Origin of the sequence: Nocardiopsis sp. TSRI0078 (assembly GCF_001905145.1) — a bacterium.
GTDB lineage: Bacteria > Actinomycetota > Actinomycetes > Streptosporangiales > Streptosporangiaceae > Nocardiopsis.
Genome location: NZ_LWLB01000023.1, coordinates 288179 through 345849, shown reverse-complemented (window position 1 = coordinate 345849; position 57671 = coordinate 288179). Strand labels below are relative to the sequence as shown.

General features: G+C 73.0%; 45 protein-coding genes, 1 pseudogene and 3 riboswitches (2 of these 49 running past the window's edge). Of the genes and pseudogenes, 23 read left to right on the top strand and 23 right to left on the bottom strand.

Annotated elements, in window-relative coordinates; translation table 11 throughout:
• Both A6A08_RS15810 and A6A08_RS15805 read left to right on the top strand, forming a co-directional pair.
• A protein-coding gene (locus tag A6A08_RS15810) for a precorrin-2 C(20)-methyltransferase (RefSeq protein WP_073703354.1) crosses the window boundary here: on the top strand, positions 1-1106 show its 3' portion. It extends 439 nt beyond the left edge of the window; the window shows 1106 of its 1545 coding nt (coding positions 440-1545); the start codon falls outside the window, past its left edge; the stop codon is at positions 1104-1106.
• Positions 1091-1843 carry a cobalt-precorrin-4/precorrin-4 C(11)-methyltransferase gene (locus A6A08_RS15805; protein WP_073703353.1) on the top strand — a complete coding sequence of 251 codons (753 nt, stop codon included), beginning with the start codon at positions 1091-1093 and terminating at the stop codon, positions 1841-1843. The genes A6A08_RS15810 and A6A08_RS15805 overlap by 16 nt, the downstream gene beginning before the upstream one ends.
• 33 nt (positions 1844-1876) lie before the next feature.
• Here the strand turns inward: A6A08_RS15805 and A6A08_RS15800 are convergent, their stop codons facing one another.
• Both A6A08_RS15800 and cbiE read right to left on the bottom strand, forming a co-directional pair.
• Entirely contained in the window at positions 1877-2479 is a 603-nt protein-coding gene (locus tag A6A08_RS15800; RefSeq protein WP_073703352.1) for a Uma2 family endonuclease, read from the bottom strand.
• Positions 2480-2688: 209 nt separating this feature from the next.
• Entirely contained in the window at positions 2689-3918 is a 1230-nt protein-coding gene (gene cbiE / locus A6A08_RS15795; RefSeq protein ID WP_073703351.1) for a precorrin-6y C5,15-methyltransferase (decarboxylating) subunit CbiE, read from the bottom strand.
• A gap of 96 nt (positions 3919-4014) precedes the next feature.
• Positions 4015-4160: riboswitch (cobalamin riboswitch) on the top strand.
• 48 nt (positions 4161-4208) lie between these two features.
• Here cbiE and A6A08_RS15790 point away from each other — a divergent pair.
• Genes A6A08_RS15790 through A6A08_RS15780 form a run of 3 tightly spaced genes read left to right on the top strand, consistent with a single transcriptional unit; the run spans position 4209 to position 9402 of the window.
• Positions 4209-6326 (top strand): VWA domain-containing protein, encoded by a 2118-nt coding sequence (locus A6A08_RS15790; RefSeq protein ID WP_073703350.1) that lies wholly within the window; start codon positions 4209-4211, stop codon positions 6324-6326.
• A complete protein-coding gene (gene cobO, locus A6A08_RS15785) occupies positions 6326-6940 on the top strand; it encodes a cob(I)yrinic acid a,c-diamide adenosyltransferase (protein ID WP_073703349.1) in 615 nt (204 codons plus the stop codon). The genes A6A08_RS15790 and cobO overlap by 1 nt, the downstream gene beginning before the upstream one ends.
• Before the next feature lie 38 nt (positions 6941-6978).
• A complete protein-coding gene (locus tag A6A08_RS15780) occupies positions 6979-9402 on the top strand; it encodes a cobyrinate a,c-diamide synthase (RefSeq protein ID WP_073703557.1) in 2424 nt (807 codons plus the stop codon).
• Positions 9403-9627: 225 nt separating this feature from the next.
• On the opposite strand, the gene A6A08_RS28265 is transcribed toward A6A08_RS15780, so the two are convergent.
• The 8 genes and pseudogenes from A6A08_RS28265 to styA all read right to left on the bottom strand — a co-directional run bounded on the left by A6A08_RS28265 (position 9628) and on the right by styA (position 21226).
• On the bottom strand, positions 9628-10347 hold the full coding sequence (locus A6A08_RS28265) for a cobalt-precorrin-6A reductase (protein WP_199866960.1): 720 nt from the start codon (positions 10345-10347) through the stop codon (positions 9628-9630).
• 84 nt (positions 10348-10431) lie between these two features.
• Positions 10432-11949, bottom strand: a pseudogene (locus A6A08_RS15770) (cobyric acid synthase); the annotation flags it as partial.
• A gap of 68 nt (positions 11950-12017) precedes the next feature.
• Positions 12018-12743 carry a precorrin-6A synthase (deacetylating) gene (cobF, locus tag A6A08_RS15765; RefSeq protein ID WP_073703348.1) on the bottom strand — a complete coding sequence of 242 codons (726 nt, stop codon included), beginning with the start codon at positions 12741-12743 and terminating at the stop codon, positions 12018-12020.
• Positions 12740-16330 carry a cobaltochelatase subunit CobN gene (gene cobN / locus A6A08_RS15760; RefSeq protein ID WP_073703347.1) on the bottom strand — a complete coding sequence of 1197 codons (3591 nt, stop codon included), beginning with the start codon at positions 16328-16330 and terminating at the stop codon, positions 12740-12742. The genes cobF and cobN overlap by 4 nt, the downstream gene beginning before the upstream one ends.
• Before the next feature lie 34 nt (positions 16331-16364).
• Positions 16365-16480, bottom strand: a riboswitch (cobalamin riboswitch).
• A gap of 2 nt (positions 16481-16482) precedes the next feature.
• Complete coding sequence (locus tag A6A08_RS15755; protein WP_073703556.1) at positions 16483-17310, bottom strand: ABC transporter ATP-binding protein; 828 nt, start codon at positions 17308-17310, stop codon at positions 16483-16485.
• 281 nt (positions 17311-17591) lie between these two features.
• On the bottom strand, positions 17592-18608 hold the full coding sequence (locus tag A6A08_RS15750; protein WP_073703346.1) for an iron ABC transporter permease: 1017 nt from the start codon (positions 18606-18608) through the stop codon (positions 17592-17594).
• Positions 18605-19645: an ABC transporter substrate-binding protein gene (locus A6A08_RS15745; protein ID WP_073703345.1), complete on the bottom strand. Its 1041-nt coding sequence runs from the start codon at positions 19643-19645 to the stop codon at positions 18605-18607. The genes A6A08_RS15750 and A6A08_RS15745 overlap by 4 nt, the downstream gene beginning before the upstream one ends.
• Positions 19646-19704: 59 nt before the next feature.
• A riboswitch (cobalamin riboswitch) is annotated at positions 19705-19922 on the bottom strand.
• Positions 19923-19978: 56 nt separating this feature from the next.
• A complete protein-coding gene (gene styA / locus A6A08_RS15740) occupies positions 19979-21226 on the bottom strand; it encodes a styrene monooxygenase subunit StyA (protein ID WP_073703344.1) in 1248 nt (415 codons plus the stop codon).
• A gap of 185 nt (positions 21227-21411) precedes the next feature.
• Between styA and A6A08_RS15735 the strand changes: the two genes are divergently transcribed.
• Both A6A08_RS15735 and A6A08_RS15730 read left to right on the top strand, forming a co-directional pair.
• Entirely contained in the window at positions 21412-21804 is a 393-nt protein-coding gene (locus A6A08_RS15735) for an SdpI family protein (RefSeq protein ID WP_158069284.1), read from the top strand.
• A gap of 142 nt (positions 21805-21946) precedes the next feature.
• Entirely contained in the window at positions 21947-23146 is a 1200-nt protein-coding gene (locus A6A08_RS15730) for an aromatic acid exporter family protein (RefSeq protein ID WP_073703342.1), read from the top strand.
• Between the two features lie 8 nt (positions 23147-23154).
• On the opposite strand, the gene A6A08_RS15725 is transcribed toward A6A08_RS15730, so the two are convergent.
• Positions 23155-24552, bottom strand: coding sequence for an AMP-binding protein (locus A6A08_RS15725; RefSeq protein ID WP_073703555.1), 1398 nt, complete (start codon positions 24550-24552; stop codon positions 23155-23157).
• Positions 24553-24747: 195 nt separating this feature from the next.
• On the opposite strand from A6A08_RS15725, the gene A6A08_RS15720 reads away from it, so the two are divergent.
• The gene (locus A6A08_RS15720; RefSeq protein WP_073703341.1) at positions 24748-25104 is read left to right on the top strand and encodes a cupin domain-containing protein; all 357 of its coding nucleotides are present in this window, start codon (positions 24748-24750) and stop codon (positions 25102-25104) included.
• Between the two features lie 113 nt (positions 25105-25217).
• A complete protein-coding gene (locus tag A6A08_RS15715; protein ID WP_073703340.1) occupies positions 25218-25595 on the top strand; it encodes an ankyrin repeat domain-containing protein in 378 nt (125 codons plus the stop codon).
• A 139-nt stretch (positions 25596-25734) separates the two neighbouring features.
• Here the strand turns inward: A6A08_RS15715 and A6A08_RS15710 are convergent, their stop codons facing one another.
• Both A6A08_RS15710 and A6A08_RS15705 read right to left on the bottom strand, forming a co-directional pair.
• On the bottom strand, positions 25735-27234 hold the full coding sequence (locus A6A08_RS15710; protein WP_073703339.1) for a catalase: 1500 nt from the start codon (positions 27232-27234) through the stop codon (positions 25735-25737).
• A 57-nt stretch (positions 27235-27291) separates the two neighbouring features.
• Positions 27292-27711, bottom strand: coding sequence for a Fur family transcriptional regulator (locus A6A08_RS15705; RefSeq protein WP_073703338.1), 420 nt, complete (start codon positions 27709-27711; stop codon positions 27292-27294).
• A gap of 385 nt (positions 27712-28096) precedes the next feature.
• On the opposite strand from A6A08_RS15705, the gene A6A08_RS15700 reads away from it, so the two are divergent.
• The 4 genes from A6A08_RS15700 to A6A08_RS15685 all read left to right on the top strand — a co-directional run bounded on the left by A6A08_RS15700 (position 28097) and on the right by A6A08_RS15685 (position 32520).
• Complete coding sequence (locus A6A08_RS15700) at positions 28097-29143, top strand: glucose 1-dehydrogenase (RefSeq protein WP_073703554.1); 1047 nt, start codon at positions 28097-28099, stop codon at positions 29141-29143.
• Between the two features lie 376 nt (positions 29144-29519).
• Positions 29520-30371 (top strand): alpha/beta hydrolase, encoded by an 852-nt coding sequence (locus A6A08_RS15695; protein ID WP_073703337.1) that lies wholly within the window; start codon positions 29520-29522, stop codon positions 30369-30371.
• Between the two features lie 310 nt (positions 30372-30681).
• On the top strand, positions 30682-31641 hold the full coding sequence (locus A6A08_RS15690; RefSeq protein ID WP_073703336.1) for a serine hydrolase: 960 nt from the start codon (positions 30682-30684) through the stop codon (positions 31639-31641).
• A 270-nt stretch (positions 31642-31911) separates the two neighbouring features.
• Positions 31912-32520, top strand: a complete 609-nt coding sequence (locus A6A08_RS15685) for a DUF4352 domain-containing protein (protein WP_073703335.1) — start codon at positions 31912-31914, stop codon at positions 32518-32520.
• A gap of 141 nt (positions 32521-32661) precedes the next feature.
• Here the strand turns inward: A6A08_RS15685 and A6A08_RS15680 are convergent, their stop codons facing one another.
• Entirely contained in the window at positions 32662-33474 is an 813-nt protein-coding gene (locus A6A08_RS15680; RefSeq protein ID WP_073703334.1) for an SAM-dependent methyltransferase, read from the bottom strand.
• Between the two features lie 38 nt (positions 33475-33512).
• Positions 33513-34301, bottom strand: coding sequence for an SAM-dependent methyltransferase (locus A6A08_RS15675; protein WP_073703333.1), 789 nt, complete (start codon positions 34299-34301; stop codon positions 33513-33515).
• A 369-nt stretch (positions 34302-34670) separates the two neighbouring features.
• Between A6A08_RS15675 and A6A08_RS15670 the strand changes: the two genes are divergently transcribed.
• The 4 genes from A6A08_RS15670 to A6A08_RS15655 all read left to right on the top strand — a co-directional run bounded on the left by A6A08_RS15670 (position 34671) and on the right by A6A08_RS15655 (position 39252).
• Positions 34671-35390: a DUF981 family protein gene (locus A6A08_RS15670; protein WP_073703332.1), complete on the top strand. Its 720-nt coding sequence runs from the start codon at positions 34671-34673 to the stop codon at positions 35388-35390.
• 104 nt (positions 35391-35494) lie between these two features.
• The gene (locus A6A08_RS15665) at positions 35495-35923 is read left to right on the top strand and encodes a YchJ family protein (RefSeq protein WP_073703331.1); all 429 of its coding nucleotides are present in this window, start codon (positions 35495-35497) and stop codon (positions 35921-35923) included.
• A gap of 268 nt (positions 35924-36191) precedes the next feature.
• The gene (locus A6A08_RS15660; protein WP_073703330.1) at positions 36192-37796 is read left to right on the top strand and encodes a hypothetical protein; all 1605 of its coding nucleotides are present in this window, start codon (positions 36192-36194) and stop codon (positions 37794-37796) included.
• 133 nt (positions 37797-37929) lie between these two features.
• Complete coding sequence (locus A6A08_RS15655; protein ID WP_073703329.1) at positions 37930-39252, top strand: metallophosphoesterase family protein; 1323 nt, start codon at positions 37930-37932, stop codon at positions 39250-39252.
• 108 nt (positions 39253-39360) lie between these two features.
• On the opposite strand, the gene A6A08_RS15650 is transcribed toward A6A08_RS15655, so the two are convergent.
• On the bottom strand, positions 39361-40539 hold the full coding sequence (locus tag A6A08_RS15650; protein WP_073703328.1) for an erythromycin esterase family protein: 1179 nt from the start codon (positions 40537-40539) through the stop codon (positions 39361-39363).
• A 90-nt stretch (positions 40540-40629) separates the two neighbouring features.
• On the opposite strand from A6A08_RS15650, the gene A6A08_RS15645 reads away from it, so the two are divergent.
• Complete coding sequence (locus A6A08_RS15645; protein ID WP_199866946.1) at positions 40630-41391, top strand: TioE family transcriptional regulator; 762 nt, start codon at positions 40630-40632, stop codon at positions 41389-41391.
• A 149-nt stretch (positions 41392-41540) separates the two neighbouring features.
• Here A6A08_RS15645 and A6A08_RS15640 read toward each other — a convergent pair whose 3' ends face one another.
• Positions 41541-43616: an N-6 DNA methylase gene (locus tag A6A08_RS15640; protein ID WP_073703326.1), complete on the bottom strand. Its 2076-nt coding sequence runs from the start codon at positions 43614-43616 to the stop codon at positions 41541-41543.
• A gap of 198 nt (positions 43617-43814) precedes the next feature.
• Here A6A08_RS15640 and A6A08_RS15635 point away from each other — a divergent pair, with 198 nt between their 5' ends.
• Entirely contained in the window at positions 43815-44522 is a 708-nt protein-coding gene (locus tag A6A08_RS15635; protein WP_083609154.1) for an MgtC/SapB family protein, read from the top strand.
• Between the two features lie 352 nt (positions 44523-44874).
• Positions 44875-45102 carry a cupin domain-containing protein gene (locus A6A08_RS28855; protein ID WP_242422651.1) on the top strand — a complete coding sequence of 76 codons (228 nt, stop codon included), beginning with the start codon at positions 44875-44877 and terminating at the stop codon, positions 45100-45102.
• Positions 45103-45120: 18 nt separating this feature from the next.
• On the opposite strand, the gene A6A08_RS15625 is transcribed toward A6A08_RS28855, so the two are convergent.
• Positions 45121-45366 (bottom strand): hypothetical protein, encoded by a 246-nt coding sequence (locus A6A08_RS15625; protein WP_073703552.1) that lies wholly within the window; start codon positions 45364-45366, stop codon positions 45121-45123.
• Positions 45367-45530: 164 nt separating this feature from the next.
• On the opposite strand from A6A08_RS15625, the gene A6A08_RS15620 reads away from it, so the two are divergent.
• Complete coding sequence (locus A6A08_RS15620) at positions 45531-45956, top strand: hypothetical protein (protein WP_073703325.1); 426 nt, start codon at positions 45531-45533, stop codon at positions 45954-45956.
• Positions 45957-46175: 219 nt separating this feature from the next.
• On the opposite strand, the gene A6A08_RS15615 is transcribed toward A6A08_RS15620, so the two are convergent.
• Entirely contained in the window at positions 46176-46739 is a 564-nt protein-coding gene (locus A6A08_RS15615; RefSeq protein WP_073703324.1) for a hemerythrin domain-containing protein, read from the bottom strand.
• 318 nt (positions 46740-47057) lie between these two features.
• Here A6A08_RS15615 and A6A08_RS15610 point away from each other — a divergent pair, with 318 nt between their 5' ends.
• A complete protein-coding gene (locus A6A08_RS15610; RefSeq protein WP_073703323.1) occupies positions 47058-49781 on the top strand; it encodes a DUF4132 domain-containing protein in 2724 nt (907 codons plus the stop codon).
• 61 nt (positions 49782-49842) lie between these two features.
• The gene (locus A6A08_RS15605; RefSeq protein WP_073703551.1) at positions 49843-50859 is read left to right on the top strand and encodes an SEC-C domain-containing protein; all 1017 of its coding nucleotides are present in this window, start codon (positions 49843-49845) and stop codon (positions 50857-50859) included.
• 90 nt (positions 50860-50949) lie between these two features.
• Here the strand turns inward: A6A08_RS15605 and A6A08_RS15600 are convergent, their stop codons facing one another.
• The 4 genes from A6A08_RS15600 to A6A08_RS15585 form a co-directional block, all read right to left on the bottom strand.
• On the bottom strand, positions 50950-52611 hold the full coding sequence (locus A6A08_RS15600; RefSeq protein ID WP_143181774.1) for an HNH endonuclease: 1662 nt from the start codon (positions 52609-52611) through the stop codon (positions 50950-50952).
• A gap of 184 nt (positions 52612-52795) precedes the next feature.
• Positions 52796-53908: an AAA family ATPase gene (locus tag A6A08_RS15595; RefSeq protein WP_199866945.1), complete on the bottom strand. Its 1113-nt coding sequence runs from the start codon at positions 53906-53908 to the stop codon at positions 52796-52798.
• Positions 53905-55767: a DUF1998 domain-containing protein gene (gene drmB, locus A6A08_RS15590; protein ID WP_073703321.1), complete on the bottom strand. Its 1863-nt coding sequence runs from the start codon at positions 55765-55767 to the stop codon at positions 53905-53907. Before drmB ends, A6A08_RS15595 begins: the two co-directional genes overlap by 4 nt.
• Positions 55764-57671 carry the 3' portion of a helicase-related protein gene (locus tag A6A08_RS15585; protein ID WP_073703320.1) on the bottom strand. It continues 1293 nt past the right edge of the window, so the window shows 1908 of its 3201 coding nt (coding positions 1294-3201); its start codon lies beyond the right edge, outside the window; the stop codon is at positions 55764-55766. Before A6A08_RS15585 ends, drmB begins: the two co-directional genes overlap by 4 nt.

Below are 57671 nucleotides of genomic sequence, written 5' to 3'. Positions count from 1 at the left end.
CGCTGGCCCGGCAGACCGACGTGCTCACCGTGCTGCCCGGCACCCTGCCCGAACCGGAGCTGGCCCGCCGCCTGGCGGACACCGACGCGGCCGTGGTCATGAAACTGGGCCGGACCTTCCCGGCCGTCCGCCGCGCCCTGGAGGCGGCCGGGCGGCTGGAGCACGCGGTGTACGTGGAACGCGCCTCGATGGACGGGGAGCGGCGACTGCCGGTCGCGGAGGTCGACCCGGAGACGGTGCCCTACTTCTCCCTGGTGCTGGTCACCGGCGACAGCCGCAACGGCAGGCGGTCCCGCAACGCAGGCGCGGCGGAGCCGGCGCCTTCGGAACCGACGACCCCGGAGCCGGAGTCCCCGGCTCCGGTCCGACCGGCGGCCGAACTGCTGGTCGTGGGCCTTGGCCCCGGCCCCGGGCACTGGCTCACCCCCGAGGCCTGCGCGGCGCTCGCCGAGGTGGACCACGTGGTGGGCTACGCCCCCTACGTCAACCGGGTCCCGCAGCGCCCCGGGCTCACCCGGCACGCCTCCGGCAACACCGTCGAGCTCCAGCGCGCCCGCCTCGCCCTCGACCTGGCCAGGAACGGCGAGCGCGTCGCCGTGGTCTCCGGAGGGGACGCCGGTGTCTTCGGCATGGCCACCGCCGTGTTCGAGGCGGCCGAGGACCCCGGCTACCAGGACGTGCCCGTCCGGGTGCTGCCGGGCGTCAGCGCCGTCCAGGCGGTCGCGGCCCGTGCGGGCGCCCCCATCGGCGGCGACTTCGCGGTGATGAGCCTCTCGGACCGCCTCAAACCGTGGGAGGTGGTCGAGCGGCGGCTGCGCGCCGTGGCCGAGGCCGACCTGGCGCTGGCCGTCTACAACCCGGCCTCCCGGTCCCGGACCGAGCAGATCGTCACCGCCCGCCGGATCCTGCTGGAGCACCGCGAGCCCGACACCGTGGTCGTCCTCGGCCGGGACGTCGGCCGGGAGGGCGAGTCCCTGACGGTGACCACCCTGGGCGGACTCGACCCGGCCACCGTCGACATGCGCTGCCTGCTGATCGTCGGCGCGTCCGGCACCCGGGTCTCCGGGGCGGGCCGCGTCTGGACCCCGAGGTGGGTGAAGCCGTGACCGTGCACTTCGTGGGGGCGGGGCCCGGCGCCGCCGATCTGCTGACGGTCCGCGCCACGCGGATGCTCGCCGGGGCCGACGTGGTGCTCTACCCCGGCACGTACCTGGACCCGGAGGTCCTCACCCACTGCGCTCCCGACGCCGAACTGGTGGACACCCAGGGCCTGGACCTGGACCGCATCACCGCCCGTCTCGTCGCCGCGCACGCCGCGGGCGGGGACGTCGTACGGCTCACCTCCGGCGACCCGTCGCTCTACTCGGCGCTCGCCGAACAGACACGGCGGCTCGACGCGCACGGCGTCCCGTGGGACGTCACACCCGGGGTGCCCGCGTACGCGGCCGCCTCGGCGCTGGCGGGGCGGGAGCTGACCGTGCCCCTGGTGGCCCAGTCGGTGGTGCTGACCCGCACCCGGGCCCGCTCGACCGCCATGCCGGACACGGAGTCGCTGGCGGCGTTCGCGGCGACCCGGGCCACGCTGGTGCTGCACCTGGCGATCAGGCGGGTGCGGGAGCTGATGGCGCAGATCGAGCCCGAGTACGGCGGCGACTGCCCGGTCGTCGTCGTCCACCGGGCCAGCCAGCCGGACGAGGCGGTGCTGCACGGCACGGTCTCCTCCATCGCCGACGCGGTGGAGGAGGCCGGGTTCAGGCAGGCGGCGGTGATCCTCGTGGGACGGGCGCTCGACCCCGAGGGCGGCGGCGAGTCCTATCTCTACGACCCGGCGCGGTCCCGCTGACCCCCACAAGGCCACGAATCGGTGGCGGCCACGTCAGCGGGTGAAGCGCTTGAGCCCGGTGGTGTCCAGGGTGACCCCGATGCCGGGCACCGGAACGGCCTCACCATAAGGGTGGGTGCTCCGGTCCAGGTACTGGCCACGGACAGGTCGGCTGTGCACCACCACGGCGTTGGCGTCCCGGTCCACCAGCAGGTAGACACCGATACCGGTCGCCGCGTAGGCGGCGGGCTTCTCGACACGGTCACGGGCATGGGTGTCGGCGTCCCAGGAGGTGACCTCGACGACGGCCAGGACGCCGCCCGGGTCGGCCCACTCTCCCGCCTGGTCGAAGTGACCGATCGGAGCAAGGACACCGCCGGGGCGGGCGCGACCGTTGCGGTAGGTGTCGATCTTGATACCCAGTCCGCTGGTGAGGAGGTCCAGGTCGGGGCGGTGGGCGATGAATTCGCGCATCATCCAGGTGAGGATCCCTGCGTGGGCTCCGTCTGTCACCTTGTGAACCCAGACCTTCCCGTTGAACATCTCCATACGTACGCGGTCGGCCTCGAACGCCTGTTCCGCAAGGCGCTCGAACAGCTCGGGACCCATGGGGAACGTCGGTGCTTCGGGCGGCGGATGGTGCTCTGCGACGGTCATGTGTCCCCCTGGGCGATACCGGTGGCGGGCGATGGCGACACGGACACGATCTCCGGCCTGGGCGTTCAGCGGCTCGTCGAGGAAGCCGCCGAGTGTGGTGGTCCGGGCCCCACATCGCCAGAATAACGCTGAGGAGGGGCTGAGAGCGTGGCAATGGTGGAACTCTCGGGAAGAGACCGCCCAGGACGTCGCGCGGTTCGCGCCGAGTGTCACCGGGCCGCTACGACCAGGCACCACTGGGTGACCGTACGGGCGGGCGTCCAGCCGGTGAACGTGCCGACGGGTGCGGTGCTCTCGACGGCGACACGGGTCAGCTCCCCTCCGTGGCGCCGGTAGGCGTCCGCGAGCAGGTGCTCGGTCTCCAGCGTCACGCCGTGCACCACGAGCCGTCCGCCCGGCCGCAGCGCCCGCAGGCAGGTGTCGAGAACGCCGGGCCGGGTCGCGCCGCCGCCGACGAACACCGCGTCGGGTGCGGGCAGGTCGGCCAGCGCGTCCGGCGCGCGGCCGGTGACCACGCGCAGCCCGGGGACTCCGAGGCGGCCCGCGTTGCGGCCGATCCGCGCGGCCCGTTCGGCCTGTGCCTCCACCGCGGTGGCGGTGCAGGCCGGGTGGACCCGCATCCACTCGATGCCGACCGACCCCGCGCCCGCGCCCACGTCCCACAGGTGCTGCCCGGGGGAGGGCGCCAGCCGGGCCAGCGCCGAGGCGCGCAGGTCCCTCTTGGTCAGCTGCCCGTCGTGCTCGAACGCGGCGTCGGGCAGGCCCGGAACCAGGCCGTACCGGTGCGGGCCGACGAGCTCCAGGGCCAGCACGTGCAGCGCGGGGGCCCTCCCGGGAGGGGACGCCAGCCAGCCGTCCGCCGTGCTCTCCATGCGTGACTCCGAGTCCGCGCCCAGGTCGCCCAGCACGGTCATGCGGCTGGCGCCGTAGCCGGCGCCGGACAGCAGGGCGGCGACCGCCGCGGGCGTGCCCCCGTCCGAGGAGAGCACCAGGACACGGTGCCCGGGTGCCAGCTCCCGCAGGAGCAGGCGGGGATCGCGCCCGACCAGGCCCACCACCGCGCACCGCTCCGCGGGCCAGCCCATCCGGGCGCGGGCCAGGGCGACCGAGGAGACGGCGGGCTCCACCCGAACGGAGTCCGCGCCCAGCAGTTCGATCAGCGTGGTGCCGACACCGGACACGAGGGGATCGCCGGAGGCGAGCGCGACCGCGGAGGCGCCGCCGAGGGAGGCGAGCAGGGACGGCAGGCCCTCCCGCAGGGGAGAGGGCCAGGCCTCACGGCGCTGCCCGGGCAGGTCAGGCAGCATCGCCAGGTGCCTGCGGCCGCCCAGCACCGCGTCCGCGTCCAGGACGATCCGGCGCAGCCGCTCCGGCACCCCGGGCCAGCCGTCGGCCCCGATGCCGACGACGGTGATCCCGGTTTCCTTGGGGGAGTGCATAGCGACCTTCCTGGCCTTGGCCGAGTTCGTGGTGGAGGTGGGCCCCCGGCTTCCGCCGCGGGGAGGAGGCCAAGCTATCGTGGCGGCCACAGGCACGAGGTGCCCCAACGGCCCAGCCATCGGAAACGGTGGGGACGGCGGGAGGGGAGAATCTGGGAAGTCCGGTGAGATTCCGGCACAGGCCCGCTGCGGTGAACCGAGCCTCCGTGAAGGAGGACCCGGCAAGTCCGAAGACCGGCCTCGCGCCCGCCCCTTACCGATGGCGAAACGAGCGGGAGCCTCACATGCCATTGCGCACGGCGCACTACCCCTTCTCCGCGATCGTCGGCTGCGACGCCGAGGAACTCGACGACCTGGGCCTCTCCCTCGTCCTCACCAGCGTCTCGCCGGAGATCGGCGGCGTCCTGGTGCGCGGCGAGAAGGGCACGGCCAAGTCCACCGCCGTCCGGGCCCTCGCCTCCCTGCTCCCGCCCGTCGACGTCTACCGGGGCGACCGGTTCTCCGTGGACCCCGCCGATCCGGCGCAGCGGTCGCCGGACGGACCCTTCGAGCCCGGCACGGCCGTGGAGAGCCGTCCGGTGCGGCTCGTCGAACTGCCCGTCGGCGCCACCGAGGACCGCGTCCTCGGCTCCCTGCACCTGGAACAGGCGCTCACGCACGGCAAGGTCGCCTACGAGCCCGGCCTGCTGGCCCGGGCCCACCGCGGGCTCCTCTACGTCGACGAGGTCAACCTGCTCCACGACCACCTGGTCGACCTCCTCCTCGACGCCGCCGCGACCGGCCGGGTGACCGTGGAACGCGACGGGTTCTCCGTGGAGCACGCGGCCCGGTTCCTGCTCATCGGCACGATGAACCCCGAGGAGGGCGAGCTGCGGCCCCAGCTCCTCGACCGGTTCGGGCTCACCGTGGAGGTCGCCGCGCCGCGCGAGCCCGCGGCCCGCGCCGAGGTGGTCCGCAGGCGCATGGCCCACGACTCCGACGCCGCCGCCTTCGCCGCCCGCTACCGCGAGGCCGAGGAGGCCCTCGCCGAGCGCATCGCCGCGGCCAGGGAGGCGCTCGGGCGGGTGCGGCTGTCGCAGGCCGCGCTGCTGAAGATCGCCGAGGTGTGCGCGGCCTACGACGTGGACGGCCTGCGGGCCGACATCGTCACCGCGCGCACGGCGGTGGCGCACGCGGCCTGGCAGGGCCGGACCTCGGTCACCCGGGCCGACATCCGCCGCGCCGCCACGCTCGCCCTGCCGCACCGGCGCCGGCGCAACCCCTTCGACGCGCCGGGGCTCGACGAGGAACTCCTCGACCGGATCCTGGGCGAGGAGGAACCGCCGCCCGACCCCCCGGAGCCGCCGGGCCCGGGAGGGGCCGACGACTCCGGCGGCCCCGACGACCCCGCCGGGCCCGGGGACCCCTCCGGCTCCGGCGGTCCAGGCGACCCGTCAGAGTCCGGCGACCCCTCCGACCCCGACGGCGCCCCGAACGCCGACGGCCCCGGCGAGGCCCCGAACGGCGGTCCGGACGAGCAGGGCCCGTCCCCCGCGCCCGCCGAACGGGAACCGGTCGGCTCCGACGACTCCCCGGCGCCCCGCCCGGCCGGCGACTCCCCGGCTCCGGCCACGGCCGCCGCCCCCTACCGGACCCGCCTGTTCACCGCGCGGGGATCCGGGGAGGGGGCCGACGGCAGGCGCAGCCGGGCCGTCGGCGTGCGGGGCCGCCGGATCGGCTCCGCCCCGCCCGGCCGGGGAAGCGGCGACTCGCTCCACCTGGGCGAGACCATCCGGGCCGCGGCGTCCCGGCCGCGGGACGGCGGCCGCATGCGCCTCCACCCCCGCGACCTGCGCGTCGCGGTCCGCGAGGGCCAGGAGACCAACCTGGTCCTGTTCTGCGTCGACGCGTCCGGCTCCATGGCCGCGCGCAAGCGCATGACCGAGGTCAAGACCGCGATCCTCTCCCTCCTCCTCGACGCCTACCGGCGCCGCGACAAGGTCGGCCTGATCACCTTCCGGGGGCAGGGCGCCGAACTCACGCTGCCGCCGACCCGCTCCGTGGACGCCGCCGCGGCCCGCCTCGACGACCTGCCCGCCGGAGGGCGCACCCCGCTCGCCGAGGGACTGCTGGAGGCGGCCCGCGTCCTTCGGCGCGAGCGCCTGAGGGACCCGCGGCTGCGCCCGCTCCTCCTCGTCGTCACCGACGGCCGGGCTACCGGCGGACGGGGCGCCGTCGGCCGTGCGATGGGCGCCGCCGACCACGTCGCCGGGCTGGGCGTCACCACCGTCGTGGTGGACGGCGAGTCCGGCCCGCTGCGCCTCGGCCTCGCCGCACGACTGGCCGCCCACCTGGGAGCCGACCACCTGCCCGTCGGCGAGGTCAGCGCCGACGCACTGGGCAGTGCCGTACGAGAGAGGGCCGCCTGATGCCTCAGGGACAACCGCTCGTCGTTCCCGACGACGGGCTCACCACGCGGCAGCGCCGCAACCAGCCGCTGCTCGCCGTCCACACCGGTGACGGCAAGGGCAAGTCGACCGCCGCGTTCGGCCTCGCGCTGCGCGGCTGGAACCAGGGCTGGCGGATCGGGGTGTTCCAGTTCGTCAAGTCGGCGAAGTGGCGCATCGGCGAGCAGACCGTGCTGGAACGCCTGGGACGGCTCCACGAGGAGACCGGCGAGGGCGGCCCGGTGGAGTGGCACAAGATGGGCTCGGGCTGGTCGTGGAGCCGCCGCAAGGGCAGCGCCGAGGACCACGCCGCGGACGCGGCCGAGGGCTGGGAGGAGATCAAGCGGCGGCTCGCCGACCAGACGCACGACCTGCTCATCCTCGACGAGTTCACCTACCCGATCAACTGGGGCTGGATCGACGTCGAGGACGTCGTGGCCGCCCTCGTGGACCGCCCCGGACGCCAGCACGTGGTGATCACCGGCCGCCGCGCCGACCCGCGGCTGGTGGAGACCGCCGACCTCGTCACCGAGATGGCGAAGGTCAAGCACCCCATGGACGCCGGCCGCAAGGGCCAGCGGGGGATCGAGTGGTGACGTCCCCGGCCGCCGGGCCGACGGCCCTGCCCCGGCTGATGATCGCCGCCCCCATGACCGGGCAGGGCAAGACCACGGTCGCGACCGGGCTGATGGCCGCGCTGCGCGAGGCCGGGCACGTGGTGAGCGGCCACAAGGTGGGACCCGACTACATCGACCCCGGCTACCACGCCCTCGCCACCGGGCGCCCCGGCCGCAACCTCGACCCCCACCTGGTCGGCGAGGAGCGGGTGGCGCCGCTGCTCCTGCACGGGGCGCGCGGCGCCGACGTCGCCGTCGTCGAGGGCGTGATGGGCCTGCACGACGGGCGGATCGGCACCGGCGGGTTCGCCTCGTCCGCGCACGTGGCGTCCCTGACCCGGACGCCGGTGGTGCTGGTCGTGGACGTGTCCAGGATGTCCCGTTCGGTGGGCGCGCTGGTGGCGGGCATGGCCGCGTACGACCCGGCGGTCGAGGTCGTCGGCGTGATCCTCAACAAGGCGGGCTCGGAGCGCAACGTCGCCGAGATCACCCGGGCCACACGCCTGCCCGTCCTCGGCGTGGTCCACCGCGACGAGCGGATCGCCAGTCCCTCACGGCACCTCGGGCTCGTCCCGGCGTCCGAGCGGGCGGAGTCGGCGCACACGGTCGAGCGGCTCGGAGAGCACGTCGCGCGCCAGGTGGACCTGGACGCGCTGCTCTCCCTGGCCCGCTCCGCGCCCGCCCTGGACGCGCGGCCCTGGGATCCGGCGCACGCGCTGGAGGCACCATCCGCGACGTCCCGGCGGCCGGTGGTCGCGGTGGCGGGCGGCCGGGCCTTCACCTTCCGCTACACGGAGACCGAGGAACTGCTCACCGCCGCCGGCTGCGAGGTCGTCGGCTTCGATCCGCTGGGCGACACCGGACTGCCCGCCGGCACCCGGGGCGTCTACCTCGGCGGAGGCTTTCCCGAGGTGTACGCCGGTCGGCTCGCCGACAACCGGAGCCTGCTGGCCGAGTTGCGCGAGGCGGTACGGGAGGGGGTGCCGACCGTCGCCGAGTGCGCGGGCCTGCTCTACCTCGCCGAGTCGCTCGACGGCGCGCCCATGGCCGGGGCCGTCCCCGCGCACGCCCGGATGGCGGAGCGGCTCACCCTGCGCTATCCCGAGGCGGTCTCGCCCGGTGACACCCTGCTGACCCGGGCCGGGGAGAGGGTCACCGGCCACGAGTTCCACCGCACCCGGACCACCCCCGGTGCCTGCGGTGAGGGCCCGGCGTGGGAGGTCGAAGGCGCACCGGAGGGCTTCGCCTCTCCGACGCTGCACGCCTCCTATCTCCACGTCCACTGGGCCGGACACCCACGGATCGCCGCCCGTTTCGCCGAGGCCGTGCACGCCGCTCCGGCCACGGCACCCGCCAAGCCCTCTCCGACCACCCGGACGACCGTCCCCGGCACCGAACCGGTGGCCGATCCGCTCCGCCACCACGGTGACGCCGAGGCGCGCGGCGGACTGCTGGACCTCGCCGTCAACGTCTACCCGGGGGATCGGCCCGCCTGGCTCGACCGGGCCCTGCGCGAGAGCCTGGACCACGCCGCCGTCTACCCCGACCCGGAGCCCGCCCGAGCCGCGATCGCCCGTCGGCACGCCCGGCGGCCCGCCGAGGTCCTGCCGACGGCGGGTGCGGCGGAGGCGTTCACCCTGGTCGCGCGGCTGCGGCCGTGGCGGCGCCCGGTGGTGGTGCACCCCCAGTTCACCGAGCCGCACGCCGCGCTGGAGCAGGCCGGGCACACCGTCACGACCGTGCTCTGCGCGGCCGGGGACGGTTTCGCGTTCGACGCGCAGACCGTCCCCGACGACGCGGATCTCGTGGTGGTAGGCAACCCCACCAACCCCACCGGTGCCCTGCACCCGGCGGCGGCGCTGCGCGGGCTGTGCCGCCCCGGTCGGCTGGTGGTGGTCGACGAGGCCTTCATGGACGCCCTGCCCGGGGAGCCGGAGTCCCTGGCGGGCGAGCGGATCGAGGGACTGGTGGTGCTGCGCAGCCTCACCAAGCACTGGTCGATCCCGGGCATCCGGGCCGGGTACGTCGTGGGGGACGAGACCGCGGTGGGCGAGCTGGGCCGGGCTCAGACGCCGTGGTCGGTGTCCGCGCCCGCGATCGCCGCCACCGTCGCCTGCATGAGCGACGAAGCGAGCGCGGAAGCGGGGCGCCGGGCCGAGGAGCTCGACGGCTGGCGTGCCGACCTGGAGGCCGGGCTGCGGGAGGCGGGACTCGGGTTCGTCCCCTCCAGGGCCCCGTTCGTACTGGTGCGGGCAGGCGAGGGAGTCCACGCGCGGCTTCGGGAACAGGGGATCGCCGTACGCCGGGCCGACACCTTCCCGGGGCTGGACGCCGCCTGGGTGCGCGTGGCCGTACGGCCCCCGGAGACCACCCGGCGCCTGCTCTCCGCCCTCGCCCGGACACGCGGGGCGGAGGGGGAGCCGCACGGCGCCCGCGTCTGAGCACCCGGGCGACGGCGTCCCCGCCGGCGCGCCGACCGGAGATGTCGCGGGTGTGAACCAGGAGCCTTCCTGCGCCGTTGCTCCTGCTCCTGGCGGCACTGCCGGCGTCCCACAGTGCCGCCAGGAGCAGGATCGACGCGGGTGCGGGTGCGCCCGGACGGCCCTCGACCCCGGTCCCGCCCTCCACAGCTCTCGGCGGACGGTCTCACCACACCCGCTCGCACCTCACCCCAGGGCGCTCACCCAGTCGAACGCGGCCGCCACGTCGTGGACGGTGGGCACGCCGGGCGGGCCCGGCGGACGCCGCACCACCACGACCGGGACACCGAGCAGCCGCGCGGCCTCCATCTTCGGCCAGGTGTAGGTGCCGCCGGAGTCCTTGGTGACCAGGACGTCCGCGCGGTGTCCGTCCATCAGGTCCAGTTCACCGTCGAGGGTGTACGGCCCCCGGCTGGTCACCAGACGCCAGTCCGCGGGCAGTGCGAGTTCGGGAGGGTCCACCACCCGGGCCAGGACCGCGCGCCCGCCCAGGGCGGGCACGAGGCGGGCCAGCTCCTGGCGGCCGACCGTCACGAACGGCCGCCCGCCGAGCCCGGCCGCCAGCTCCGCCGCCGCCTCGTGGGTGTCGGCGTAGTGCCAGGCCGGGTCGGGGTCCCAGCCGGGCCGTTCCAGTCGCAGCAGGGGGAGGTCGGTGCAGGCGGCGGCCGCGTTGGCGGTCATGCCGAGCGCGAAGGGGTGGGTGGCGTCCACCACCGCGTCGTAGGCGGTGAGCGCCGCGCGCAGCCCGGGCACCCCTCCGAAGCCGCCGATCCGCACCCTGCCCACGGGCAGGCGGGGCCGGGCCACCCGCCCGGCCAGCGACGTGGTCACGTCGACGCCCGCCTCGACCAGCAGGGCCGCCAGTTCACGGGCCTCGGACGTGCCGCCCAGAAGCAGCAGCCTCACCGGAGGAGACTGGGCCGGAGGCCTCGGTCGGGGGTGGTGGCCCGTTTCCGGCGCGGAGCGCCCACCCGGGCGATGGTGGGCGACGGGCGAGCCTCCAGGAGCCAGCGCGGGCAGACCCGCCGGGGCTCCCTCGCGGGCGAGGGCGAGCAGCGCGTCGACGTCGAGGTGCCGCTCCACGAGGTCGGCGAGCAGGTCCAGGCGCCGCTCCCGGGCGTCGGCGAAGCGCACGCCGGACGGCTCGTGGCCGAGCGCCTCGGCGAGGAAGGCGGTGCGGAAGGCGTCGCCCTCCAGGCTGCCGTGCCACATGGTGCCGAAGACGTTCCCCGAACGCGCTCCGCCCAGGAACTCCTCCGCGCCGCCGCCGGCCGTGATCCGGCCGTGGTGGATCTCGTAGCCGTGCGCGGGCGCGCCGAGCGCCTTCCCGGACGGCAGGCGAAGGGTCTTCTCGGCGGTGAACTCGGTCCGTACGTCGAGCAGCCCGAGGCCGTCCGCGCACGCACCGGGCCCGGCCTCGACGCCGTCCGGGTCGGTGACGCTCCCGCCGAGCATCTGGAACCCGCCGCAGACGCCGAGCAGCGGCCTGCCGCGGCGGACGTGCTCGACGATCGCCCGGTCGAGCCCGCGGGAGCGCAGCCAGGCCAGGTCGGCGAGGGTGGACCGGGTGCCGGGGAGGACGACCAGGTCGGCGTCGGCGAGGTCGCGCGGCCCGGAGGCGAAGACGACGTCGAGGCCGGGCTCCAGGCCGAGGGCGTCCACGTCGGTGAAGTTGCTGATCCGGGGCAGGCGCACCACGGCCACCCGCCGGACCCCTCCTGGCGGCGGCCCGCCGCCCTCGTCCGCCCGGCGGCCCTCCAGGTCCAGGGCGTCCTCCGAGTCCAGCCACAGTCCCGGGTCCCACGGCAGGACGCCGTACACCCGGCGGCCGGTGAGGCGTTCGAGGTCCTCCAGCCCGGGCCGGAGCAGTCCGGCGTCCCCGCGGAACTTGTTGACCACGAAGCCCGCCATCAGCGCCTGGTCGGCGGGTTCGAGCAGGCCCACCGTGCCGTACAGCGCGGCGAAGACGCCGCCCCGGTCGATGTCGCCGACGACCACCACGGGCAGGTCCGCGTGCCTGGCCAGGCCCATGTTCACGTAGTCGCCCGCCCGCAGGTTGGTCTCGGCGGGGCTGCCCGCCCCCTCGGCGACGACCACGTCGTAGCGGGCGGACAGGTCGTCGAAGGCGGCGTGCGCCGCCTCGGCCAGATGGCGGCGGCCCGCCTCCCAGTCCGACGAGGACACGTCCCCGGCGGGGTGCCCCAGCAGCACGGCGTGGCTGCGCCGGTCGCCGCCCGGCTTGAGGAGCACGGGGTTCATGGCGGGCTCCGGCGTGGCGCGGGCGGCCAGCGCCTGCACCCACTGGGCCCGCCCGATCTCCGCCGGGCGGCCGTCGGGGCCGTGGCAGACCATGGAGTTGTTGGACATGTTCTGCGCCTTGTACGGCGCGACCCGCACGCCGCGGCGTGCGAAGGCCCGGCACAGACCGGTGGTGACGACGCTCTTGCCGGCGTCGGAGGTGGTTCCGGCGACCAGCAGCCCTCCCACCCGTCGCCCGCCATCGCCCATGGGGGCGCTACGCGCGGCACGTGGGCCACCACCCTCAACGGACGGCCTCCGGCCGCGGTCCTTCCTACTCACGCCGGCCTCCTCAGCAGTGCGACGTCCATCACCCAGCCCGCCTGGGCCCTGGCCCTCCTCCGGCGCGCGGCGATCTCGAGCAGCACCTGACCGACCCGTCCGGCGACCAGCTCCTCCGTGTCGGTGCCCAGGTTGGCCCCCCACCAGACCGACCAGTGCTCCAGACCCGTGAACTCCGGCTGCCCGCCGAGCATGACGACGATGTTGTCCTGCCCGGCGGCCACGGCCTCGCGCAGCCTGCGCGCCGGCGTGACGTGCACCGGGCGGCCCACCTCGTGCAGCACGATCCGGTGCCGCGCGGCGAGCAGCTGCGGGGCGCTGACACCGGGGAGCACGTCGTGTTCCACCGGAACGACCCCCCGCGCGGCGATCCGCTCCACGATCCGCAGGGTGGAGTCGTACAGGGCCGGGTCCCCCCAGACCAGGAACGCCGCGGTGCCGCCGCGCTCGCCGAGCACCCGCTCGTAGGCGCGGACCCGGGCCTCGTGCCAGGCGGCGACCGCGGCCGCGTAGTCCGCGGGATCGTCGCGGTCGCGCTCCGGGTCGGGCACGGCGACCAGGGGGACGCCGTGCGCGTCGCAGACGGCCCGGCGCAGGGCGAGCAGCCCGTCGTCCTCGCGTTTGCGGGCGGCCACCGCGTAGTCGCAGCCCCGCAGCGCGTCGGCGACCTCCCGGGTCAGGTGCCGCGGCCCCATGCCGATGCCGAGGATCCGCACTCTCACTGGGACCGGTCCTCCAGGTCGCCCTCGACCTCCAGGTAGGTCTCCTGGAGGGCCTCCAGCGTCGCCGGGTCCGGCTCGGCCCACAGCCCGCGCCGGGCGGCCTCGTGCAGCCGCTCGACGATGCCGTGCAGCGCCCACGGGTTGGAGCGGCGCAGGAACTCCTGGGTCTCGGAGTCGAGCACGTACTCGGCCGCGAGTCTCTCGTACATCCAGTCGTGGACGACGCCGGCCGTGGCGTCGAAGCCGAAGAGGTAGTCGACGGTGGCGGCCAGTTCGAAGGCGCCCTTGTAGCCGTGGCGCCGCATGGCCGAGATCCAGCGCGGGTTGACCACCCGGGCCCGGAACACGCGGGCGGTCTCCTCGGAGAGGGTGCGCGTGCGTACCGCGTCGGGCGCGGTGGAGTCGCCGACGTAGGCCTTGGGCTCGGCGCCGGTGAGGGCGCGGACGGTGGCGATCATGCCGCCGTGGTACTGGAAGTAGTCGTCGGAGTCGGCGATGTCGTGCTCGGCGCTGTCGACGTTCTTCGCCGCGACCCTGATCCGGCGGTAGTTGGCGCGCATGTCGTCGGCGGCCGGGACGCCGTCGAGGCCGCGCCCGTAGGCGAAACCGCCCCAGGCCGTGTAGACCTCGGCGAGGTCGCTGTCGTCGCGCCAGTTGCCGGACTCCACGAGCTGGAGGATGCCGGCGCCGTACGAGCCGGGCGCGGAGCCGAAGATCCGGGTGGTGGCGCGGCGCCGGTCGCCGTGCGCCTCCAGGTCGGCGCGGGCGTGGGCGCGGACGAAGTTGCGCTCCTCCGGCTCGTCGAGGTCGGCGACCAGGTTCACGGCGTCGTCCAGCATGGCGACCACGTGGGGGAACGCGTCGCGGAAGAAGCCGGAGATGCGCACCGTGACGTCCACGCGCGGGCGGCCCAGCTCCTCCAGCGGCACCACGTCGAGCCGGCGGACCCGGCGGGAGGCCTCGTCCCACTCCGGGCGCACGCCCAGGAGCGCCAGCACCTCGGCGATGTCGTCGCCGGACGTGCGCATGGCGGAGGTGCCCCACACCGACAGGCCCACCGACTCCGGGTAGGTCCCGGTCTCCTCCAGGTGGCGGCGCAGCAGGGAGTCGGCCATGGCCTGCCCGGTCTGCCAGGCGAGCCGGGAGGGGACGGCGCGGGGGTCGACGGTGTAGAAGTTGCGGCCGGTCGGCAGCACGTTGACCAGGCCGCGCAGCGGGGAGCCGGACGGGCCCGCCGGGACGAAGCCGCCCGCCAGGGCGTGGACGACGTGGTCGAGCTCGTCGGTGGTACTGGACAGACGGGGCACCACCTGCGTGGCGGCGAACTCCAGGACGCGGCACACCTCGGGGTCCTCGTGCAGGCCGGCCGCGGCGGCCGGGTCCCAGCCCGCCGCCTCCATCCGCTCGACGAGGCCGCGGGCGCTCGCCTCCGCCTCGTCGACCTCGCCGGTCGGGGCGTCCTCCTTCAGGCCGAGGGCGGACCGCAGGCCGGGCACCGCCGCACCGACCCCTCCCCACACCTGGGCGGCGCGCAGGACGGCCAGGACCAGGTTCACCCGGGCCTCGCCCGCCGGCGCCTCGCCGAGCACGTGCAGGCCGTCGCGGATCTGCGCGTCCTTGATCTCGCACAGCCAGCCGTCGACGTGGAGCAGGAAGTCGTCGAACTCCTCGTCATCCGGCCGCTCCTCCAGGCCGAGGTCGCGGTGCAGCTCCGCCGCGCGCATCAGGGACCAGATCTCGCCCCGGACGGCGGGCAGCTTGGCCGGGTCCATGGCCGCGATGTTCGCGTGCTCGTCGAGCAGCTGCTCCAGGCGCGCGATGTCGCCGTAGGTCTCCGCTCGGGCCATCGGCGGGATGAGGTGGTCGACGACCGTGGCATGGGCGCGCCGCTTGGCCTGGGCGCCCTCGCCCGGGTCGTTGACCAGGAACGGGTAGACCAAGGGCAGGTCGCCGAGCACCGCGTCGGGACCGCAGGCGGCGGACGGCGCGGCGTTCTTGCCGGGCAGCCACTCCAGCGAGCCGTGCTTGCCGAGGTGGACGACGGCGTGGGCGCCGAAACCGTGTTCCAGCCAGCGGTAGGCGGCCAGGTAGTGGTGGCTCGGGGGCAGGTCGGGGTCGTGGTAGATGGCGATCGGGTTCTCACCGAAGCCCCGGGGCGGCTGGACCAGGACGACGACGTTGCCGGCGCGCAGCGCGGCGAGGACGAGCTCGCCCGCGTCGTTCACGTACAGGCGGCCGGGCGCGGGCCCCCACGCCTCGGCCATCGCCTCCTTCAGGGAGGCGGGCAGGCCCTCGGTCCAGGCGGCGTACTCCTCGGGCGTGATCCGCACCTGGGCGTCGGTGAGCTGGACGGAGGTCAGCCAGTCCTCGTCCTGGCCGCCCGCCGCGATCAGGGCGTGCATCAGCGCGTCGCCGGCCTCGGTGTCGTCGGGCAGGTCCAGGCCGGGGAGGTCGCCGGGCTCGCCCAGGTCGTAGCCCTCGGCGCGCAGCCGGCGCAGCAGGCGGACCAGTGAGCGGGGCGTGTCGAGCCCGACGGCGTTGCCGATGCGGGAGTGCTTGGTCGGGTAGGCGGACAGCACGACCGCGAGCCGCTTCTCGGCGGGGGGCACGTGCGGCAGCCGGGCGTGGGCGACCGCGATCCCGGCCAGGCGCGCGCAGCGCTCCGGGTCGGCGACGTAGCGGGGCAGCCCGTCGTGGTCGATCTCCTTGAAGGAGAACGGCACGGTGATGATCCGGCCGTCGAACTCGGGGATGGCGATCTGGCTCGCCGAGTCGAGCGGGGTGACGCCGTCGTCGGAGGCCTCCCACTCGGCGCGGGAGCTGGTCAGGCACAGGCCCTGCAGGACGGGGACGTCCAGGGCCGCCATCCGTTCCACGTCCCACGCCTCGTCGTCCCCGCCGGCGCTCGCGGACGCGGGCACGCTGCCGCCCGCCGCGAGGACGGTGACCACCAGCGCGTCGAAGCCGCCGAGAGCCTCGAACAGCTCGTCGGGCGCGGAGCGCAGCGACCCGGCGAACACGGGGACGCCCACGGCCTGCCCGGTCGCGTCGACGGCGTCGGCCAGGGCGTGCGCGAACGCGGTGTTGCCGCTGGCCTCGTGGGCGCGGTAGTAGAGGATGCCCACCCGCGGGAGTGTCGTGCTCTGGGGCACGTCACGGGCGGCGAGGCCCCACGGCGGGACGGGCGCCGGCGGGTCGAAGCCCTCGCCGGTCAGCAGCACGGTGTCCGACAGGAAGGCGTGCAGGCGCCCGAGGTTGGCGGGTCCGCCCTCCGCGAGATAGCGGTGGGCGTCGGTCGCCACGCCGACCGGGACGGTGGAGTGCTCCATCAGCTCGGCGCTGGGCTGCTGCTCGCCGCCGAGGACGACCAGCGGTGTGCCCCGCTCCCGGACGGCGGCGAGGCCGGGCCACAGGTCGTGCGGGGAGCCGAGCAGCCGCACCACCACGAGGTCGGCGCCCCCGACCGCGCCGGTGAGCTCCGCGTCGGAGGCGCGGGACGGGTTCGCCCACGCGTACGCGGAGCCGCTGGCCCGCGCGGAGAGCAGGTCGGTGTCGGACGTGGACAGCAGTGCGATCCGTGCCGTCATGGCCGGATTCCTCCCTCGGGGTTCTCGCCCCATCGGCGGTCGGACCGCTCGCGGCCAGTGTCTGGCTGGACCCCCGTGACGGGGGTCTCACAGTGGCGGAACCGCCCCGGACTCGCACCGGGTTCCTGCGCCACGAGCGAAGAATCCACACCTTAGCCCGCCGCTTCCGCCTCCCTTCCGGCGGGGCGGTCCGGGGCCGGCCCGGCGAACCGGGACGGCGGCTCGGCGCCGCGTCGCAGGAAGCGGATCACCGGGTGCCCCGGACCGGGGGTGACCTCGGCCCGGACCCCGTAGACCTCCTCGATGAGGGACGGGACCAGCACCTGGGAGGGCGTGCCCTCGGCGACGGCACGGCCCTCCCGGAGCACGAGCAGGCGGTCGCAGTACATCGCGGCCAGGTTGAGGTCGTGCAGGGCGATCACGGTGGTGACCGGCAGGTCCGCGACCAGCTCCAGCAGGTCGAGCTGGTACTGGATGTCGAGGTGGTTGGTCGGCTCGTCGAGCAGGAGCTCGCTCGGCTCCTGGGTGAGGGCGCGGGCGATCTGGGCGCGCTGGCGCTCGCCGCCGGACAGCGTGTGCCAGGACTGCCCGGCCCGGTCGGTGAGGCCGGTGCGTTCCAGGGCCGCCGCCACGGCGCGCAGGTCGGAGGCGGACATGACCGACCAGGGGCGGCGGTGCGGGACGCGCCCCAGAGCCACGACGTCGCGGACCGTCAGCTCGGTCTGGGTGTGCGCGTTCTGCTGGACGGCGGCGATGCGCCGTGCCGCGGCGCGGCGCCCGGTCCGGGCCAGCGGTCGGTCGTCCAGGGTGACCACGCCCGCGGACGGCGCGAGGACGCCGGCGAGCAGCCTCAGCAGTGTGGACTTCCCGGAGCCGTTGGGGCCGAGCAGGCCGACGGTCTCGCCGGGGCGCGGGGCCACGGTCACGCCGTCGACGACGAGCCGGCCGCCGACGAGTCGGCTGACGCGGTCGGCGCGCAGCCCTCCCGCCCGTCGCCCTCCACCGCCCTCGACGGACGCCTCCGGCGCGGTTCCTGCTTCCCGTCGCCCTCCACCGCCCTCAACGGAGGCCCTTCGGTCCCAGCCCTTCCCACTTCGTCTTCCTCCACCGCCCTCAACGGAGGCCCTTCGGTCCCAGGCCCTCCCACTGCCTCCCCCGCCGTGTTCGGCGGGCACCTCCGGCACGGCTGCGCCCTCCGGCCCCCCGGAGGGCGGCACGCCGGTCGGGACGGGGCCGCGGGCCGCCGCCTGGTCGGAGTCGTTCACGTCTGCCTCCTGGTTCGGTACAGCACGGCGATGAAGGCGGGCACGCCGACGAGGGAGGTCACCACCCCCACCGGGATCTCCTGCGGGTCCAGCGCGGTGCGGGCGACCGTGTCCACCCACACCAGGAAGACGGCCCCGCTCAGCGCGGTGACGGGCAGGAGCCTGGCGTGGGCGGAACCGGTGAGCGCACGCGCGGCGTGCGGCAGGACCAGGCCCACGAAGCCGATCGCCCCGGCGGAGCTGACCAGGACCGCGGTGAGCAGGGCGGTGGCGCTCAGGAGCAGCAGGCGGGCCCGGGCCACCCGGACACCCAGGTTCGCCGCGGCCTCCTCGCCGAAGGCGAAGGCGTCCAGGGTGGTGGTGTGGGCCAGGCAGACGGAGAGCACGACTGCCAGCACCGCCGCGCACAGCGCCACGTCGGCCCATCCCGCGCCGCTGAGGGAGCCGAGCAGCCAGAACAGCACCCCCCGCGTGGTCTCGGCGTCCGCCGAGGTCAGCACGGTGAACGAGGTCAGCGCCGAGAACAGCTGCATGGCCGCGACCCCGGACAGCACGACGCGGTCCATGCTCCCGCCCAGGCTGTGGCTGAGCAGCATCACCATCCCGAAGGAGAGCAGGGCCCCGGCGAAGGCCCCCGCCGACAGCGACACCGCTCCGGCGCCCCACCCGAGGACCATCACGGCGACCGCCCCGGTGGAGGCCCCGGAGGAGACCCCGAGCACGAAGGGGTCCGCCAGCGGGTTGCGGAGCAGGGACTGCATGACCGCGCCGCACAGGGCCAGCCCCGCCCCGCACACCGCGGCGAGCAGGGTGCGGGGCATGCGGAGGTTCCACACGATGCCCTCCCGCAGCGGCGGCAGGGGGCTCTCACCGAAGCCGAGGCGGGAGGCGACCGACCTCCAGACCTCGGCCGGGGTGATGTCGGCGGGGCCGATGGTCACGACGACCGAGACCGACACGGCCAGTACCGCCAGACCACCGGAGACGAGCAGCGCGAGACGCGCACCGCTCACTGGGCGAGCCCGAGACCGCGCAGACCGTCGGCGACCTGCTCGATCCCCTCGACCGTGCGGATCGTGGGGTTCATGGCCTGGCCGCTGAGCAGGATGTACCGCTCCTCCCTCACCGCGGTGAGGTTGCGGGTGGCGGGGTTGGACTCCAGGAAGTCGATCTTCGCCTCGGCGGTCTCGGCCGTCTGGGACTCGCGGGTCAGGTCGCCGAGCACGATGACGTCCGGGTCGCGGTCGGCGACGGTCTCCCAGTTGATCTGGGGCCACTCGTCGTGGGTGTCCGCGAAGGCGTTCTCCGCGCCGACCGCGCGGGTGATGACGCCGGGGGCGCCGCAGCAGCCCGCGAGGTAGGGCGACTGGGAGTTGGCGAACCAGTACATGAGGGACACGTCCGAGGCGTTCAGACCGTCCGTCGCCGTGCCCACCCTCTGTTCCAGCCGCGCGACGAGTTCCTCCCCGCGCTCCTGCACACCGAAGACCCCGGCCAGGTCGCGGATCTCGCCGTAGACGGTGTCGAGGGTGAGCGGCTCGCTGCGGGAGCCGTCCCCTCCGCCGTCGTTGTCCTTGCCCGCGGCGCAGTCGGACGGGGAGACGTACGTGGGCACGCCCAACTCCTCGAACTGCTCCCGGGTGGCGACGCCGCCCGTGCCGAGCGTGGAGACGAACGAGGCGGTCACGAAGTCCGGCTCGGCCTCCAGGACCCTCTCGAAGGAGGGGTTGTTCTCGGCCAGCCGCGGGATGCCGGCGTTGGCCTCCTCCAGTCCCTCCATGACCGGGTCGGTCCAGGTGGCGGTGCCGACGAGGCGGTCCGCCAGGCCGAGGGAGAGGAGGATCTCCGTGCTGCCCTGGTTGAGGGAGACGACCCGCTCCGGCGCCGCGTCGAGGGCGACCCGGTGTCCGCAGTTGTCGATCGTCCGGGAGGCGCCGGTGGCGGCGGACCCCTCCCCACCGGTCTGCCCGCCCCCGGACGGGCCGCAGGCGGTGAGTGACAGGGAGGAGGCGAGGAGGAACGCCGTGGGGCGGAGCGCGTGACGCAACATGGGGGTGCCTTGGATGTCGGGGCTCGAACGCGGAGCCTGGCCTTGGTCGTCCTCCGCGCGCTCGGCGCGAAGGTGCCAGCAGGTCTTCGGACTCGGGTTCGCCCGGACAGGGTGCCTTCCCGGGTCGGGGCCGCGTCGACGCTCAGGTCGGCACGGCCTCGCCCCAGTGGCGCACGTACCCTGCCCGTCCCCCTCACCGCTGCGCGTCAGTTCCGGATTCTCACCGGATTCCCTGACCACGAACGAACGTGGTGCGACTGGCCCCGGCAGGGTATCAAGGCCCGGCCGGCGCCCTCCGGGGCGGAGAGGTCACGTGGCCGACCGGACCGCGCCTCATCCGGGAGCCGGGGTGTGCCGGGCGATCCAGGCCCGTGTGCGCCGGGGATCGGCCAGGTCGTCCCAGAAGCGCTCGGGGTAGTTGAACCACTCGGTGAACTCGTCGGCCAGGGAGCGGTTGCGGCTCAGCTCCCCGAGGAAGCCCAGGAAGTCCTCGGGCAGGGTCTCCAGGTTCTCCATGAGCAGGTTGGTGGTGCGCGTCGCCGACAGGACGCGGTCCTGCCTGCGCCGGTCCACGTGCTCGACGAAGCGGCGGTCGAAGACGTCCTGGCGGACGATCTCCTCGGCGACCACCCACGCGGCGTGGGAGGCCATGTTGGCCCCCTGCCCGAGCAGGGGGTCCACGGTGGCGTGCGCGTCGCCGAGGGCGAGCACGACGGTGCCGTCGTCCAGAACCGTGTGCGTACGGCGCACCACCGGGGTGACCGCGCCCTGGACGATGCCGCGCGGACCGTCCAGGGGGCCGAACTCCGCCGGGTCGATCCGCTCGAAGCACGCCGGGTAGTACTCGCGGATCAGGCCCAGGGCGAGCTCTCGGTAGGCCTTCGTGTCCTCCTCGTAGGGGGTGGCGGCCAGCGCCTCCAGGTCGGAGCCGTAGTGGTTCTCGATGACCAGGGACATGACCCGGCCCTGGTCGGTCCATGTGGGGATCTCGATCATCTCGCCCGCGCCGGGGCAGACGTGGAAGGTCACGTTGGGGGTGGGCTGCTGGTCGATGCCGGTGAACAGTCCGGCGCACAGTGCCCGCCGGGGGCGGGTGAAGGGCGAGTGCGCGGGGTCGCGGTCGAACATCCGCGCGAACGGGCCGCGTCCGGTGCACACCACGAGCAGGTCGAACCGGGAGGCCAGGGAGGGGAGGTCCTCGGGCGAGAGCCGGCCGAGGACGAGTTCCCCGCCGCGCTCGGCGAAGTCCTCGGTCAGCCGGGGCTGGTAGATCCGGTAGTCCACGGCCCGGCTGGGGGCGCGGAACACGCCCGCGAAGGCCGTGGGCTCCGGGCCGGGGCCCACCCGGTACTGGTGCCCGGGGTAGCCGTACTCCTCCGAGGGCCAGTGGTCCACGCCGAGGGCGCGCTCGCGTTCCACGGTCACCGCGTGGTGGGCGACGGTGTTGAGCACCTTCGACCGCCGCTGCTCGTCCGGTGAGCGCTCGGTGAAGAGGGTGACCTCCACACCGTGCCGCAGCAGGTGGAGGCCGAGGTGCAGGCCCGCGGTTCCGGCGCCGATGACGCCGATCCTCTTGCGCACGTTTCTCCTGGGGGTCAGGGGGGATGTGAGGGTGTGGATCCTTGCGAGGGCGGGATCTGTCGGGGCCGGTGCCGGGGCGCCCCGCCCCTCACCGATGGTGATCGTACGCACCCCGCCGCGTCCCGACCAGGGGTGTGGGGCAACGGTGGTTCCCCGGCCGGGACAGCGATCGGAAGGACATGTTCATGGAGGAGGCGATCGGTCTCGTCGCCGCCGTCCTCGGTCTCGTCGTCGCCGCGGGAGCGGCACACTACGTCAGGAGCGCCACCAGGGACGGAGCGCTGGAGAGGAACGCCTTCCTCGGGTTGCGGACGAGGGCCACCCTGTCCTCCGACCGGGCCTGGCGGGAGGGGCACCTGGCGGCGGGTCCCTGGCTGGTGGCGGCCGTGAGGGGCGGATACCTCGCGGCGGCGGCCGCGGCCGCGGCCGCCCTCGCGGCCATGGCGGCCGACGCCTTCCTCCTCCTCGCCTGGGCCGCAGTCGCCGTGGGATACGCCGTCCTGCTGGCGCTCCTGGTCATCGGGACGGTGCGTGCCGACGCGGCGGCCAAGGCGTCCCCGCGGGAGGGGGCCCGGTAGACGGCGGCGTCCGCCCGGCCGGAACGGCGAATCCGTTGTATGCGGAGAGTGATCTTCCGTGCCCTATGGGTATCGATGGCGGCGGGAGTTGTTTCCACGCGGGCATGCGGCGGTCCGCCGAGTCCGGGGGTGGTGAGGGGACATGCGGTATCCGAGCGGTCCCCTGCGCGCCGGGTGGGGGCGTGTGGTCCACGCGTTCTCGCAGGCGCGACAACGCCTGTCCGACAACAAGTGGTCGGTGCTGCAGGCCGCCGTCGCCGCGACCGCGGCGTGGATCATCGCGGGCGGCCTCGTCGACGACCACTCCCCGTTCTTCGCGCCGATCGCCGCGGTCGTCGCGCTCAACACCGTGGGCGGTGAGCGCGGGACCAACGCCGTGCGGATGCTGCTGGGCGTGGTCATCGGCATCGTCGTCGGTGAACTGTCGATCATCCTCACCGGCGGTGGCTACGTGGCCATGGCGGTCGCCATCGGCGTGGCGATGACGATCGCGGTCGCCGTCGGCGCCGCGCGCCTCGTGCTCGCCCAGGCCGCGGCCGGTGCGATCCTCACCGTGGCCTTCGCCGACGGCCAGGTGGGCCTCAGCAGGCTCACCGACGCCCTCATCGGAGCCGGTGTGGCGCTCGTGATGAGCCAGCTGCTCTTCCCCACCCGGCCGACCGTCCGGCTGCGCCGTATCGAGACTGCCGCCCTGTTGGAGATCGTCCGCCTGCTCGACGCGACCGGACGCGCCCTGGAGGAGGACGAGGACCCCTCCCTGCGGACGGTGGACCGCCTGGGCGCCCTGAGCAGGCCGATGGCCGACCTCAGCCGCGCCCAGGAGAACAGCCACCGCACCGTGCGGTGGACCACCGCGAGGTGGACCAGCCCCGGTCCGCTGCGGTACGAGGACGAGAGGGTCGACCGGCTCATCATCCTCGGGGAGAGCTGCCTGTCGCTCGCGCGGACCGCGGCCGCCATGGACCTGGACGAGCGCCGGCGCATCGCACCGGTGGTGTGCGAGATGGCCGCCGTCCTCGACGTGCTCGCCGACGACCTCGGCGACCGCGCCGCGCGCCAGCGCGCGGTCGACCTGGTGCTCGACGTGGCCCGGCCGTTCGGCGACGACCCGGCCGGCGACCCCGTGACCGCGGCCACCCACCTGTCCGTGCAGATGGTCGCCACCGACATCATGCTGTTCGCCGGACTCGAACCCGAAAGGGCCGCGCAGGCGCTGTCGGGCGAGGAGGACGTGCCGAGGGTCGCCCACCCGCCGAAGGAGCCGTGGCTGCCGTGGCCGCGGGGGAGCACCTCCCCGCCCGGGGGCCGCGGCCGCCGCCGGCCCTTCCGGCGGCGCCGCTGACCCGAAGGTCAGCCGTGCGCGCCGCCCAGCAGCTTCTTCTGGACCTTGCCCATGGCGTTGCGCGGCAGGGCGTCCACCACACGGACCTCGCGCGGGCGCTTGTGGACCGACAGGCGGGCGGTCGCGAAGTCGAGGACGGCCCCCGGATCGATGCCCTCACCCACCAGGTAGGCGACGATGCGCTGGCCGAGGTCGTCGTCGGCCTCGCCCACCACGGCGGCCTCGCGTACCGCGGGGTGGCCGAGCAGCGCGGCCTCGACCTCGCCCGCGCCGACCCGGTAGCCGCCGGTCTTGATCATGTCCACCGACATCCGCCCCGCGATCCGGTGCCATCCGTCGGTGTCGCGGACCGCCGCGTCGCCGGTGCGGAACCAGCCGTCGTCGGTCCACGCCGCCGCCGTGGCCCCGGCAAGCCCGAGGTAGCCGTCGAACAGGGTGGCGCCGCGCACCTGCAGTTCGCCGATGCTCTCGCCGTCGGAGGGGACGGGTTCGCCGTGCTCACCGCGCAGCCGCGTCTCCAGACCCGCCAGCGCCGTGCCCACCCAGCCGGTCCGCCGCGGCGCGTCGGCGCGCGCGGCCACGGTGATCAGCGTCTCGGTCATCCCGTACCGCTCCACCGGATGGTGGCCGGAGGCCGCCCGCAGGCCGTCGGCCACCGTGTCGGGGAGCGGGGCGCTGCCCGACACCAGCAGCCGGGCCCCGGACAGGGCGCGGGCACTGGCGGGGTCGCGGACCACGCGCGACCACACGGTCGGCACACCGAAGAACAGCCGCCCCTTCTCCTTCTCCGCCGCGGCGGCGTAGGCGGCGGGGGAGGGGCGGACGGTGTGCACCAGCGGGCCGCCCACGCGCAGCGCCCCCAGCACGCCCAGGACCAGTCCGTGCACGTGGAACAGGGGCAGGCCGTGGACCAGTACGTCGTCGGGCGTCCAGTCCCAGGCGTCGGCGAGCGCGTCCAGGTCGGCGGCCACGGCCCGCCGCGACAGGACGGCGCCCTTGGGCGGCCCGGTGGTCCCGGAGGTGTACATGACCAGGGCGGCGGCCTCGGACGGGGGTTCGGGCACCGTGTGGGAGGAGCGCTCCGCCGGGTCCACGGGCACGGCGGGCAGGTCGGTCCCCTCCTGAGGGGTCCCCAGCCACAGTTCGGCGCCGGAGTCGCGCACGATGTGGCGGCGCTCGGCGGCCGCGGCGTCCGCCGGGACCGGGACCACGGGGACCCCGGCCAGCAGACCGCCGACGACCGCGACGACCGTCGACAGCGAGGCCTCCCCGTGCACGGCGACGGCGCGGGCACCCGTGATCCGCCCGGCCACGGCGGCCGCCGCCGACCACAGCCCCTCGCGGTCGAGCCCCTCGTCACCGACCCTCACCGCGGGCCCCTCGCCCGCGCCGGCACCCAGCAGCATGTCCCGTTCCCGTCCGTCGCCTCCGATGGCCGCGAGCAAGTACACCACAGGCCGCATCCGGTGCCGGACCGGGCCGTGTTCTCCTTGCCGCCGGGCCCCCGGCCGGTTTGGATGGAGGGTGACGCGCACCGCGGCGGCCGAGGCCGTGGAGGCCGGGTGCGCGGCCCTTCTGGCAGACACGGAGGCGGGGACCGCATGGCCGACGACGCCCGGTGGACACTGATCGCGACGGGGATCGACGAGCTCAGGGAGCGAAGACCCTTCAAGGAGGGGCAGACCGCGCCCGCGCGCCTGTTCTCCGACGACCACGCCCGTGTCATGCACCTGGCGCTGGACGAGGGCGCCGAGCTCGGGGAGCACATGACCCCCTCACCGGTCATCGTCCAGGTCCTCGAGGGCCGGGTCCGGTTCGACGTCGGGGGCGAGAGCCACGGCCTCGGCCCCGGCGGGATGGTCCACGTGGCGGGGTCCGTGCCCCACGCGGTCACGGCCGTCGGCGCCTGCCGGATCCTGGTCTTCATGCTGGATCCCCAGAGCCACACGCACGAGTAGGGCGGCCGGGCACCTCCGGCCGCTCCCGGCGGGCCCTGTGCACGGCCCCTGCCGCCGCTCCGGACGGGGATCGCTTTTTGGCGCAGGTGGGAGCGCACTTCTAGCATGGACACATGAACGAACTCTCAGCGGAGCAGACCAACCGGGTCATCGCCCTGGCCATGGACCTCGCCCGGGAGGGGCGGACGGAGGAGCTGCTGGAGTTCCTCGACCACGGCCTGCCCGTGGACACCCGCGACGAGCAGGGCAACACCCTGGTGATGCTCGCCGCCTACCACGGCCAGGAGGCCGCGGTCCGCGCCCTGATCGACCGCGGCGCCGACATCGACCTGCGCAACGACCGGGACCAGACACCCGTCGCCGGAGCGCTGTTCAAGGGGGAGGAGGGCATCGTGGCGATGTTCGTCGCCGCGGGCGCCGACCTCGACGCGGGCACACCGAGCGCCCGTGCCGCGGCCGAGATGTTCGGCCGTTCCCACCTGCTGCCCTGAACCCGGTTCCGGGACGGGGCGCCGGGCTCCGGCGCCCCGTCCCGAAAACAGGCCGAGCCGACGCGGTCGGGGCCGCGTCGGCTCGGTGGATCAGGCCCGGATGGGGACCTCAGGCCCGGATCGGGCCCTCATGCGCTGGTCAGACGGCGTCCGAGTTGGGGTCGGTCCCGGAGGCCTTGCCCGCCTGCAGGGCCTCGATGGCCTTGCGCACACCCTCGCCGTAGGCCGGGTCGGCCTTCGTGCAGTTGCCGATGTGGCGCTCAATGGTGGCCTGCGAGGCACCGTCGATCGCGCGGGCGGTGTTCTCGAACAGGCGCTGCTGCTCGTCCGCGCTCATGAGGCGGAACAGGTCGCCGGGCTGCTCGAAGTAGTTGTCGTCGTCCTCGCGGTAGTCGAACCGGTCGGCCGTGCCACCCACGGCCAGCGCCGGGTCGGCGTAGGCGGGCTGCTCCTGCCAGCGGCCGTAGGAGTTGGGCTCGATGCCCGGGACGCCGCCCTGGTTGCCGTCCACGCGCATGGCGCCGTCGCGGTGGTAGGTGTTGACCAGCTTGGCGCCGCGCGGGTAGTTCACCGGGATCTGGTGGTGGTTGACGCCCAGGCGGTAGCGGGCCGCGTCACCGTAGGAGAACAGGCGCCCCTGCAGCATGCGGTCGGGCGAGACGCCGACACCCGGAACGATGTTGGCCGGGGTGAAGGCGGCCTGCTCCACGTCCGCGAAGTAGTTCTCCGGGTTGCGGTTGAGCTCGAACTCGCCGACCTCGATCAGCGGGTAGTCCTTCTTGGACCAGACCTTGGTCAGGTCGAAGGGGTGGAAGCGGTAGTCCGCGGCCTCGGCCTCGGGCATGATCTGGACGTAGAACGTCCACTTGGGGTTCTCGCCCCGCTCGATGGCCTCGAACAGGTCGCGCTGGGCCGACTCGCGGTCCTCGGCCACGACCTTGGCGGCCTCCTCGTCCGTGAGGTTCTTGATGCCCTGCTGGGTGCGGAAGTGGAACTTGGCCCAGAAGCGCTCGCCCGCCTCGTTGACGAACGAGAAGGTGTGCGAGCCGAAGCCGTGCATGTGGCGGTAGCCGTCGGGGATGCCGCGGTCCGACATCACGATGGTGACCTGGTGCAGGGCCTCGGGGAGGTTGGTCCAAAAGTCCCAGTTGTTCTCCGCCGAGCGCATGTTCGTGCGCGGGTCGCGCTTGACGGCGCGGTTGAGGTCGGGGAACTTCAGCGGGTCGCGGAAGAAGAAGACCGGGGTGTTGTTACCGACGATGTCCCAGTTGCCCTCCTCGGTGTAGAAGCGCAGGGCGAAGCCGCGGATGTCGCGCTCGGCGTCGGCGGCACCGCGCTCACCGGCGACGGTGGAGAAGCGGGCGAACATCTCGGTCTGCTTGCCGACCTCGGAGAAGATCGCGGCCTTGGTGTACCGGGTGATGTCCTTGGTGACGGTGAAGGTGCCGAAGGCTCCGGAGCCCTTGGCGTGCATCCGGCGCTCGGGGATGACCTCACGGTCGAAGTGCGCGAGCTTCTCCAGGAACCACAGGTCCTGCAGCAGCATCGGGCCGCGCGGTCCCGCGGTCAGGCTGTTCTGGTTGTCCGCCACGGGGGCGCCGTTGGCCGTGGTCAGCGGCTGGGTGTTGTCCTGAGACATGAATTCCTCGTCCTAAGGTGGGATCTTTCGGTACCGCGGTGGGGCACCGGTCGTGCGTCAGGCCTTCTGGCATACGGGGCAGATGCCCCAGTAGGTGACCTCGACCTCGTCGATGACGAAGCCGTGGTCCTGTGAACCCGTCATGCAGGGGGCGGACCCGGTGGCACAGTCCACGTCGGCGATCGTGCCGCAGCTGCGGCAGACCACGTGGTGGTGGTTGTCGCCCACCCGCCGCTCGTAGCGCGCGGGCGACCCCTCCGGTTCGATCCGTCTGACGAGTCCGACGTCCGTCAGTGCCTTGAGCACGTCGTACACCGCTTGTGTGGACACCGCACCGAGCTGGCCGCGGACCTCCTGGAGCACGGTTGCGGCGTCGGCGTGCGGATGAGCCCCGACCGCCTCCAGTACCGCCACCCGTGGTCGGGTCACGCGTAGCGAGGCCTCCCTGAGGAGGACCTCGGTCTCCGTCTGGTGCATGCGCCCATTGAAGCATCTTTTCTGGAATAGTTCCAACAAAGCTTCGGCCGGGCTCGGGGGAGCGCACGTCCGCCCGCCCCGGGAGCGGGCTCGAAGCCCTGTGCCACGGCGCTTTCGCCCTGCCCGTGCTGCGCCCCCGGCCCTGCCCGTCCTCCGGCCGGGCCCGGGCCCGCGCCCAGGTCCTCCGTCCCTCGTGTGTCACACGCGGCGGCCGGGTAGCCGCTTGGCAGAATCGCCGGGTACGGGAACGCCTCCGCCTCCTCCGGGCCGCCCGGGGCATCGGCCGGCGCCAGGCCGGACGCCGGCCCGGGCCGTCCGCTCGACGGGGCGGCGCCCACGGCACCCGGCGGTGGACGAGCGGCTCGGACGAAGGGGATGGATGATCATGCGTGCTCTGACGGTGGTGCCGTCGCAGGCCGACTCGGTACGGGTGGGAGAGGTCGAGGCACCCGTGCCGGGCGCGGGGGAGCTGCTCGTCGACGGTCTCGCGCTGGGCGTCTGCGGTACCGACCGCGAGATCGCCCGGGGCGAGTACGGTGAGGCGCCGCCCGGGGAGGAGCACCTGGTCCTGGGGCACGAGTCCCTGGGCCGGGTCCGCGAGGCACCGGACGGCAGCGGTTTCGCGCCGGGCGACCTGGTGGTCGGAGTCGTACGGCGGCCCGACCCCGTGCCGTGCGGCGCGTGCGGGCACGGCGAGTTCGACATGTGCCGCAACGGGCGGTTCACCGAACGCGGGATCAAGGCCATCCACGGCTACGGCTCGCAGCAGTGGACGGTGGAGGCCGACTACGCGGTCAGGCTCGACCCCTCGCTGGAACGCGTCGGCGTGCTGATGGAACCCACCACGGTCGTCGCCAAGGCGTGGGAGCAGATCGAGAGGATCGGGAACCGGGCCTGGTTCGACCCGCGCCGCCTGCTCGTCACCGGCGCCGGGCCGATCGGCCTGCTGGCCGCCCTGCTCGGCGTTCAGCGCGGCCTCGACGTGCACGTCCTGGACCTGGTGGAGACGGGGCCCAAACCCGACCTGGTGGCCGCCCTGGGGGCGACCTACCACACCGGGAGCGTCGCCGACGTCGCCGCCGAGAGAGAGATCGACATCATCATCGAGGCCACCGGAGCGTCCCCGGTCATCCTGGACGCGATGACCCACAACGCGCCCTACGGCATCGTCTGCCTCACCGGCATCTCGACGAGCGGCCGGACGATCGGTATCGACGCCGGCGCGGTCAACCGCGAGATCGTCCTGGAGAACGACGTGCTCGTCGGGTCCGTCAACGCCAACCTGCGCCACTACGAGATGGCCGCCCAGGCGCTGGCCCGGGCCGACCACTCCTGGCTGGAGGGGATGATCACCCGGCGGCTGCCCCTGGACCGCGCGCACGAGGCGTTCGAGCCCGGCGGCGACGACATCAAGACCGTCATCGACCTCTGAACGGGCCGCCGCCCCGGTACCGCCCGCCCGGCGCCGACGGCACCGGGGCGGCCCGGCCGTGCCGGTCGGCGCCCCTTTCGGAACCGTGTTCCCCCCTCCCGGCACCGCGTTTCCCGCGCCCCTGGTGGGAAGCGGTTCCGGAACGCGCACGTTGCTTTTGCCGGTGGAATCACCGAAGCCCTTTCCAGAAGGGGTGGGAGCACCCTTCCTTCCACCTTCGACGGGTGCGGGAACGGCGGTGTGCACGGGTAATCGGTGGAACCACGTGTTGTTTCGGAGTGTTATTGACATCTGGCTCCCCGCGACGAATATTCGGTGGTCAGCGCGCTGGGAAAAGACCGTCGATATTCTCCGTACACCTCGTGGGGAGCATGGAATGAAAGCACGATATCTGGCGCGACGTGCGTCAGCGGCCCTCCTCGGCCTGCTCACGGCCGCCGCCCTGGCCCCGGCGTCGTCGGCGTCCGCCGACACCGTGGAGACCCTGGGCGGGTCGGGGCCCTACGACGCCGAGTACGTCACCACCCTCCGCCTGCGCGACCACACCATCTACCGCCCCGTCGACCTGCCCGAGAACGAGCAGCTGCCCATCGTCGCCTGGGGCAACGGCGCCTGCCGCGCCGACGGCACGTGGTTCGAGAACTTCCTCACCGAGATCGCCTCGCACGGCTTCCTCGTCATCGCCAACGGCCGTCCGGGCGGCTCCGGCAGGACCGACGCCGAGATGCTCACCGAGGCCGTCGACTGGGCGGTCGCGGAGAACGACCGCTGGTTCAGCGAGTACCGGGGCCACATCGACATCGACAGCATCGCGGTCATGGGCCAGTCCTGCGGCGGCCTGGAGACCTACGAGGTGGCCGGCGACCCCCGCATCGACACCACCGTGCTGTGGAACAGCGGCCTCCTGACCGACCGCGACAACGACCTGCTGGACGACCTGCACGCCCCCATCGCCTACTTCACCGGAGGCCCCGACGACATCGCCTACGAGAACGCCGTCGACGACTACGGCCGGCTTCCGCGGGGCCTGCCCGCGTTCATGGGCCACCTGGACGTCGGCCACTTCGGCACCTTCGGCGAGCCCGACGGCGGCGAGTACGGCCGTGTGGGCGTCGCCTGGCTGAAGTGGCGGCTCAAGGGCGACCAGCAGGCCCGACAGGAGTTCGTCGGCAGTGACTGCGGCCTGTGCTCCACCGAGTGGGACGTGCAGCAGAAGAACCTCACGTAGGGCCACCGGGAGCACCGGTCCCACCAGCGCCCCGGGCGGTCGAAGGCAGGCGACCGCCCGGGGTCTCCCGTGCGCGGTGCCCGTCGGCGGTCCGGCGCCCGCCCGCGGACGTTGCGTCGACCGGTGGGCGGTTCGTCCGGAATAACACTCCTCATGTGCTCCTGTGGTGCTTCGCGTGCGAATCGCGAGGATGCGGCACCCTGGAGCCGCCGGTGCCCGGATGATTGCTTTGGGTGGCCAGAGAACGAGGGCGAGGTGGCGGGCGTTCGGCGGCCGGTCACCGAGCCGCCCAGGAGAGGGAGCCACCACCATGCTCATCCACCGAACAGGATCCCGGTACCGAGGCAGGGCGCGGGCGGCGGCCGCGGCCCTGGCCGCCGCTTTGGCGGTCGGCACACCGGCGGCCGCCGGGGCCCGGGCCGGGAGCGGGACGGGCCCCGGAGCCGGGGCCCAGGAGCCGGTCTGCGTCTCGAAGACGCACCCCGAGGTCGCGGAGCGCCTCGACAAGCGGATCCGTCGGGAGGCGGACGGACGCGAGGGGCGCGTCGCTGTGGGGGTCCTCGCCCACGGCGGCGACCTCACCTGCGGGCTCGACCCCGAAGCCGGGTTCGACGCGGCCAGCGTCGGCAAGGTCGTCGTCCTCGGCGCGCTGCTGCGTACCGCGATGGACGAGGGGCGCGAGCTGACCGCCGAGGAGAAGGGGCTGGCGACCGACATGATCACCGTGTCCGACAACGACGCGGCCGGGGAGCTGTACGACCGGCTCGGCGCCGAGCGCGTCCAGGGCTTCCTCGACCTGGCGGGGATGGACGACACGAAGCCGCATCCCGAGGGCTACGTCGGCCTGATGAGGATCACCGCCGCCGACCAGCTCACCCTGCTCGGCCTGCTGCGCACGGACAACGACGTGCTCGGCGCGGACGAGCGCTCCTACGCCCGCGGCCTCATGGGCGACGTGGTCGAGAAGCAGGGGTGGGGGGTGTCCGCCGGGGCGCCCGAGGGTGCCGAGGTGTATTTGAAGAACGGCTGGCTGCCCTACGACGGCACGGACGTGTGGCGTGTGAACAGCGTGGGCGGCTTCCGGGGCACCCCGGCGGGGGACTACGAGGTCGTCGTCCTCACCGACGACAGCCCGGGGATGCAGTACGGAGTGGAGACCATCGAGGCGGTGGCCACGGGTGTGCACTCCGTCCTCACGGGCGAGGAGGGGCGGGCCCCGGAGCCGCGGACCTGGCTCCCGCTTCCCTCAGACGGCTCCGACCAGGGCTGATGTCGTCCGCGCGGTCTCCACGTGTGCCGCCGCGGGATCCCGCGGCGGCACACGGGCTCCACGTCGGAAGTTTCGTGGAGATCCGTTGGAGAGACAAGATCACCGCTCATGGTTGACCATGTTCACAGTTAATGGTGTATGTTGTGTGCACCACCGAGGGAATGTGTCCTTCCTCGGGAGATAAGGGCGTGAACATGTCGTTCCGTCCTCTTCGTCGCTCGCCGTCCCCCCAGCGCGCGGTTCCCCCGTACACACAGACCGGAGCACACCATGACCCAGCCCCAGCAGCCGCCCCACGGCCACTCCATGCCGCCCGTGCCTCCCAGGCAGGGCATGTCCACGGGAAAGAAGTTCGGCCTCGGGTGCGGTGGGTGCCTCGGTGTCCTTCTCGTCCTGCTCCTGCTCGGCGGGTGCATGGCCGCGCTGTCGGGCGGCGGCTCCGACGGCGGCGCCCAGGAGCCCGCCGCCACCGAGGAGGAGACGCCCCAGGAGGCGGCCGAGGACGCCCCCGCCGAGGAGGAGCAGGAGGAGGCCGCGGAGGACCAGGCGGTCGCCCTGACCGCCGAGGCCACCGAGTTCACACCGAGCATCCTGCACAACGGCGGGGACTTCACCAGTGTGTACATCACTGTGGAGAACAACAGTGACGAGAACATCGACGTCAACCCGCTGTCCTTCTCGATCGTCGCCGACGACGGCACCAAGAAGGACACCGCTGAGGGCCTGGGCGAGGACGAGCGGCAGATCGACACGCTGACCCTGAGCCCCGGCCAGCGGGCGGAGGGCGTCATCACCGCCGAGGGCGACTTCACCCCCGCCAGCGTGGAGTTCAACGAGAGCCTCGGGTTCGGCGAGACCTACACCGCCGAGGTCGAATAGGCGGACGGCCCGGACGGGGGCCGTCCCCAGCGGGCCGCCGGCCGGAAAGCGAGTGGGTCCGGTCGGCGGCCCGCGTTCTTCGGGTCCGGGGGCCGGGACGGAGCGCCCGTGGGCCGCTCCGTCCCGGAGAACCTCGCGGGCTCAGGGCTTGCGGGCGACCGCTCCCCGCATGGCGATGTCGGGAAGGGCGCCGAGCGAGGGCTGCTCCCCCGTGCGCCAGAGCGTCACCGGCACGATTCCGGGTTCGAGCAGCTCCAGGCCGTCGAAGTAGGAGGCGAACTCCTCCGGGGTGTGCGAACGGTAGGCCAGCGCCGCTCCCTCGTTCCACTGGTCCAGCGCCGTGGCCGCGCCGGGGTCGTCGGGCATCACGTGGTCGCCCAGCAGCACGAAGCTCCCCGGGGCGAGGGCCTCCTTGTAGCGGTTCATGGTGTCGAGGGCCTCCCCCAGGTCGGGGATGTGCCCGAGCGTGCCCACGACGCTGAGCGCCACGGGGCGGTCGAAGTCCAGGAGCTCGCCCGCCGCCTCCAGGACCCTGTCGGTGTCGCGCAGGTCGGTGTCCACGAACTGGGTGGCGCCCTCCTCGCTGCTCACCAGCAGGGCCCGGGCGTGGGCCAGGACCATCGGGTCGTTGTCGACGTAGACCACCCGCGACTCGGGGGCCGCGGCCTGGGCCACCTCGTGGGTGTTCTCGTGCGTCGGCAGGCCCGTGCCGATGTCCAGGAACTGCCGGATCCCCTCGTCACGGGCCAGGAGGGTGATGCCGCGGGAGAGGAAGCCACGGCCCGCGCGGGCGTCGACGGCGATGTTGGGATAGGTGCTCAGGATCTGCTCGCCGAGTTCGCGGTCGACGGGGTAGTGGTCCTTGCCGCCGAGCCAGTAGTTCCACACCCGTGCGGAGTGCGCCACGGTGGTGTCGACGCCCGCAGGGGGAGCGGGGTCGTGGGAGTGGGTCATCGCGTTGGTCCGATCCGTATCGTGTGCGTCTGCGTTTCTCAGGGCTTGCGGGCGACGCCGCCGTACTGGGCGACCTCCTCGGGACGGCCCGCGCTCGCGGGGCCGGGGCGCCAGAACGGGACGGAGACCACGCCGGGCTCCAGCAGCTCCAGACCGTCGAAGAACCGCTCCAGCTCCTCGACCGTGCGCAGGTGGATGGGCACGGCCGCGGCCTCGTTCCACCGCCGCGCGGCCTCGACGATCTGCGGACTGGTGTCGGTGCTGTCGCACATCGCGAAGAAGCTTCCCGGGGGCAGCGCGTCGACGTAGGCGCGGACCAGGGCGTAGGTCGACCCGTCGGCGGGAAAGTGGCCCAGGGTCCCCATGACGGTCAGCGCGATCGGCCGGTCGAAGTCCAGGAGCTCGCGGGCCTGGTCCAGCAGGAGGTCGGGCTGGGTGAGGTCGGCGTCGATGTAGTAGGTGCTGCCCTCGGGGGTGCTGGTGAGCAGCGTGCGGGCGTGGGCCAGGACCATCGGGTCGTTGTCGACGTAGACCACCCGCGACTCGGGGGCCGCGGCCTGGGCCACCTCGTGGGTGTTGTCGGCGGAGGGCAGCCCGGCACCGATGTCCAGGAACTGCCGGACGCCCTCCTCCCCGGCCAGGTGGGTGACCACCCGGACGAGGAACTCCCGGTCCGCGCGGGCCAGGGCGACGATCTCCGGGGAGGTCCGCGCGATCCGCTCGCCGAGTTCGCGGTCGACGGGGTGGTGGTCCCCGCCGCCCAGCCAGTAGTTGAGCACGCGCGCCGAGTGGGCCGTGGAGGTGTCGATGGAAGGGGTGCCCGTCACGGAGTGCCTCTCGGTCGGCGGGAGCGTGGTGCGCGTATTGTCCCGGTCGCCGAGTGTCGTGCGCAACCCGCAAAGCCCTGTGGGACAGGCGTTCGCACGTATTCGGCCGGTGTCCTCCCCGGGGCCGTGCGGGGGCGGGGACGCTCGGACCGGAAGGCGCGGGTCGGATCCGCGGGGTACGGGCCGGGACGAACCCGGACGAACTGGGACGTGTTTGTGCCGGGAACCGCAGGCCGGTTACCCGACAACGGCGATTCGTGTGTGACACCTCCGGATCCGCCGTGCGAATTTTGCAGGACCGTCCAGCTTCACAGGACCGGCCCGGCGCCAGGCAGGGCGCTTCGACGCTGAAACGAGGGATCACGGCACATGGGGGATTTTCTGACCGGAGTCGAAGGCGGCATCCGCATCGACTGGGCGACGATGCCCACGTACAACACGGTGATGGCGGTCGCCGCGGGGGCCGGACTGATCCTGGTGGTGGCTCTGGGCCGCGCGCTGCTGAGCGGCCGGCGGATCGTGCCGGACGGGTGGGCGCTGGCCTTCGGAACGCTGGGCCTGCTGTTGACGGCCACGGGCCTGCACATGACCCTGACCTGGCCGCTCGCGGCGGGCGGGTTCGCCTTCGACAACATCATCTTCGGAGAGCCGAGCCTGGTGTTCGGTGTGCTGCTGCTGGCCGCGGCCCTGTACCTGTGGAAGCGCGGCGACGCCCTGAACGGCCACGAGGACCCCGCCGCACACGTCGCCCGGGTGGCGGGCCCCGTCTCGGTGCTGGTGTTCGGCATGGGGCTGGCGTCGTTCGGCATCGCCGCGGCGGGCTGGGTCTTCCAACTGTTCGCCGCGCCTCCGCAGGAACCCGTCTCCGGGGCGTTCAGCGCCTACCCGTGGTTGGAGGCGGCCTTCATCTCCGGCCTCTACGCCCTCGTGGGGGTGGGCGCGGTGCTGTTCCCGTTCGCCCTCAGGTCCCTGAAGTCACGGCTGTGGACCGTGGTCGGTGTGGTGTGGGGACTGGCCGGAATCGTGTTCCTGCTCTTCGGGGCGTTGAACTACTACACGCACATCGGCCTGGTGGTGAACACGATGTAGCGCCCCGGGCGCTCGCCGGCCGGTGCCCCGGCGGGGGCGCCGGCCGGCGGCGGGACGCGGCCGCCCCGTCCGGTTCCGCGGGCACGGGAGGCCACAATGGGAGGATGTCGCAGCGCAGAACACGCCACCGCCAGTCCCCGCCCGCGGTCGACGCCGCCGCACCCTGCCCCTGCGGCGGGTCCGCGGCCTACCGCGACTGCTGCGGCCGCCTGCACCGGGGGGAGGCCCCGGCGTCCACCGCCGAGCAGCTCATGCGCTCGCGCTACAGCGCCTTCGCCGTCGGCGACCGCGACCACCTGCTGCGGACCTGGCACCCCGGCACCCGGCCGCGGCACCTGGAGCTGGATCCCGGCACCGAGTGGGTGCGCCTGGAGATCCTGTCCACGACCGGCGGCACCCCCTTCCACAACGAGGGCACGGTCGCCTTCCGCGCGGTCCACCGCGAGAACGGCCGCGAGGGGGTCCTCGACGAGCACAGCCGCTTCGTGCGCCACGAGGGCGCCTGGGTCTACCTCGACGCCCTTCCGGACTGATGCCGGACGGCCCCGTCCGTGCCCGCCCGGTCCCGGACGGGGCCGGGGGCGGACCGAAGCCGGGATCGTGAGAGCCTTCGACACCCTCCCCGGAAGCGCCGCTCGCGTCCCCGCCGCCCCGTCCCCGCCTCCGACGTGCGGTGGACGGCATCAGGTACGGGTCCGGACACACTCCGTCCCCGCGGCAGGGTAGGAAGGAGGGCACAGGCGGTCGCCCTCACCGGACCCGCCGTACCGGCCACACGCCCACACGGACACGGAGCGCACGATGACCACCCAACCCCCCGGCCCGCTGGAGCAGGGAGACCTCATCCAGGACCTCGCCAGGCGCCTGGTCTCGGTCACCCCCGAGGGCTGGCAGCAGCTCACCTACCTGGCCAGGGTGATCGGGGCCCACCAGAGCGACATGTTCGCCGTCCAGGACGCGGACGGCCGGGTCCGGCAGGTGGAGGTACCCGAGGGCGTGGCGGAGACGGTCGGCGGGCTCAAGCGGTCCGGCTTCCAGGAGGGCAGGGGCACCTGGCTCTCCATGCTCATCTCGGTCCACCACTCCCACCAGCTCAACGTCGAGTACAACCACGACACCGAGCCCGAACTGCCCTTCGAGGTGAGCCCGCTCGCCTACGCGCAGGAGCTGGAGCGCTTCCCCCGGTCCCAGGACCAGATCCCGGACTGGTTCGCCGCCAGGCTCGACCAGGCGCGGCGTCTGGACCCCGACCAGATGACGGCGGAGTTCGGCAACGCCCTGGTGGAGGCGTGCGCCAACGAGGGGCTCAAGGCCGACTACCTGCCGCCGACCAGCCTGCGCGTGTCCGAACCCGACGGCACGGTCCTGCTGGAGGGAGACCTCAAGGACACCTTCGAACAGGCGATCATCTCACCGACCGAGCACCAGGCGAGCCTGGCGGCCCACTTCGCCGGCTACATGGCCCGCGCAGCACAGGAGCGGCACGAGCCCGCCGGGGAGCACCCCGTGGACCCCGACGACACCGTGGCCGGCGCCCTGGTCACCGCCTTCGCCGAGGCCGGGGCCCAGGTGTCCTTCCAGGACGCGGACACCCTGGTCCTGCCGCTGCCCGACGGCAACCAGGCCAGCACCGACATCAGCGGCCTGCGCTCGGCGCTGGGCGGGGCCACCCCCGAGCAGATCGCGGACAACGCCGCCGGGTTCGCCCGCGCGGCCCTGGACCAGCTGGGACAGGCCGTCCGGCGCGAGGCCGGGGCCGCGGACCCCGCCGGACAGCTCCGGGTCCGCCTCTACCCGGTCTCCGCCTTCCCCGAGGGGGTGCTGGACTCCCTCGTGGCCCGCGAGATCGCCCCCGGCCTGTGGCAGACCGTGGTCGTGGACACCCCCGAGTCGCTGCAGCCGCTGCCCCGCCAGGCGCACGAGCGCTCCGGCCGCCCCGACGACGAGGTCTTCGCCCAGGCCGTGACCGCCTCCGTGGACGAGGAGGTCGAGACGAGCGAGCACGAGCTCAACGGAGCCCGCATCGTGCACATCGGCGGCCGGCACCCCTACGTGGCGGCCCAGGTGCACGCCCTGGACCATCGTCTGGGCGACCTCCCGCACGGCGCCCTGGTGGCCCTTCCCGTGCCCGAGGCGCTCATCGTCCACCCCCTGGGGCAGGGGAACCCGTTCGCCGCCATGGACGACATGCGCCAGATCGCCGAGCGCTTCACCGCCGAGGGCGACAAGCCCATCAGCTCCCAGCTCTACTGGTGGCACCCCGACTCGCGCTCGCGCGAGCAGGGGGCACCGCCCGACCTGCGCGCGGTGGAGGCCACGGTCGACCGGGAGGCCGGGACGGTCACACTGCACACCTCCGACGAGGAGTTCGCTCCCATGCTGAACTCGCTGACCCGGACCCAGTAGCCGGATAAGTAGCCGGGTGACGGGCAGCCGGAGAGCACCGGCCCGGGGCCCGCGGGCCCCGGGCCGCACGCAGGCTCCCTCCGCACCCGCGACCCGGTCCACCCGCCGACGAAAGCAGGTACAGGAGAAGCCCATGCTCGCCACCACGCTTCGCTCCGCACCGGGCCGCGCGTCGGCGCTCCTGGTCGGCACCGCCGTCGCGGCCGGACTGTGCGCCTGCGCTCCACAGGCCCCGGACACGGGTACCGTCGACCGCGTCCTCCTCTCGCCCACCGCCGATCCCAGCACCGTCCAGACCGTGACATGGCGCGTGTCCGGGGCGGAGGAGTCCTTCCTGGAGATCGAGCCCGAGGACGGTTCCGGGCAGGCCACCCGGCTCCAGGGCAGGCCCACCGGAGGGGGGGAGGCCGACTCCACCTTCGCCGCCACGGCCACCGGCCTGGAGCCGGACACCGCCTACCGCTACCGGATCGGCGAGGGCGGCGAGGAAGGCGGGGAGGAGGACGGCGACGGCGGTGAGGACGGACTCAGCGACTGGTACGGCTTCACCACCGCCGCCGAGGGGAACGAGCCCTTCAGCTTCCTGTACTTCGGCGACGTCCAGGACGACATCGCCGACGAGGCGGCCCCCGTCATCCGGGCCGCGCTGGAGGCCGAACCCGGCGCCAGGCTGGCCCTGCACTCCGGCGACCTGGTCGACTCGGCCGGCGACGACTCCCAGTGGGACGCGTGGTTCGACGCCTTCGGCCCCCTGGCCACCGGCGGCATGAACCACCTGGCCGTCCCGGGCAACCACGACTACGGCTCCGAGGGCCTGAGCGAGCACTGGGCGCCCCAGTTCCCCGGTGCGGGCAACGGCCCCGAGGAGCCCGAGGGCCTGGCACGGACCGTCTACCACACCGACTACCAGGGGGTGCGGTTCGTGGCGCTGGACTCCAACCACCGCGACGCCGCCCCGCACAGCGCCGACCGGTGGCTGGACACGCAGCGCCGGTGGCTGGAACAGGTGCTGGCCGACAACCCCCACCAGTGGACCGTGGTCACCTTCCACCACCCCGTCTTCTCCAGCAACCCCGAGCGCGACGGCGACACACTGCGCCGGGCGTGGCTGCCGGTCCTGGAGGAGTACGACGTGGACCTGGTCCTGCAGGGCCACGACCACTCCTACAGCCGCGGCAACCTGACCGAGCACCGCACACGGGACCCCGACGTGCAGACCGGCCCGGTCTACGTGGTCGCGGTGACCGGCCCCAAGATGTACGAGGCCGCGGAGGACGACTGGACCGACCACGGCGCCGAGGTCCGCGTGCAGCGCACCGGGGTCCAGACCTTCCAGACGGTCTCGGTGGACCACGACACCATGGTGTACCGGGCCGACACCGCCCAGGGGGAGTCGGTGGACTCCTTCACCATCGTCAAGGAGGGGGACGGCAAGCGCGTCATCGACGGCCACTGACCCCGCCGTGCCCGTTCACGCCCGGTCCCCGGCGGGAGCCGGGGCCGGGAGCAGCGGGGCCCGTGGTGGGACCGGCCCCGGGACACGGTGCCGCGCCGTGGCGACCGTTCACGCCCGGTTCCCGTCGGGCCCGCCCAGCGAGAGGCCGTCGGTGGCCGCGCCGTCGCTGACGTGCAGGATCGCGTCGGCCGTGTCGAGGAGCTCCTGTTCGAGGGGGAAGTAGCCCTGCTCCGGGGTGGTGTCGGTGCGCGTGCGGGAGGAGGCGACCGCGGTGGCCGGGGTCAGGCCCCAGGTGGGGACACGGCCCTGCAGGAGGCCCTCGTAGGTGTCCGGCTCGGGCTCCCGGAGCCCGAGGGCCTCGCTGCGGCCGAGGCTGCCGGCGACGAAGGCGTACCGCTCGTCGGTCAGGAACCCCGCGATGGCGCCGGCGCCGGACCAGGTGATGTCCTCGTCCCCCATGCGCCAGGTGCTCGGGTTCCGCTTCAGGTGGAGGTTGTGGGCGAAGACCAGTGTCGCTCCCCGCCGGGCCTCGACGCTCCGGATGTCGAGGAGGTTCTGGGCCATGAGCGCGTCCCGGGTGGCGAGCAGGCGGAGCATGCGGGCGCTCTGTTCGAGGTGCCGCGCGGCCTGCCCGTGGTAGCGCAGCAGGCCGAGGCCGGCGGTGAGGTGTGTCCTGGCCCTGAGCCACTCGGCGCGCGAGGTCGCCGCGATCATCTCCGGCGCGCGCTCGTAGAGCGCGGTGAGCATGTCGTCGGCGATCGACCGCAGCCTCGCGGCCTCGACCGTGGCGCCGACCGACACGGCCGGGTCCATGACCGCCTCCGTCCGGCTCCACCGTTCGTCGTCTCCGGCGAGGCCCGCGAGGTCGAGGTCGAGCCCCAAATAGTCGCGGACGTATTCGAGATGGCGCCGTGGGCTGGGCGCGCTGGTGTTCTCCGTCGGGGCGTCGAAGCCGTGGAAGGCCAGCCGTTCCTCCGCGGGCCGGCCCTCGTTGTGTTCGCGCATCCAGGAGACCAGCCGCCTGTTGGCGTCCAGGTCCCCGAATCCGTGCGAGAAGCCCTCGCTCATCACGGCGTCGAGGGTCCCCGCTCCCCCCTGGACGAAGTCGTCCACGGCGAGCGCGGCCACGCGGTCGGTCTCCAGGACGATCGACCGGAAACCGAGGTCGACCAGCTGGGCGAAGAGTTCGTTGCGGATCCGCGCGAAGGCCGGTTCCCGGTGGGTCGGCTCACCGAGGGCCAGCAGGTCGCACGACGCGGTGACGAGGTTGCGCATGTCCTGAGTCATGAGTCTCAAGCGTATCCTTGAAAGTTCGGTTGAGACTTGTGCCGCTCCTACCACCGATGCATGCTGTAAAGTCTCAAACCGGTGATAACCATGCGACCATCCGACCTCGCGCGTGAGCACGGCATCTCGACCCAGGCGGTCCGCAACTACGAGCGGGACGGGTTCCTCCCGCCCGCCGAGCGCACACCCAGCGGCTACCGGATCTACACCGAGGCGCACGCGGCGGCGCTTCGCGCCTACCTCTCCCTCGTCCCGGCGCACGGCCACTCGGCCGCAGGACGAATCATGAACGCACTCCACGACGGCGCGCTCGACGACGCCCTGAGGACCGTCGACCGCGGCCACGGCCGACTGCTCCGCGACCGGGAGACCCTCGACGCGGTGAGGGGGGCGGTGGAGCACCTGACGGCGGAGAGCGGGGCCGCTGCGGACCCGTCGGCGGATCCGGCGGCGGACCCCCGCCCCCGCACCATCGGCGAACTCGCGCACCGGCTCGGCCTCACCCCGGCGACCCTGCGCAACTGGGAGGACGCCGGCATCCTCACCCCGGCACGGGACCCGGCCACCGGGTACCGCCTCTTCCGCGCGGGCGACATCCGCGACGCCGAGCTCGCCCACCTGCTCAGGCGCGGTGGCTATCCGCTGGAGCACATCGCCACCGTGGTCGACCAGATCCGGACGGCCGGCGGCACCGGCACCCTGGCCCGGGCCCTGGAGGACTGGCGGCGCAGGCTCACCGGACAGGGCCTGGCCATGCTCGACGCGGCCACCCATCTCAGCCGCTACCTGAGCCTGCTCGGCCACACCCCGTCGGGGCGGACTGCGGCCCCCTCGGACGCGCCCGCCACCTGACCCCGCCAGGCCGCGTCCGCGGGGCGGGACCTGATTCCGGCGCCGCCGTCGGACGCCGGAAGCGATGCCGGGAGCCGAGGCCCTCCCGGGGCCACCGGACGGGGCACCCCGTCAGCCGCACCGGCGACGCTCCTGCCAGGGAAACCGGGTCAGGACGTGCGGTCGGTGGTCTCCCACTGCCCGGCGATCAGGTCCACGGCCTGGTCGGCCAGCTCCCCGCCCCACTCCTGGAACTCCAGGAGCGCCTCACGGAACCTCGACACCTGCCGGAAGAGCTCCCCGTACCGGCGCTGCTCCTCCACCGGCAGCACCGGGAGCCGCATCCGGGCCGGATCCACCCGCAGCTGGCCGCGCATGCTGCTGCTCACCCGGGCGATGTTCTGCGTCTCCCCGGAACTGGTGACGAAGCCCGCCAGGAACCAGGGGTCGACCGCGGCCGGGTTCGTGCGCACCACGTACAGCCCGCCGCCCGGATAGGCCCCCGCGTCGCCGGCGGTCGCCACGCGGGCGACGGGCCTGCGCGCCACGGCCGGGACGAGGACGTCGCCCTCCTGGATCGGCGGATTGCGCATCGGATCGGCGTCGACCTCGTCCGCGCGGGAGGGGGCCGTCCCCCGCACCACGTCCTCACCGGTGACCACCCTGGCGCTGATCCGCGGAACGGCCTCCTCCGCCGAACGCCGGGGGGCGGGACGCCGGATCGTCACCGACCCGGCCCTGGCCAGCTCCCCGAGCGTGACGATCCCGGCCGGGTCGCCGCCGGGCTCGATCCGCGGTGCCTCGGGCAGGAGCGTGCGCAGCGCGCGCAGCGCGCCCTCCAGCCTCCTGCGGCGCTCGGCGAACAGCTCCAGGTCCCCCGCCGAGGTGCGCGGAAGCGGAAGGTGGCGGCGGGGGGTGAGGTCGACGTCCTCGTCCATCAGGTCGGCCACCTCCAGCGCCCGCGCCGTCCCGGGCTGCTCGGCGAACCCGTCCGGGGCGGCCAGGTAGCCCTCCCAGACCCGGTCGACCAGGTCGACGACATGGGCCGCCGCGGGAACCTGCCCCGGCTCGTGCGGGGCGGTGTCCACGAGCAGGACGGGGGCGGGTACCCCGTCCCGGTCGGGGCGGCGCAGCACCCACAGCTGCAGGGGCACGGCGTAGTGGGCCGCGAACCCGGGCGGGAGCGAGACCACCGCGCGGAACACGCCCGCGCGCAGCAGGGACCGGCGGATGCGGCGCCCCGACGGGCGCTGCGCGGCCCCGGGCGGCATCAGCACCACCGCGCAACCGCCGGGACGCACCTGCGACAGGCAGTGCTGGACCCAGGCCAGGTCCGACTCCAGGCGCGGGGGCACACCGTGCGTCCACCGGGCATCGTCCGCGAGCTCCTCGGCGCCCCAGTTGCGCTCGCCGAACGGCGGGGCGCACAGGACCGTGTCGGCGCCGCCCTCCGCGAACGCGGGGGAGCGCAGGGCGTCCGCCACGCGCAGATCCGCCCCCCCGGACAGGGCGTCGGCGAAGGCCAGCCGCAGCGCGCCCAGCCACACCGACGCCGGGTCCCTGTCCTGGCCCAGCAGGGCGCGCCGGCCGTCGCGCGCGGCGGCGAGCAGGAGCTCGCCCCGCCCGCAGGCGGGGTCGGCCACGGTGTCCCCGGTCCCGGCCAGGCGCACCATGAGGTCGGCGAGCTCGGGCGGAACCGTGTGCGAGCCCGAGGGGGCGCGCTGGTCCAGGTGGCCCAGGAGGTGCCCGAATGCGGCCCGCGGCCCGCTCTGGCGCGCGGCCCGCACGGCCGCGTCGGCCAGGACCGCCGCATGCGCGTCGGGAACCGGTTCGGGACGCTGGTCGGCCAGGGCGGCCAGGCCCGCCCGCCTCAGGGAGTCCTCGAAGGCCCGGTCCGCCCGCCGCAGCAGCGAGACCGGGTCGCCGGTGTCCAGACCGCCGGGTTCGCGGTGCAGGTGGAGCAGGAGCGCCCCGACTCCGGCAAGGGCCGTGTCGGCGGGCACCGAGGCGCGCAGTGAGTCCAGTGCCTGCCACAGGCGCTGGTCGGGGTCGATGCCCGGGACCTGGCGGTGGGTGGACAGCCACTCCTCCACCTGGCCCAGGTCGAACCGGGGGCTGCGGTCCGTGCCCCCGACCGGCTTGGGGAAGTCGTCGTGCCGACGCCGCCAGTTGCTCACCGCGGTGGGCTTGACCCCCGCGATCCGGGCGATGTCAGCCGAGCTGACCTCCACCTCACCGGTGCCCATGGACCCACCCCGTCCGCGACGACAGTTGACCGATCATGACTATACACACCCGTGTCCCGTGTGGGTTCGCAAAGGCCTCCTTGCCCGGAATACCTCCGTGGTTGGGTTAATTCACACGCGTGTGGGTGTATGCGGGGGAGTCGGGGGTAGCCGTGCCAGTACCGGTGGGGTCGGACGGCGCGGGCGGGAGTGGTGCGGGTGTTGGAATGGTGGGAGTTCGCACTGCGGCTCGGCTGCGCGTTCGCGCTGGGGGCGCTGGTCGGTGTCGAACGCCAGTGGCGGGCGCGCATGGCGGGCCTGCGGACCAACGCGCTGGTGTCCGTGGGCTCGGCGCTGTTCGTGCTGCTGGCCGCGAACACCGTCGACGAGGTCAGCCCCACCCGCGTCGCGGCCCAGGTGGTGTCGGGCATCGGCTTCCTCGGCGCGGGCGTCATCCTGCGCGACGGCATCAACATCCGCGGCATCAACACGGCCGCGACCATCTGGTGCGCCGCGGCCGTCGGCGTCCTGGCCGGAAGCGGCCTCTACGCGGGAGCGGCGATGGGAGCGGTGACGGTGGTGGGAGCCAACATCCTGCTGCGCCCGGTCGCCCGGCGGCTGCAGAAGCGCTCCGTCAACGACTCCCAGCCCAGCGAGATCGTGTACCGGATCCGGATCGTGTGCACGGACTCCCAGGACACCCATGTGCGGGCCCTGCTGCTCCAGACCCTGTCCGAGACCGAGTACACACTGCGCTCCCTGGAGTGCCGCCGCACCGAAGGCGACGAGGACTCGATGACCGTCTACGCCGACATCATCGTCAGCGGGCACCAGGACGAGATGATGGAGCAGCTGGTCCGCAGGCTCAGCCTGGAGCCGGAGGTGTCGTCCGTGCGCTGGCGCGAGCTGGACGAGGAGTCCGACTGAGAGGGCGGCCGCGTCCCCCGAGACCCGCCCGTCCTCAGGAACCCTCCTCCTGCTCGTCGACGACGCGCCTGAGCGACTGGGCGGGGACGTGTGCTCCCGGGACCGCTCACGGCGCGGGAGCGGTGCGGCGGACACCTCTCCACGCGGAGCTGGACCGGCGGACGGCCACGAGCGGAGCGGGGTCCGGCCGGGCCCGCTGGGGGAGGGGGCGGCGTGCGCATGACCGACGAGGGCGTCGCGGCCACACTCATCACCACGGGGCTCGAGCGGCTCAGGGAACAGACCCCCGGGCCGGGAGGGCCGCGTCGCGCCCTCGCGCCCGTTCTCCGGCCACGACGTCCGGATCGTGCACATGGCGTTGGACGAGGACTCCGGGCTCAAGGAACACACGTCACCCTCGCCGATCCTCGTGCAGGTCGTCGAGGGGCGCGTCCGGTTCGACGTCGAGGGCCAAAGTCACGAATTGGAACCGGGCGGCATGGTCCACGTGGCCGCGTCCGTCCCCCACACGGTCACTCCCGTCGGCGCCGCGCGGATCCTGGTGATCCTGCTGGACCCCCGCAGCCACGTGCGCTCCTGACCGTCCCCAGTGGGGGAGTCAGCGAGCAGGGCAGTCCCCGCACCGCTTCGAGGCGAGCAGCGAGGTGTCGCCCTCGGTGGCCCGTAGAGGGTGGTTCGCGCTGATCCGCAGCCACTCCTCGGCGGTGGCCTCGGGCACCCATCCCCAGCCGGAGTGCTCTCCGGAGCGAATGCGAGGCTCGTCGTTGTGGCCGCAGCCGGGACGGTGGGCCGTGCGGGTCGGCGAGATCAGGATGGCGTTCGGGCCGAACGGGGGAGTGTCCATGGGGCACATGGTGCCTCCCTCCACCGACATTCGGTGACGGGCCGGAATCCGTTCATGTTCGGTGTTCGGTGTTCGGGACGCGGGTCGGAGAGTCCGAGGAACTCCGTATCGTTTCGCGGCGTACGCGAGGAATCCGTGAACGCCGACCCCCGAGGAGATCCCCCATGCCAGGCCAGCTCACCGCCGTCCGGGCGCTTCTGTTCGTCCACGTCGCGATAGCGGCCTTCGGCCTGGTGTCCCTCTTCGTGCTCCTGTCCGCGTCCGGGATGTCCCTCGAACGGGTGGTGGAGGAGACGGGAACCTCCATGGGGCTCTTCACCCTGGGGCTGCTGTTCGGTGTGGGCGTCCTGGTGCTGGAGGCCGTCGTCGCCGTGCGGATGGGAGCGGGTGGTCGCAGGACGCAGACCCTGCTCCGTGTCGCGCTCATCATGGCGGCCGTCGGAACGCTGGTGAACGTCGTGCAGGGTTCCGGTTTCCTGGGTTTTGCCCTCGTGGTGGTCGCGTTGGTACTGGCCGAGACGCGGACCGCCAAGGACTGGTTCGAGGACACCGACTCCGCCGGGGGCCACGCGCCCCACCGGCCGTACTGAGGCGACACCCCGCGCTCGCCGGTGGCCGGATCCGGCCAGTGCCAAGGACAGCGTGCCCCAGCACGAGGAGTACGCGCGCTGGGCCGAGCGGTACCGGCTCGGCGGACAGCAGCGGGCCGTCCAGCGGGTCGATCTCCGGGAGGACGACGGCGACGAGACCTTCTACGTCGGCCGCACGGCCCCGTCCCCGCGCCGGGAACGGGGCCGTGCGACGGGTGTTCAGGAGTCGCGACCCGAGAGCGCGTCGCGCATCCGGTCGATGAGCCCCGCCCCCGGGTCCAGGATCTTGTTGGCGGGCGGGGTGTCCGGCGCGCTGGGGTGGGGGCGCGTGGGCGCCTGCTCCTTGGCCTTGACCACCTTGGCGCCCAGCTCCCGCAACTCCTCCGGCGTGCACGCGGCGCGCAGGCGCGGCAGCAGGTCCTTCTCCTCGTCCTCGACGTGGTGGCGGATATCCGAGATCAGCGTGTTCAGCAGCCGCTGGAACTCGGGGTCGTCGGCGTTCAGACCCTCCAGGTCCTTCATCACCTGCTCGGCCTCGGCGTGCTCCTGGAGCTCGTGGTCGGCGATTCGGTCGCCGTCGTCCAGTACCCGCCGTGCCGCCGGATACATGTGCTGCTCCTCGGCGACCGAATGCCGTACCAGCTCGGTGATCACGTGCTCGGTCAGCTGCTTGCGCGCCTCGGGGGAAAGGGGACCCTCCAGCTCTGTGAATATCTGCTCGACCTGACGGTGGTCGGAGATGATGACCTCGATGAGGTCGGGTTTCTGGGTTTGCGCGGCCATTGTCTCTCCCTGAAATCACGGATACGGATATCGACGACCACTGCCCGAGACGGCCCCTTCCTAACACGGCGGTCGTGGCCCGTCGCGTCCTACCGGGTGGCTGTTGTTGTGGTGTCCCAACGCAGGCGGTGCGGTGTGGCGGGCCGGGCCGGCCGAGCTGTTCGCCCGCCTCGCCGGAGGAGTGGACGCCGACCGGGTGTGCCCCGTCCTTCCCGCTTCTTCCGAAGGAGGACTGGTCGGTTCCGGCGGATCTGTCGGTTCCCCTCGCTAGCGTGACTCCGCACGCGAACCCCACCGCCGACGAAGGGAACCACCCCCATGCCCCGAGACCTCCTCCCCGTCGAGAGCTCCCCGGGCTCCGGTGAGCCGCCCTTCGCCTCGGTCGTCCCCTCCGCCGAGGCCCTGGAGTGGGCGAAGCGGACCGCCGAGGAGTTCGCCCTGGGCATCGACGCCATGGGAAGGAGTTCCTGGGCCTACCGGAACACGATGCCCGCGCAGGCCGAGGAGGTCCTGGGCCATCTGTACGCCCCCGGTCTGCCGGAGCTGATCGAGGAGTGCGACCAGCTCATGCGCGCCCACGCCCCCGACCGGGGCTGGCGGGGATACGCGAGGATCTCCGCACTGGATACGGGCACTCCACTGCGTGCCCTGATCGACCGGTGCGACGACGACCTGAAGCCGCGCCTGGCGATCTGGTTCCTGATCAACGCCCAGCACCCCCGGCACGCCGAGGTCGACGAGCGGGGCCGCCACGGCGAGTACTTCTCCCATATCCACCACCGCACCGCGTTCACCCTGTCCCGCATGGCCCTGCCCTGGGACAGCGCCCTGCTCTCCCTGCTCCTGCACGCGGAGGCACAGTGGCTCACCCACAGTCACGTGCACATCGACGTCTGCGAGCGGGTGCGGGACCAGGTCCTGGCCCCGTGCGTGCGACAGCTTCAGGAGTACCGGGCGCGCTGCCAGGAGCGCGAAGAGGAGCTGTTCCGCCGCGAACCCGACGAGCCCTACCCCCACGCACGGGCGCTCCTGCTCCTCCTGCGCCTGGGCGCCCCCCTGGCCGTCGAACACCTCCTCCCCGAAGGCGACCTGTTCGGCGATCTGCTGCGTGAACGCGAACCCTCGCTGGCCGCCCACCCCGGTCTGGCGGAGCTGTTCGTCCACTTCCTGGTCCCGCCCGGCGCCCGGCCCGCACGAGAGTGGCGCGACGGGCTTCGACGCAGGTTGGCCGCGATCCCCGACGCGGAGAACGTGCTGCGGCGCGTGGTGGAGGCGGCGCTGCGCACGCCGCGGGTGGAGAGGCGCCGCGGCAGTGCGCGCACGGCGTACTTCCTGATCCACGTGCACAACATCGTCAACGGCCTGGTGTGGGCGGTGCAGGAACAGGCCTCCGAGGACGACACCTGGTCGCTGCCCCTCCTGGAGCGGGTCGCGGTGTTCACCGGAACCGGGCCGAACGGCTCCAAACTGCTGCGCTCCGAACGCACGGCCTCCGCCTGCGTCCGCGTCCTGGCCGCGCGCGGCACCGACGAGGCGGTCGCCGCCCTCGCCCGCGTCCGCGCGAAGGCCAAGAAGAAGACCCTCTCCAGGGTGATCGACAGGGCCCTGAACACGATCGCCGACCGGTTGGGCATCACCGGGGAGCAGCTGCTGGAACGCACCGTCCCCGACTTCGGACTGGACCGGGACGGAACCCGGACCGACCAGCTGGGCGAACACCCTGTCACCATGGCCCTGAAGGCGGACGGTGGCGCCGCGCTGGGTTTCGTCTCGGCGAAGGGGCGACCCGTCGCGGGTCCGCCCGCCGCCCTGCGCACGTCGCATCCCGACGAGGTCAAGGCGCTGCGGGCCGAACTCAAGGAGCTGCGCCAGGTGGTGGCGGCCGAACGGGTCCGCCTGGAGGGGTTCCTGGCCCAGGGACGGGTGTGGGACGCCGCCTCCTGGGTCCGTTACTACCTCGACCACCCGGTCACCGGGGCGCTCGCCCGGCGGCTGCTGTGGGAGGTGAGCGGTGACGACGGCCGGACCTGGGCGTGCGGGATGCCCGAAGCCGACGGGGACCACTGGCGCCTGATCGACCCCGACGGGGCGGAGGTCGCCCACACCGCGACCGTGGACGGCGGCGCACGGGTGCGGCTGTGGCACCCCGTGCGGAGCCGGACGGAGACGGTGCGGCGGTGGCGGGCGCACCTGACCGACCGGGAGATCGCCCAACCCCTCAAGCAGGCCTACCGGGAGATCTACCTGCTCACCCCGGCGGAGGAGGCCACCCGCGTCTACTCCAACCGGTACGCCGCCCACATCCTCAGGTACGGGCAGGCCAAGGCCCTGCTGAACGAGCGCGGCTGGAGCGTCCACCAACTGGGCGGCTGGGACGGCGGTGAGGACGGATCCGCCACGTGCGTCCACACCGACCGGGAGAGCGACACCTCCTGGGAGGTCACCCTCGACATCGCCCTGGCCGACGAAGACCGGACCGACCCCGTCCGGCACTGCGGCACCGACCAGGTCCGCTTCCGCCGCGAGGGCGGGGAGGGGCCCGCCCCGCTGGCGGAGGTGCCCCCGCTGGTGCTGTCCGAGGCGATGCGCGACGTGGATCTGGCGGTGGGGGTGTCCTCGATCGCGGCCGACCCCGAGTGGGTCGACCGGGGAGAGAGCGCCCACCTGCCCTACTGGCGCCGGACGGCCTTCGGGGAACTCACCGAGAACGCCGTCGTGCGGCGCGAGGCCCTGGCGCGTCTACTGCCGCGCCTGCGCGTGGCCGACCGGTTGGAGATCGACGGCCGTTTCCTGCGGGTGCGCGGGAACCTACGCTCCTACCGGATCCACGTGGGCAGCGCCAACGTCCTGATGGAACCGGACGACTCCTACCTGTGCATCGTGCCCTCGGGCAGGGACAGGGGGCCGGGGGTGTTCCTGCCCTTCGAACAGGACGGCGGCCGCCTGGCACTGATCCTGTCCAAGGCCATGATGCTGGCCGGGGACAGCGCCATCGAGGACGCGAGTATCACCAGGCAGATCCGCCGCGGACTGGACGGATAGGGAGCTGGCGTCTTCCGGGAAACGGGCCCCTGGCGTGTCGGTGGACCCTAGGCTGGTGGCCATGACCGACCACGGCCCCACTGCCTCCACCGTCGCTGACGACGCGCCCCTGGCGGTCGCGATCGGGGAACTGGACCTTCCCCGCCACCTCCTGGACGACCTCGCCGCCGAACCCGACCACACGGGCGAGCTCCTCATGGACTTCGCGACGAACCTGTACCACTCGGGGCACGGCGAGCGGGCCCGCCGTCTGCTGGAAGCCGTGCGTGAGCACCATCCCGCTTCGGAGGACCGCCAGTACGCCTCCGTCGAGCTGGTCATGCTCCTGCGCCGGAGCCAGGACACGCGGGACCTGGCCGAGGCGGACCGGATCACCTCGGAGCTGTTGCGCCCCGGCGGTATGGCCGAGGGGCCCGCCGAGGTGCTCGGCGAGAACCTGCGGGATCTGGAGCGCTGGGACGAGGCACTGCGCTGCTTCAACATCGCGTCGCGGCAACTGCTTGCCGAGCCCCCGGAGGACCTCGCGGACGAGGACGACCTCTCCCTGGCGCCGCTCGTCAGCCGCCTGCTGGTACGGATGAGGCTGGGGCTGGAACGCGACGCGCACGACGAGGTGGCCCTGGCCGTGGCCCAACGGCAGGTGGAGGGCCTGACGGACTTCCCCGGTGAAGAGGGCGGGGACTGGGGGGACGAGGGACCGGACGGAGAGGTGGAACCGATCTACTCCCGTGAGGCCTTCGATGGGGCCCGCGCCCGAGGACTGCTCACGGGAGAGATCGCCGAGCACGGCGCCGACACCTACTACCGCGCCGTCGAACGAGCCCTTCGGGAGCAGGACCGCGAGCGTCCCGGAACGCGGTGGAGCGTGGTGCTGCACGGTGTGGGGGAGATCGTGGAGTTCGCCGAGCGCTCCGGCCAGGACCCGGCGAGCAGCGGCACCGCCCTTGACTGGGTGGACCTGGAGCTCTCCGCGGACGACCCGAGGCTCCGGGCGTGGCCGCCCGGCCGCAACGAGCCCTGCTGGTGTGCCTCGGGACGCAAGTACAAGAAGTGCTGCGGTTCACCCTCGAACCGCTGACCGCCCACGGCCCCACACGGTGTATGCGCCTGCTCTCCTCGGAGCCCGAGGAGAGCGGGGCACCTCAACCTTGGATCCTTGCCGCCGGTATCAGAGGCCGTGCAAGAACCCTTCCATCAACCTCCGGGCCTCCTCCTCGTCCGCCCGACTGCGTGCCTCGTCCTCCTCCCACTCCACCGAGGAGAAGAGGCCTGTGCGGTTCCAGTACTCGATGACGGACTCGTCCAGGCCTTCGCCGTACTCATCTGCGGCGCTGTAAAGGACGCGCAGATCGCCGCCGTAGATCCGGTACTTGTCGAGGCAGTTGTGGAGATCTTTGTGGTAGCGGTTGCCGGTGAGGAGCTGAAAGCCACCACGGTAGGGACGGAAGACCTCGGTGAGGATCTCGTTCAGGTCATCGAGGCATTGGGCCTCCACACCCCGCAGGAGCGCGTAGGCGATCCCCGTCCGGGAGATGAGGTCACCCAGACGGGGAACGGAGAACGAACTCCACTGCTCCTCCGGTGCGGCGATGAGGTGTGAGGCCACGTCGGTGGGGCTGTACCCGTGGTCGGTGAGTGCCTCCTCGGTCAACGATGCCCATCCGACGCGTATGTCGCGCCGGTACTCGGGAACAGCCTTGGCGACAGCGCTGAAGACCGCTTCCTCCATCGGTTCGGGCCCGATGATCTGTTCGTGTAGTTCGTCGAAGTAGAGGACGGCGTCGACGACGCGTTTCCTTGCTGTGGACTTCATGCGCGTACCCGCCTCTCTCGCACTTCGTGAATCGACCATGCGTGTGAGGTCCACACTTCTCGCACCCTTGCCACTCATGTTCGACATGAGGTGGAGGAGGTTGTTCACACCGTTCTCAGGCTGACCGAAGACCATTGCCGAGATCTGGATCTGGTCTTCTGTGACCGCGACGACCGTTCCCAGACCCGCGTAGGTCACCGCCTCCCTCTCGGCCGTGCCCAGAGTGGTGAGGGAGGTCATCGTGGTCAGCCAGATCGGGTCGAACCGAATGGCGGCGGTCCGATCACCGTAGGCGAAGCACAGATGTGGGTCACGCCTGATGGAACCGCTGATACGGGCCATGTTGCGTGCCTGCCTGATGTTGCGAGCCCGCATCGGGGAATTGAAGGACACCACCATCCCCGGTCTCACCTCAACCGGATCGTCCGGGTCGATGTCCAGAGCCCGCTCGCCCCAGTTCTCGAAGATCGGCTTGACCCGTTTGACGAAGACGCCCGCCAGCATTCCCTGGTTTCGGAACGCCGAGTTCGGGTCCAGGCCGATGTCCTGGGAGACCCGCAGGACCTCATCTGCTCCAGGCAGCACCGCCAGACGCGGGATATTGACGAAGTCGACGTGGTGGTAGCGGACGTTCCACGCACTTCCCGCCTGACGCAGAGAGCGGGTCCAGGATTCGTGCCTCTCCTTGACGGCCAGGAGTTCCTCGACGGAATACCCGGCTCCGGAGTTCTTGTCGATCCGGCTGTGGCAGGAAGGGCAGAGGTACACCAGGTTGTCGATCGAGTTGCGCTGGTCGATCGACATCGCGGGGGCAGCCCTCGGGCCCGCGTCGCCATGGGCGGTGATGTGTGCCGCCATGCCGGTCGGGAGGTTCCCGCGCGTCGTCGGATCCAGTTCGCACCGGCACAGGTAGCACATGCCGTTGGAGAGCCGCCAGAGTTCTCTCTTCGTCGATTCGCTGGGTTCGGGGTACTTTCGGGTGCCTATGTGCCCACCTCGTTCCTGCGCGTCCCACACATCAGGGCAAACCCTAGCCCGTGATGCCGACGCCGAGGACGCTCCGCGCGCAGGCTGACACGCCAACCTGCGGAGGTGCCCGGTGGCTAGAAGCGGCCAGGGGCCTGGCCCCTGCCCGGTGGGCCTTCGGAACGCGAGGACCGGCCCGCCTCCCCGATCCCGTCTCTGTTCGGATCGTGCCGCTTCACGGCCGCGGTTGGAACAGATGGCGCGGAACGCCCTCCAGGTGCGGTGGCGGGTGGTCTCCCCCGAACCCCAGGCGCAGTTCGTGCCGGGCTCTGGTGACGAGGACGTAGTACATCATCTGCTGGTCGGGGTCGCCGCTGTCGGCGGTGTCTCGATGGCAGTCCGGAACGATGACCGTGTCGAACTCCAAGCCCTTCACACTGGCCCGGGTGACGAGGCGGACGCCTGGGCGACTGGCGTCGATGTTCCGGTACCGGCCCCAGCCATTGCCGGTGTAGGCCTGTACGGGCACCCTGGCCCGCTCCAGCGCTTCCAACAGCTGCATCTGGAATTCCCTGGATCGTACGACCACGCCGACCGAGCGCTCCGGGTGTTTGCGGACGTGGTCCCGGATTTCTGTGGTGAGCTCGGCGAACCTCCGGTACCTGGACAGGACCGGCAGGGCTCCCGGCCGCTCAGGAAGGCGGGGTTTCGGGTCACCGAGTCGGAAGTGCTCTGCGAGTGCGGCGATGGGCCGTGTGGTGCGGTGGTTGCCCGACAGCTGGACTTCCTGTGCCGCCAGTGCCGTACGGATCTCGTCGGTCGTGCTCCGCGACTCCGTGATGGTCTGGTACTCGTCGGCCAGCACCGTCACCTGTGCGTTCGTCAGGCGGCACAGGCGGTAGAACCCCACCGGCAGGTCCTGTCCCTCGTCGACGACCAGGGCTCCGGGATCGGGTAGATCCGCTTTCTCCATGACCTGGGAGAACAGGGCGGCCCAGTCGACGTCGAACCCGCCGGGTGTGAACGTGGGAAGCTGTGTACCGGTCGCCCCCAGGTACCAGGACCCCAGCCAGGAGTGGAATGTCCTCACCGCCACCTCGGGCCCGAGCTCCACGGCGGCCGGCCCGACATGCTGGCGCAGGAGGTTGGACCGGCTGATCAGCGTGGTGGGCGTTCCTGTGAGCGCGACCATCGCCGCACGGTGCGCCGCCAGCACGCTCTTGCCCGACCCCGCGGGGCCGCACACAAGGTGGTTGCCCTCGAACGGCAGCTCGTCGAGGACGTGTTGTTGCTCAGGGGACAGGTCGAGGTACCGCAGGGCCCTGGGTGCGTGGTGCGGGTCGGTCACACCGGGTCCTCTCCACGTGCGATACCGGCCGCCTGCCTGCGGGCTGCGTCGATCACGGGCTGGAAGAACCCCGTGATGCCGGGAGCGCCGACGAGCAGGACCCGGTCCAGCAGTGCGTTGCCCGCCTCACAGCTGGTCTCCGGCAGGAGTGCGCAGGCGTGGCAGGCCGCTCGGTTGAGGTTGGCGAATCCCCGCGCACCGTGCTCGGCGCACAGCGGGTCGGCCGAACACCAGGCTCCGGCCTCCAGCAGCCGGAGCAGGATTTCGGTGAGCCGGGCGGAAGCTCCCTGGTGGGCGAGTCCTCCCAGCGTTCCGTCAGCGTCGCCGGCCGCGGTGTAGATGAGCACTCCGGCCTGGTGGCCTCCCTCGCCAGGGCGGGCATAGACCCTCTCGCGCAGGGAAGCCGTGCCGTAACCGCTCTCGAAGGACAACTGTCGGATCAGCAGATGCGCGAACGTGTGGAGAAGGGGCAGCCGGGGCAGCAGCGCGTCACCGACCATGCCCGAGAGCCGGTCCATCTGGAAAGCGGCGTTCAGGTCGCTTTCGAGGCCGCGTACACGTTCGCGCACGCTTGGCTGTTCCTCCCACCGGGAGAGCGCGTCCTCCGAGAAGGCCAGGAACACTCCCTCTCCGAAGACTTCCACGGCTGGAAGCCAACTGCGTCGGCCGGTGGTGTCCACACCCACCATGCGCCGTGGAGACGGCTGCACACGGCAGAACCCACGCAGGGCGCGGACTTCTCGCAGCCGGTCAGCGACAACGACCCGTTCGATACGCCCGCGCAGCAACCGCTCGGACTCGGTGGGCGGCCCCTCGGGGCCGAAGCGGACCGGCCGGACGGTGAAGTGCTTGTCGTTGACCGCGGTGGAGGTGTTCAGGGCGGCCCACTCCTCCCAGCTCATGTCAGCTGCTGTGGAGGGGCGGTCCTTCCGTGGGTGGGTCCTCTCGGTTTCGGTGCCGCCGTTCTCCTGCCTCAGGAGTGCTGCCACGTCCTCGGGTGAGACGCCCGGCTGGCCTTCGCAGATCATCGTGGTGAGCATCGCTGCCCGATGTGGATCGTCGGCGCGGCACAGGCCGGGCCACAGGTCGTCGGACCGGATCCTGCTCGCGATCTGTGGATCCACGGCGCCCGCCTCGGCCGTCGGAGCGGGGATGTCCAGCGCCGAGAGTGTCATCGCGTAGTAGACGTTGCCGGCGTTGCGCTGGACGACGCGTGCATGCTCCGTGCAGTGCGCCGCCTCGTGGCGGCCCTGCCAGGGGTGGTGCCCCGTGCAGCGGGTGCGGCCCCGGTCCAGCAGCTGGAGGAGGTCCCGTGAGGAGTCGCAGGCGCGGCACATCACGGACAGCGCCTCCAGGCCGATGGAGGAATGGTCCACCAGGAACGACAGCCGCTGTGTCGAACGCTGACAGTCGGTGGTGGCACGGCTGTGCGCCCACCACCACCAGTCCACGTCGTCCATGTGCCCGGACTCGCAGATCTGCACGAAGCGCATCGGTCCGAGAGCTTGCGGTGTCGGACAGGCCGGGCACAGTGGTGCGGTTCCCGGCTGTTCGTCGGCCACTCCCCAGCGCCTCATCCTGCGACAGGCGCCGCAGAACAGCCAGGCGGGGAAGCGCACGCAGGGCGCTCCAACACCGTCGGGTGAGTCGAAGAAGTCGTTCTTCGCCGAGGGAAGGGCTTTGAAGCCCGTGACGCCCAGACCCGCCGCCAGCCTTGGCGAGTCCACCCATGGGCAGCTGGACACGGGCCAGTGCGAGATGTCGGCGGCGACGAACGCCTCTCCTTGGGTTTCCACGATCGCGCCGACGCCGAACGGCACGATGGTCTGGGCCTGGCGGACACGCAGTTTCCGAGTCATGCCCCGGCTCCCTTCACGGTGATCTGGCACTCCCGGTCCACCGAGCGAACCGAGTTCAGGGTCTCCCACAGGCCGTTCCTGCGGTCGAAGTTCTTGAGCAGGTGCCGTGTCGCACGGCCCTGCCCGCTCCAGTAGAGGTTGGCCCCCGCCTGGCGTGCGGCGACGGCCGCGTCGTGCCAGTCGGCGATGAGATCCTTGAGTTCGGTGGATACCTCGGTCTCCGCGGCGGGGTCGGTCCTCGCCACCCACGACACCAGCCGCTCAACGGCGTCGGCCACGGTGTCGGGGTGGTCCAGGACCAGCATTGCGCGGTCCTCGCCCGACCAGCCGTGCCCGTGCCGGAGGAGGATCACCAGGGCGGCGTGCAGTGCGCGCCTGCGGGAGGGGATGGACCACGGGGTCACACTGGACGGCTCGACGTGCCGGTACAACGAGCGGTGGAACACTCCGAAGGTCTCGTAGTGCGACCGGTCCCGGGGCTTGGTGGCGTTGAAGAACGCCACGATCAGCCCGGGAACGCGGTCTCGCCCCACCCGGCTGGTCGCCTGGATGTACTCCGCCGAGGCCTTGGGCTGGCCGAGCATGAGCATGAGGGCGAGTCGGCCGACGTCGACCCCGACCGAGAGCATGTTCGTGCATGCCAGGAAGGAGACGGCGGAGGAGGCGGGCCAGCCCTCCTCCAGACGGGCGAGCAGCCGGGGCTGCTCCTCGCGGTCGAGATTGCTGGTCAGTTCCTGGACGGACTGTTCGGCCAGGTCGCGTGTCCTTCCGTCCGCGCCGCCCATACCGGCGAGCTGGGCCGGGATGTCGTCGCGTGCCGCGGTCAGGGTCCGGCCCAGCTCACGGAGGCTGTGGTGGTAGGCGACCAGTGTCCAGTAGTCGTCGCGGTGCTCCTCGGGCAGGAGCGCGGCCTCGTGGAGTGTCGAGGCCGCGGTGGCGACGGTGGCGCGGCCCGCCGTGTGCCCCTGGGCCATGACGCCGACGTAGAGGCGGCCCGGCTTGTCCTCATCGGGTTCGGCGAAGTACGAGTGGCGTGCGTCGAGGCCGGGCGGGGGGAAGAGCTGGACGTCGCGTCCGTACATCAGGCGGACCTGTTCACCCGAGCGGCGGATGGTCGCGGTGGACGCCACGAGTTTGGGCGGTACTCCGTCCCATGAGCACAGCTGTAGAACTGCGGACTCGTACAGGCCGACGGTGGTGCCGAGCGGCCCGGTGAGCAGATGCAGTTCGTCCTGGATGACCAGGGAGGGGCGGAGTGTGTCACCGCCGAAGAGCCGCCCGGCCCGGTGCTCCCAGGCAAGGCGGGCGAACTTGTCCACGGTACCGAGCAGGAATGACGGCGGCTCGTCGTACAGATGGGTGTCCACCACGCGCACCGGCAGGGTTTCGTGGAAGGCGCACTCCTCCCGGGGGCAGAAGAAGGAGAAGGATGTCGGTGTGGTCCGCACCCCGTAGTCGCCGGGGTCCGAGGACTTGGCCCGCGGCATGATCCTCGTTCCGCACCAGGGACAGCGGTCCAGGACGAAGGCGTCGGTCGGCTGGGCGGCGGATCGCTGGCCCTCCGCGATGTCGTGGGCCCTGTCGTAGGTGTTGGGTGTGGTGGCCTCCCCCACCCACAGCCCGATGGAGAAGGGTTCCGCGCCCAGGTCGAGTCCCGCGCAGGCCCTTTCCTCGGGGTGGCTCCTGAGGTATTCCAGGGCGCAGATCGTGGTCCCCGCCCTCTGGAACTGCTGCGTCGTGAGCAGGCTCAGCGTGTAGCGGCTGAGCACGGCCGTGCCGCCTCCGGCGGCCCCGTGCCGCAACCGGCGCAGCAGCATCTCGAAACACGACAGCAGGAGGTAGGCCTCGGTCTTGCCTCCGCCGGTGGGGAACCAGATGACGTCGGTGATCTCGCGGTCAGGGTG

Coding starts and splice junctions, on each gene's coding strand:
- A6A08_RS15730 (WP_073703342.1), top strand. CDS start 21,947: ATGCGGTATCCGAGCGGTCCCCTGCGCGCCGGGTGGGGGCGTGTGGTC.
- cobO (WP_073703349.1), top strand. CDS start 6,326: ATGCCTCAGGGACAACCGCTCGTCGTTCCCGACGACGGGCTCACCACG.
- A6A08_RS15650 (WP_073703328.1), bottom strand. CDS start 40,539: ATGACTCAGGACATGCGCAACCTCGTCACCGCGTCGTGCGACCTGCTG.
- A6A08_RS15640 (WP_073703326.1), bottom strand. CDS start 43,616: ATGGGCACCGGTGAGGTGGAGGTCAGCTCGGCTGACATCGCCCGGATC.
- A6A08_RS28855 (WP_242422651.1), top strand. CDS start 44,875: ATGGCGTTGGACGAGGACTCCGGGCTCAAGGAACACACGTCACCCTCG.
- A6A08_RS15705 (WP_073703338.1), bottom strand. CDS start 27,711: ATGCACCAGACGGAGACCGAGGTCCTCCTCAGGGAGGCCTCGCTACGC.
- A6A08_RS15660 (WP_073703330.1), top strand. CDS start 36,192: ATGACCACCCAACCCCCCGGCCCGCTGGAGCAGGGAGACCTCATCCAG.
- A6A08_RS15780 (WP_073703557.1), top strand. CDS start 6,979: ATGATCGCCGCCCCCATGACCGGGCAGGGCAAGACCACGGTCGCGACC.
- A6A08_RS15605 (WP_073703551.1), top strand. CDS start 49,843: ATGACCGACCACGGCCCCACTGCCTCCACCGTCGCTGACGACGCGCCC.
- A6A08_RS15645 (WP_199866946.1), top strand. CDS start 40,630: ATGCGACCATCCGACCTCGCGCGTGAGCACGGCATCTCGACCCAGGCG.
- A6A08_RS15665 (WP_073703331.1), top strand. CDS start 35,495: ATGTCGCAGCGCAGAACACGCCACCGCCAGTCCCCGCCCGCGGTCGAC.
- A6A08_RS15745 (WP_073703345.1), bottom strand. CDS start 19,645: ATGTTGCGTCACGCGCTCCGCCCCACGGCGTTCCTCCTCGCCTCCTCC.
- A6A08_RS15670 (WP_073703332.1), top strand. CDS start 34,671: ATGGGGGATTTTCTGACCGGAGTCGAAGGCGGCATCCGCATCGACTGG.
- A6A08_RS15720 (WP_073703341.1), top strand. CDS start 24,748: ATGGCCGACGACGCCCGGTGGACACTGATCGCGACGGGGATCGACGAG.
- A6A08_RS15620 (WP_073703325.1), top strand. CDS start 45,531: ATGCCAGGCCAGCTCACCGCCGTCCGGGCGCTTCTGTTCGTCCACGTC.
- A6A08_RS15715 (WP_073703340.1), top strand. CDS start 25,218: ATGAACGAACTCTCAGCGGAGCAGACCAACCGGGTCATCGCCCTGGCC.
- A6A08_RS15700 (WP_073703554.1), top strand. CDS start 28,097: ATGCGTGCTCTGACGGTGGTGCCGTCGCAGGCCGACTCGGTACGGGTG.
- A6A08_RS15610 (WP_073703323.1), top strand. CDS start 47,058: ATGCCCCGAGACCTCCTCCCCGTCGAGAGCTCCCCGGGCTCCGGTGAG.
- A6A08_RS15800 (WP_073703352.1), bottom strand. CDS start 2,479: ATGACCGTCGCAGAGCACCATCCGCCGCCCGAAGCACCGACGTTCCCC.
- drmB (WP_073703321.1), bottom strand. CDS start 55,767: ATGACTCGGAAACTGCGTGTCCGCCAGGCCCAGACCATCGTGCCGTTC.
- cbiE (WP_073703351.1), bottom strand. CDS start 3,918: ATGCACTCCCCCAAGGAAACCGGGATCACCGTCGTCGGCATCGGGGCC.
- A6A08_RS15685 (WP_073703335.1), top strand. CDS start 31,912: ATGACCCAGCCCCAGCAGCCGCCCCACGGCCACTCCATGCCGCCCGTG.
- A6A08_RS15690 (WP_073703336.1), top strand. CDS start 30,682: ATGCTCATCCACCGAACAGGATCCCGGTACCGAGGCAGGGCGCGGGCG.
- A6A08_RS15615 (WP_073703324.1), bottom strand. CDS start 46,739: ATGGCCGCGCAAACCCAGAAACCCGACCTCATCGAGGTCATCATCTCC.
- A6A08_RS15735 (WP_158069284.1), top strand. CDS start 21,412: ATGGAGGAGGCGATCGGTCTCGTCGCCGCCGTCCTCGGTCTCGTCGTC.
- A6A08_RS15625 (WP_073703552.1), bottom strand. CDS start 45,366: ATGGACACTCCCCCGTTCGGCCCGAACGCCATCCTGATCTCGCCGACC.
- cobN (WP_073703347.1), bottom strand. CDS start 16,330: ATGACGGCACGGATCGCACTGCTGTCCACGTCCGACACCGACCTGCTC.
- A6A08_RS15655 (WP_073703329.1), top strand. CDS start 37,930: ATGCTCGCCACCACGCTTCGCTCCGCACCGGGCCGCGCGTCGGCGCTC.
- A6A08_RS15725 (WP_073703555.1), bottom strand. CDS start 24,552: ATGCTGCTGGGTGCCGGCGCGGGCGAGGGGCCCGCGGTGAGGGTCGGT.
- A6A08_RS15710 (WP_073703339.1), bottom strand. CDS start 27,234: ATGTCTCAGGACAACACCCAGCCGCTGACCACGGCCAACGGCGCCCCC.
- A6A08_RS15680 (WP_073703334.1), bottom strand. CDS start 33,474: ATGACCCACTCCCACGACCCCGCTCCCCCTGCGGGCGTCGACACCACC.
- A6A08_RS15695 (WP_073703337.1), top strand. CDS start 29,520: ATGAAAGCACGATATCTGGCGCGACGTGCGTCAGCGGCCCTCCTCGGC.